At 52.0% G+C, this 57,671-nt stretch carries 52 protein-coding genes, 3 rRNA genes and 1 riboswitch (1 of these 56 running past the window's edge); of the genes, 4 read left to right on the top strand and 51 right to left on the bottom strand.

What is annotated here, in order from left to right; all coding sequences use genetic code 11:
- From PDUR_RS00275 to pth, 16 genes are all read right to left on the bottom strand, one after another.
- On the bottom strand, positions 1 to 490 hold the 5' portion of the coding sequence (locus PDUR_RS00275; RefSeq protein ID WP_042204580.1) for a serine/threonine protein kinase. The gene continues 452 nt to the left of window position 1, outside the view; only the first 490 of its 942 coding nucleotides appear in the window; its start codon is at positions 488 to 490; its stop codon lies off the left edge, out of view.
- Positions 474 to 1,214: a vWA domain-containing protein gene (locus tag PDUR_RS00270; protein WP_042204579.1), complete on the bottom strand. Its 741-nt coding sequence runs from the start codon at positions 1,212 to 1,214 to the stop codon at positions 474 to 476. Before PDUR_RS00270 ends, PDUR_RS00275 begins: the two co-directional genes overlap by 17 nt.
- A 105-nt stretch (positions 1,215 to 1,319) precedes the next feature.
- Positions 1,320 to 3,827, bottom strand: a complete 2,508-nt coding sequence (gene spoIIE / locus PDUR_RS00265) for a stage II sporulation protein E (protein WP_042208925.1) — start codon at positions 3,825 to 3,827, stop codon at positions 1,320 to 1,322.
- Positions 3,828 to 4,411: 584 nt separating this feature from the next.
- Positions 4,412 to 4,897, bottom strand: a complete 486-nt coding sequence (locus tag PDUR_RS00260) for a S1 domain-containing RNA-binding protein (protein ID WP_042204578.1) — start codon at positions 4,895 to 4,897, stop codon at positions 4,412 to 4,414.
- 131 nt (positions 4,898 to 5,028) lie between these two features.
- Entirely contained in the window at positions 5,029 to 5,358 is a 330-nt protein-coding gene (locus PDUR_RS00255; RefSeq protein ID WP_042204577.1) for an FtsB family cell division protein, read from the bottom strand.
- Between the two features lie 24 nt (positions 5,359 to 5,382).
- Positions 5,383 to 5,946, bottom strand: coding sequence for a spore cortex biosynthesis protein YabQ (yabQ, locus tag PDUR_RS00250; RefSeq protein WP_042204576.1), 564 nt, complete (start codon positions 5,944 to 5,946; stop codon positions 5,383 to 5,385).
- Complete coding sequence (gene yabP, locus PDUR_RS00245; protein ID WP_042204575.1) at positions 5,943 to 6,227, bottom strand: sporulation protein YabP; 285 nt, start codon at positions 6,225 to 6,227, stop codon at positions 5,943 to 5,945. The genes yabQ and yabP overlap by 4 nt, the downstream gene beginning before the upstream one ends.
- A gap of 137 nt (positions 6,228 to 6,364) precedes the next feature.
- Entirely contained in the window at positions 6,365 to 6,643 is a 279-nt protein-coding gene (locus tag PDUR_RS00240) for an RNA-binding S4 domain-containing protein (RefSeq protein WP_042204574.1), read from the bottom strand.
- Positions 6,643 to 6,915, bottom strand: coding sequence for an HU family DNA-binding protein (locus PDUR_RS00235; RefSeq protein WP_036599034.1), 273 nt, complete (start codon positions 6,913 to 6,915; stop codon positions 6,643 to 6,645). The genes PDUR_RS00240 and PDUR_RS00235 overlap by 1 nt, the downstream gene beginning before the upstream one ends.
- 160 nt (positions 6,916 to 7,075) lie before the next feature.
- Positions 7,076 to 8,578: a bifunctional methyltransferase/pyrophosphohydrolase YabN gene (gene yabN, locus PDUR_RS00230; protein WP_042204573.1), complete on the bottom strand. Its 1,503-nt coding sequence runs from the start codon at positions 8,576 to 8,578 to the stop codon at positions 7,076 to 7,078.
- Positions 8,579 to 8,783: 205 nt separating this feature from the next.
- Positions 8,784 to 10,463, bottom strand: coding sequence for a putative polysaccharide biosynthesis protein (locus PDUR_RS00225; protein WP_042204571.1), 1,680 nt, complete (start codon positions 10,461 to 10,463; stop codon positions 8,784 to 8,786).
- Positions 10,464 to 10,598: 135 nt separating this feature from the next.
- Positions 10,599 to 11,141, bottom strand: coding sequence for a stage V sporulation protein T (spoVT, locus tag PDUR_RS00220; RefSeq protein WP_042204570.1), 543 nt, complete (start codon positions 11,139 to 11,141; stop codon positions 10,599 to 10,601).
- A 292-nt stretch (positions 11,142 to 11,433) separates the two neighbouring features.
- The gene (locus PDUR_RS00215) at positions 11,434 to 12,465 is read right to left on the bottom strand and encodes a peptidylprolyl isomerase (protein WP_042204569.1); all 1,032 of its coding nucleotides are present in this window, start codon (positions 12,463 to 12,465) and stop codon (positions 11,434 to 11,436) included.
- Positions 12,452 to 15,976, bottom strand: coding sequence for a transcription-repair coupling factor (gene mfd, locus PDUR_RS00210; RefSeq protein WP_042204568.1), 3,525 nt, complete (start codon positions 15,974 to 15,976; stop codon positions 12,452 to 12,454). The genes PDUR_RS00215 and mfd overlap by 14 nt, the downstream gene beginning before the upstream one ends.
- Positions 15,977 to 16,223: 247 nt before the next feature.
- Entirely contained in the window at positions 16,224 to 16,454 is a 231-nt protein-coding gene (locus tag PDUR_RS00205) for an anti-sigma-F factor Fin family protein (protein WP_036590773.1), read from the bottom strand.
- Between the two features lie 119 nt (positions 16,455 to 16,573).
- Positions 16,574 to 17,134 (bottom strand): aminoacyl-tRNA hydrolase, encoded by a 561-nt coding sequence (gene pth, locus PDUR_RS00200; protein ID WP_042204566.1) that lies wholly within the window; start codon positions 17,132 to 17,134, stop codon positions 16,574 to 16,576.
- Between the two features lie 107 nt (positions 17,135 to 17,241).
- Here pth and PDUR_RS00195 point away from each other — a divergent pair, with 107 nt between their 5' ends.
- Positions 17,242 to 17,442 (top strand): hypothetical protein, encoded by a 201-nt coding sequence (locus tag PDUR_RS00195; RefSeq protein WP_025691375.1) that lies wholly within the window; start codon positions 17,242 to 17,244, stop codon positions 17,440 to 17,442.
- A 126-nt stretch (positions 17,443 to 17,568) separates the two neighbouring features.
- On the opposite strand, the gene PDUR_RS00190 is transcribed toward PDUR_RS00195, so the two are convergent.
- From PDUR_RS00190 to PDUR_RS00130, 13 genes are all read right to left on the bottom strand, one after another.
- Complete coding sequence (locus tag PDUR_RS00190) at positions 17,569 to 18,522, bottom strand: ribose-phosphate diphosphokinase (protein ID WP_042204564.1); 954 nt, start codon at positions 18,520 to 18,522, stop codon at positions 17,569 to 17,571.
- 94 nt (positions 18,523 to 18,616) lie between these two features.
- Positions 18,617 to 20,017, bottom strand: a complete 1,401-nt coding sequence (glmU, locus tag PDUR_RS00185; RefSeq protein ID WP_042204563.1) for a bifunctional UDP-N-acetylglucosamine diphosphorylase/glucosamine-1-phosphate N-acetyltransferase GlmU — start codon at positions 20,015 to 20,017, stop codon at positions 18,617 to 18,619.
- A 169-nt stretch (positions 20,018 to 20,186) separates the two neighbouring features.
- Positions 20,187 to 20,471: a septation regulator SpoVG gene (gene spoVG, locus PDUR_RS00180; RefSeq protein WP_025332586.1), complete on the bottom strand. Its 285-nt coding sequence runs from the start codon at positions 20,469 to 20,471 to the stop codon at positions 20,187 to 20,189.
- Between the two features lie 185 nt (positions 20,472 to 20,656).
- The gene (purR, locus tag PDUR_RS00175) at positions 20,657 to 21,484 is read right to left on the bottom strand and encodes a pur operon repressor (RefSeq protein ID WP_042204562.1); all 828 of its coding nucleotides are present in this window, start codon (positions 21,482 to 21,484) and stop codon (positions 20,657 to 20,659) included.
- A 96-nt stretch (positions 21,485 to 21,580) separates the two neighbouring features.
- Positions 21,581 to 22,435: a 4-(cytidine 5'-diphospho)-2-C-methyl-D-erythritol kinase gene (gene ispE / locus PDUR_RS00170; RefSeq protein ID WP_042208924.1), complete on the bottom strand. Its 855-nt coding sequence runs from the start codon at positions 22,433 to 22,435 to the stop codon at positions 21,581 to 21,583.
- A gap of 277 nt (positions 22,436 to 22,712) precedes the next feature.
- Entirely contained in the window at positions 22,713 to 22,889 is a 177-nt protein-coding gene (locus PDUR_RS00165; RefSeq protein WP_025693323.1) for a small, acid-soluble spore protein, alpha/beta type, read from the bottom strand.
- Positions 22,890 to 23,050: 161 nt separating this feature from the next.
- On the bottom strand, positions 23,051 to 23,326 hold the full coding sequence (gene veg, locus PDUR_RS00160; RefSeq protein ID WP_042208923.1) for a biofilm formation stimulator Veg: 276 nt from the start codon (positions 23,324 to 23,326) through the stop codon (positions 23,051 to 23,053).
- Between the two features lie 152 nt (positions 23,327 to 23,478).
- Positions 23,479 to 24,378 carry a sporulation peptidase YabG gene (gene yabG, locus PDUR_RS00155; RefSeq protein ID WP_042204561.1) on the bottom strand — a complete coding sequence of 300 codons (900 nt, stop codon included), beginning with the start codon at positions 24,376 to 24,378 and terminating at the stop codon, positions 23,479 to 23,481.
- Positions 24,379 to 24,447: 69 nt separating this feature from the next.
- Positions 24,448 to 25,332, bottom strand: a complete 885-nt coding sequence (rsmA, locus tag PDUR_RS00150; protein WP_042204560.1) for a 16S rRNA (adenine(1518)-N(6)/adenine(1519)-N(6))-dimethyltransferase RsmA — start codon at positions 25,330 to 25,332, stop codon at positions 24,448 to 24,450.
- Positions 25,329 to 25,880, bottom strand: coding sequence for a ribonuclease M5 (gene rnmV / locus PDUR_RS00145; RefSeq protein WP_042204559.1), 552 nt, complete (start codon positions 25,878 to 25,880; stop codon positions 25,329 to 25,331). The genes rsmA and rnmV overlap by 4 nt, the downstream gene beginning before the upstream one ends.
- A 160-nt stretch (positions 25,881 to 26,040) precedes the next feature.
- The gene (locus tag PDUR_RS00140; protein WP_042204558.1) at positions 26,041 to 27,165 is read right to left on the bottom strand and encodes a resuscitation-promoting factor; all 1,125 of its coding nucleotides are present in this window, start codon (positions 27,163 to 27,165) and stop codon (positions 26,041 to 26,043) included.
- Positions 27,166 to 27,442: 277 nt separating this feature from the next.
- Positions 27,443 to 27,678: riboswitch (cyclic di-AMP (ydaO/yuaA leader) on the bottom strand.
- A gap of 197 nt (positions 27,679 to 27,875) precedes the next feature.
- Entirely contained in the window at positions 27,876 to 28,646 is a 771-nt protein-coding gene (locus PDUR_RS00135; RefSeq protein WP_042204557.1) for a TatD family hydrolase, read from the bottom strand.
- A gap of 39 nt (positions 28,647 to 28,685) precedes the next feature.
- Positions 28,686 to 29,972, bottom strand: a complete 1,287-nt coding sequence (locus PDUR_RS00130) for an HD domain-containing protein (protein WP_042204556.1) — start codon at positions 29,970 to 29,972, stop codon at positions 28,686 to 28,688.
- A gap of 311 nt (positions 29,973 to 30,283) precedes the next feature.
- Here PDUR_RS00130 and PDUR_RS00125 point away from each other — a divergent pair, with 311 nt between their 5' ends.
- On the top strand, positions 30,284 to 30,538 hold the full coding sequence (locus PDUR_RS00125; protein WP_025693331.1) for an AbrB/MazE/SpoVT family DNA-binding domain-containing protein: 255 nt from the start codon (positions 30,284 to 30,286) through the stop codon (positions 30,536 to 30,538).
- A gap of 729 nt (positions 30,539 to 31,267) precedes the next feature.
- On the opposite strand, the gene rsmI is transcribed toward PDUR_RS00125, so the two are convergent.
- The 10 genes from rsmI to PDUR_RS00075 form a co-directional block, all read right to left on the bottom strand.
- Positions 31,268 to 32,167, bottom strand: coding sequence for a 16S rRNA (cytidine(1402)-2'-O)-methyltransferase (gene rsmI, locus PDUR_RS00120; protein ID WP_042204555.1), 900 nt, complete (start codon positions 32,165 to 32,167; stop codon positions 31,268 to 31,270).
- The gene (locus PDUR_RS00115; RefSeq protein WP_042204554.1) at positions 32,164 to 32,931 is read right to left on the bottom strand and encodes a tRNA1(Val) (adenine(37)-N6)-methyltransferase; all 768 of its coding nucleotides are present in this window, start codon (positions 32,929 to 32,931) and stop codon (positions 32,164 to 32,166) included. Before PDUR_RS00115 ends, rsmI begins: the two co-directional genes overlap by 4 nt.
- 135 nt (positions 32,932 to 33,066) lie before the next feature.
- Entirely contained in the window at positions 33,067 to 33,435 is a 369-nt protein-coding gene (gene yabA, locus PDUR_RS00110) for a DNA replication initiation control protein YabA (protein ID WP_042204553.1), read from the bottom strand.
- Between the two features lie 29 nt (positions 33,436 to 33,464).
- Positions 33,465 to 34,268, bottom strand: a complete 804-nt coding sequence (locus PDUR_RS00105) for a PSP1 domain-containing protein (RefSeq protein ID WP_042204552.1) — start codon at positions 34,266 to 34,268, stop codon at positions 33,465 to 33,467.
- 253 nt (positions 34,269 to 34,521) lie between these two features.
- Positions 34,522 to 35,496 carry a DNA polymerase III subunit delta' gene (gene holB, locus PDUR_RS00100; RefSeq protein WP_042204551.1) on the bottom strand — a complete coding sequence of 325 codons (975 nt, stop codon included), beginning with the start codon at positions 35,494 to 35,496 and terminating at the stop codon, positions 34,522 to 34,524.
- An 18-nt stretch (positions 35,497 to 35,514) separates the two neighbouring features.
- Positions 35,515 to 35,958: a YaaR family protein gene (locus PDUR_RS00095; RefSeq protein ID WP_042204550.1), complete on the bottom strand. Its 444-nt coding sequence runs from the start codon at positions 35,956 to 35,958 to the stop codon at positions 35,515 to 35,517.
- Positions 35,959 to 36,061: 103 nt separating this feature from the next.
- The gene (locus PDUR_RS00090) at positions 36,062 to 36,391 is read right to left on the bottom strand and encodes a cyclic di-AMP receptor DarA (RefSeq protein ID WP_025691745.1); all 330 of its coding nucleotides are present in this window, start codon (positions 36,389 to 36,391) and stop codon (positions 36,062 to 36,064) included.
- A gap of 73 nt (positions 36,392 to 36,464) precedes the next feature.
- Entirely contained in the window at positions 36,465 to 37,106 is a 642-nt protein-coding gene (gene tmk, locus PDUR_RS00085) for a dTMP kinase (RefSeq protein WP_042204549.1), read from the bottom strand.
- Between the two features lie 108 nt (positions 37,107 to 37,214).
- Complete coding sequence (locus tag PDUR_RS00080; protein ID WP_042204548.1) at positions 37,215 to 38,774, bottom strand: aminotransferase class I/II-fold pyridoxal phosphate-dependent enzyme; 1,560 nt, start codon at positions 38,772 to 38,774, stop codon at positions 37,215 to 37,217.
- Between the two features lie 210 nt (positions 38,775 to 38,984).
- Complete coding sequence (locus tag PDUR_RS00075) at positions 38,985 to 39,176, bottom strand: sigma factor G inhibitor Gin (protein ID WP_025700997.1); 192 nt, start codon at positions 39,174 to 39,176, stop codon at positions 38,985 to 38,987.
- A gap of 211 nt (positions 39,177 to 39,387) precedes the next feature.
- On the opposite strand from PDUR_RS00075, the gene PDUR_RS00070 reads away from it, so the two are divergent.
- Positions 39,388 to 39,909, top strand: a complete 522-nt coding sequence (locus PDUR_RS00070; RefSeq protein WP_042204547.1) for a hypothetical protein — start codon at positions 39,388 to 39,390, stop codon at positions 39,907 to 39,909.
- 107 nt (positions 39,910 to 40,016) lie between these two features.
- On the opposite strand, the gene PDUR_RS00065 is transcribed toward PDUR_RS00070, so the two are convergent.
- The 6 genes from PDUR_RS00065 to gyrA all read right to left on the bottom strand — a co-directional run bounded on the left by PDUR_RS00065 (position 40,017) and on the right by gyrA (position 49,827).
- On the bottom strand, positions 40,017 to 40,430 hold the full coding sequence (locus tag PDUR_RS00065; protein WP_042204546.1) for a hypothetical protein: 414 nt from the start codon (positions 40,428 to 40,430) through the stop codon (positions 40,017 to 40,019).
- A gap of 328 nt (positions 40,431 to 40,758) precedes the next feature.
- Positions 40,759 to 40,875: ribosomal RNA gene (gene rrf, locus PDUR_RS00060) — 5S ribosomal RNA — on the bottom strand.
- A 51-nt stretch (positions 40,876 to 40,926) separates the two neighbouring features.
- Positions 40,927 to 43,853 (bottom strand): 23S ribosomal RNA (locus tag PDUR_RS00055).
- Between the two features lie 313 nt (positions 43,854 to 44,166).
- Positions 44,167 to 45,721 (bottom strand): 16S ribosomal RNA (locus tag PDUR_RS00050).
- Together the 16S, 23S and 5S rRNA genes form the textbook arrangement of a ribosomal RNA operon.
- Before the next feature lie 306 nt (positions 45,722 to 46,027).
- Positions 46,028 to 47,125 carry an HD-GYP domain-containing protein gene (locus PDUR_RS00045; protein ID WP_042204545.1) on the bottom strand — a complete coding sequence of 366 codons (1,098 nt, stop codon included), beginning with the start codon at positions 47,123 to 47,125 and terminating at the stop codon, positions 46,028 to 46,030.
- Positions 47,126 to 47,298: 173 nt separating this feature from the next.
- Complete coding sequence (gyrA, locus tag PDUR_RS00040; RefSeq protein WP_042204544.1) at positions 47,299 to 49,827, bottom strand: DNA gyrase subunit A; 2,529 nt, start codon at positions 49,825 to 49,827, stop codon at positions 47,299 to 47,301.
- A 285-nt stretch (positions 49,828 to 50,112) separates the two neighbouring features.
- On the opposite strand from gyrA, the gene PDUR_RS00035 reads away from it, so the two are divergent.
- Entirely contained in the window at positions 50,113 to 50,976 is an 864-nt protein-coding gene (locus PDUR_RS00035; protein ID WP_042204543.1) for a YheC/YheD family protein, read from the top strand.
- A 121-nt stretch (positions 50,977 to 51,097) separates the two neighbouring features.
- On the opposite strand, the gene gyrB is transcribed toward PDUR_RS00035, so the two are convergent.
- The 6 genes from gyrB to dnaA form a co-directional block, all read right to left on the bottom strand.
- Positions 51,098 to 53,008 carry a DNA topoisomerase (ATP-hydrolyzing) subunit B gene (gene gyrB / locus PDUR_RS00030; RefSeq protein WP_042204542.1) on the bottom strand — a complete coding sequence of 637 codons (1,911 nt, stop codon included), beginning with the start codon at positions 53,006 to 53,008 and terminating at the stop codon, positions 51,098 to 51,100.
- Positions 53,009 to 53,056: 48 nt separating this feature from the next.
- The gene (gene remB, locus PDUR_RS00025; RefSeq protein ID WP_042204541.1) at positions 53,057 to 53,305 is read right to left on the bottom strand and encodes an extracellular matrix regulator RemB; all 249 of its coding nucleotides are present in this window, start codon (positions 53,303 to 53,305) and stop codon (positions 53,057 to 53,059) included.
- A 17-nt stretch (positions 53,306 to 53,322) separates the two neighbouring features.
- The gene (recF, locus tag PDUR_RS00020; protein WP_042204540.1) at positions 53,323 to 54,441 is read right to left on the bottom strand and encodes a DNA replication/repair protein RecF; all 1,119 of its coding nucleotides are present in this window, start codon (positions 54,439 to 54,441) and stop codon (positions 53,323 to 53,325) included.
- 209 nt (positions 54,442 to 54,650) lie between these two features.
- The gene (yaaA, locus tag PDUR_RS00015) at positions 54,651 to 54,878 is read right to left on the bottom strand and encodes a S4 domain-containing protein YaaA (RefSeq protein ID WP_042204539.1); all 228 of its coding nucleotides are present in this window, start codon (positions 54,876 to 54,878) and stop codon (positions 54,651 to 54,653) included.
- Positions 54,879 to 54,923: 45 nt separating this feature from the next.
- Entirely contained in the window at positions 54,924 to 56,066 is a 1,143-nt protein-coding gene (gene dnaN / locus PDUR_RS00010) for a DNA polymerase III subunit beta (protein ID WP_042204538.1), read from the bottom strand.
- A gap of 170 nt (positions 56,067 to 56,236) precedes the next feature.
- On the bottom strand, positions 56,237 to 57,583 hold the full coding sequence (gene dnaA, locus PDUR_RS00005) for a chromosomal replication initiator protein DnaA (RefSeq protein WP_042204537.1): 1,347 nt from the start codon (positions 57,581 to 57,583) through the stop codon (positions 56,237 to 56,239).
- Between the last annotated feature and the right edge of the window lie 88 nt (positions 57,584 to 57,671).

Genomic DNA, 57,671 nt, shown 5'->3' with positions numbered 1-57,671 from the left:
TGCCATACTCCGATACTATGACATTTTCCGGCTTCAGATCACCGAAGATAAACCCGCATTCATGGAGTCCGCATAGTCTGTCCAGCAGCTGCAGTCCGATCAGACCAAGCCAGGAGGAACCTTTACGGGACAGAAAATATTGGAGCGGCGTACCTTGAACATAGCGCATGACGTAAAAAGGAAACCCGCCTTCCGAAGCATCGTCCGCCTCCAGAAAGTAGGCAGACATCGGCGACGCCCCCCTGGTTCGATGATCCCGCCGCACGCGGCAGGATTGAAGCGAGGTCAGCACGTTGATCTCTGACTGAAGATCGAGCGCATCGTATCCGATTTTGAGCGCATACTTCTCCCTTCTCCCCTGCCGGTTGACCAGATATACCGTACCGTTCGCGCCTTTTCCAAGCAGCCGGTTCACGACATAACGGTTGCCCCGCCACTTGCCGACAATGACTTCCCCCGGAGAACGGGGCGGATTAGACGACGTACCCACCAGGCATCCCTTCTCCTTCATCTGAGTGAGCCGCCAGGCGGCCTTGATGTTCATTTAGTGTATCATACCCGAAATGTTCAAGCACCTTGAAAATCGCCGGGCCGGTCGGCGTCGCCCCCTTCATGCGGATTTTGCTGAACAGCGTACGAATGTTTGACACATTTGTGCTCCAGTCCATATCGAGCACGGCCGGCTCACTGGAAGAGCCCGGAAAATGGAACACGGAAATCTCGCTGATGCCCTCCCGCGCTTCAAGGCTGAGCGCCAGATCACGGATCGCATCCTCCACCGCCGCGAGCTTCGGCTTCATGCTTGCGCTGGCGTCGATCAGAAGCGCCAGGCGCAGCGGCGCCGTCTCGCTGAGTTCATCCACCACCGTTACGACCTGCGAGCGTTTGGCTGGAGGCAGATCCTCCAGGGAGCCTTCGCCCAGAATTTTTTTTACCTCCTTATTAACCGCCTGCTGAATCGTCTGAACCACCGTCTTGCGGGTCATCATCTGCATGGTCTGCGCCAGCTGCGGCGTGCCGACGATCCGGCTGAGTCCGCCGCCCGCTTTGGCGATATCATCGATCTCCCTGCTCCCCAGCTCGCCGATCGTCCCATAGTCGACGACCCCGATCACATTCACCGTTATCCCGTCCTGACGAGCATGCGCAGCCGCCATTACCGGGCTTTCTCCTACATTGGAGCATCCGTCCGTTATGAGTAAAATTTGCTTCATTTCTTTTTCCTCCCGCCTCGTAAATGAATTCTCTCTTCCCTAGTATGATCCGGATTGAGAGATTCCAAACGTGGCAGAAGCCGATGAAAAAAAGGAAAGTAGCGGTCAGCTCACCGTGCGCGGCCGTTCCATTCGCGAGAGTCCCGGTACATGCAGCGTGGACCATTCCGGCTGGAAGTGATCGACACGGCTGACCACAATGGTCATGTCGTCATGAATCTCATTGCCTTGGTAGCGAATGACCTTCTCCAAGAGATTGTCGGCAATCTCCTGCGGATCGCTGGTTTCCAGCTCCTGGATCATCCGTTTCATCCATATTTCCTTGTTGACGGCATAGCCGGGCGCATCGTAAATACCGTCGGTCATCATGATCAGAATATCGCCCGCTTGCAGCTGCATCGTTACGAATTCGACCTCGATATCCTGAATGATGCCGATTGGCAGATTGCTTGCCGTAATCGGTATAACCTCGCTTCCTCGTTTGATAAAGCTGGGCGCCGAGGCAATCTTCATAAAGGTGGTCTGCGCCGAATATTGGTCAATCAGCGCCATGTCCACGGTAGCATAGAATTCCTCAGGCGAGCGCAGCAGCAGAATCGAGTTCACGGACTTCACCGCCAGCTTCTCGTCCATGCCGGATTGCAGCAGCTTCTCCAGCATGCCAAGCGCGGCGCTGCTCTCCATCCGGGCCCGCTCCCCGTTGCCCATTCCGTCACTTATCGAGACGGCGAATGTTCCGTTGCCCAGCTCTGCCGTACTGAAGCTGTCTCCCGACATCATATTCCCGCCTTTGGCCGCGCCGGATATGCCCGTGCTGATTTCGAAAGCCTTCGCCGAGCCGAAGACAACTGTCGACAGTCCATCGCGGCTGTGCATCGCCGTCTCGCTCTTCACCGAAATATTTTCCTCCAATATGTCGGACAGCAGCGGGGCAATCATTTTGCGGGATTCGTCAAAGCCACGGTTGTAGGCGTGGACGACTTCGATTTCCACACGGCCCGGATCGAGGCTGACAATATCGATGCTGTGGATGGAGAGGCCGAGCTTTTCCAGTGCTTCGCGAATTTGCGCTTCCTGCCGGTAGAGCGCCTGCCCTTCGCGTTTGATTTCCCGTGCCAGATCCTCCATGACCTGCGATACGCCGGAAAGCTGCTCAGCCACAAATTTGCGGCTGTCGTATATTTGCCGTTTCCAGCGCATATCATGCTCGTAAAGATAATATTGGCTTCGCATTACTTCGAGTACTTCATCCGTATTGCCGCAGATCCGGGCCCATTCCGCAGGCAGCCTCGACGCCTGAATGTCCGGATTCTCCTCGACGGCGGTCATCATATCGGTCATATATTTGTACGTCTGGTAGAACTTCGAATCCCAGCAGTGGGAGCGGCGGATGCAGTTCGCGCAGGTCTCCTCTGTGACCGCATTCATGAAATGCTCCATTTCCCGGTTCGATTTGCCCGCTTCGCCGGCGGACGGAATCTGTCCGAAGCTGGTGGAGAGCTGCCGGAATACCTGGGAGAACTGGGTCACCCGGTCCGCAGTAATGTCGCGCACCCTCCGCGCATACTCATGCTGGGAACGGCTGTGATCCGTCGTGCCGGGCACATATTTGGCGATCGCCTTAATGATGCCTCGAGGGGTTGCGAGGAACAGCACCACCGCCGCGCAAGTCTCCCAAGTAGAGGTCATCATATCGCCCGGACCGCTGAAATAGACGGACAGAATGCTGGAGCCGAGCAGCATACCTAGAGAAACCGCGCCTTTACGCCCGCCCTGCAGCATACCCGCCAGCATGCCGGAGAACGCCAGCAGACTCATCTGATAGATCGCCCCGATATCGGCCAAACTGAGAATCAGGCCCGTCACGACTCCGACCGCAGCTCCCAGGGGAGCCCCGCCTGCCATGGCGAACAGCAGAATCAGGTAGCGCGACAGAATATGTTCCAGCGATAACCCGCCCGCTTTCCAGCCAACCAGACCGGTCATAATGGAAGCCAGCATAATGATAAGACATAAGATCTCCTCATTTCGCAGTACGCGGCTTTTTTGTTTATAGGTGAGCACAGGCAGAGCCTGCAGGAAGACGAGCGTCAGCACAAAGGAGAGCAGTGCGTTCAGCGTTGTCATCATTAGCGGATACCAGGAAAGCGTTGGACCGATAATCGTCTGAAAGAGCCCGACCATAAAAGAGGATACGAACACCATGACCGGCGCATAGGCCAGATCGACTCGCTGGAAGGCCTCCATCCCTTTATAGAGAAGAATAAAGACGATGAGTTCGGCCATAATCATCAGTACACCGGGGAACGGAGTATACAGGCTGCCCGCAAGAATCGCCGCTCCGACCGGAAGGGTGCAATCTTTGCGCATAAAAACAATAATGGCGAAAAAAGCGGCGGCAAACGGGGACAGCTCGTCCAATATCATCGCTCTTCCCAGCAGAAAGCCCATGATACTCAGCAGCAGCATCCATTTTCTCGTGTCCAGCATACGAAGAATACGCTGACGCTTTCCCCAGGCCTTGAACCTCTCTCCCCATGGTGCCTTCTCTTCCTCAGCGCCATCTTCCACTCTTGTCCACTCTGGAAAATTCACCACATTGCTTTTACCCATAATGATTAGCACCACCCGTATAAATTTAAAACATAAGACCATATAAGCTGCGCTCTTATCATTGGCCTTATATTTCCACGAGAAACAGCTGCCTACAAGCGATACGTCTATCGCTGACCTCAAAAGCATAAGCTTTGAAAGGAGGTGAAGCCGTTTCTTCTTGTGGTACTCATTATAAGCGCGGCCAAAGTAGAAAGTTTGTCAGAACAAGAGGGCAGGTCATAAGAAATTTCCGACAAAAAAAGGCTCCCGCCCAAGCAGCCGCAAAATCGTTTATTCCCTTGTGCAGCGGTCTGTAAACCGGTTAACCACCCAAATTTTTCCACAATCAGTCCGTTTCGATTCGTCAGCGAATGCTCCAAGCTTTAGCGGAAATCTTAAAGATGTTGTCGCAAATTTCTATCGGCCCGACAAAATATTAGATATACCGGGGCAAGCCAAGGATGCGCTTTCAATAATCTGCAAAAAACATCCCTTTGGGAGGAATACTGCGGCGGCTTGACCCAGGGTGCGGCCGGGCAGACATAGAAAAAAACCGCATGAGGTTCGGCCCCTGCGGTTATTTGAACGGTTGTAGTATGATATTATACGCGTTTGGCTCCACGGCCGCCGCGCTTGCCTTCCGTATTCTTCTTGAGAGAAGAGATACGTTCTTCGCTGTCTTTAAGGAAGCGTGACATTTTATCCTCAAATGAAGGTTTACCGGCTGCAGGCTTGAATGGTCGCCCTCCCCGTTCACGATTGTAGCCCCCGCCGCCACCACCGCCGAAACGGTCTCCACCGCTTGGACGATCCGGTCTTGGCGCTCTTGGCGGACGAACTTCCGATGCGGGCTTGTCGACAGCCTGCTTGATGGAAAGTCCGATCTTGCCGTCCTTGTCGACATTGATCACCTTAACAGTTACCACATCATTAATCTTCAGATGATCGTTGACATCCTTGACGTAATTATCGGCGATTTCCGAGATGTGAACGAGACCTGTGACACCTCCTGACAGATCTACAAACGCTCCGAAATGCGTAATGCCTGTCACCTTGCCCTCTAACTTGGTGCCCACTTCAATTGCCATAGAATAAAATGATCCTCCCTTAAAAATATACAGACAAAGATGTCAAAATCCAGTCTGCGGTGATTTGATTATACAGTAAAGAGCAAAGCAAGGCAACAGAGTGAAAAGCCTCTTTTTTGCCGGCCTACTGCTCAGGGTTGCTCTGTTCGGATAGGAACTTCGCCTTTAGGGTATATGTTAAACCATTTGCGGGCGAGCTGTCCGATATACTCGTTGTCGTTCAGACGGGACACCTCGTATTTCAGCTGGTTCACTGAGTCATTCACTTGCTTGCTGCTCTGCTGCTTCCGGGCCAGTTCCTGACTCTTGTCCGAAATCAAGGCGCTTTGAGCGAAGAAAATATATCCCGCCCAGCTGAAGAATATCGCCATTAGGGCGACCCAGATCAGCTTTCTTCTCTTTGCGCCCGCGGCAGCGAACCTTCCGCCAGCCTGTTTCTCTTCCGGGGAAAATCTGTTCATGCAAGCGTTCCTCCCGTTTCACGGTCAGCGTTTTCTTCTTGCGGCAATAAAATTGGCGAGTTTGGTAAATGGAGCGCTGCGCAGCAGCCGATGATAGGCCGGGGACAACCATCTGACGGGAAAAATCCAGAGCGGCTTGGTCAGCCGAAGCAGAAGCTTCAGCATAAAGCCCAAGATACGGCCAAGCAGACGCAGAATTCCCCACGCCAGCTTCCATAACCACAGCAGCGGCATTCCAATCAGTATTCCCAGCAGCTTCATCAGCAGCTTCCATATCCATTCCACCGTATGAATTAACATTACCACAAATTTCTGCACCGTGACACTGAAGATTAAAAAATATGCCCACACGCCCACAAATAATCCAAGAAAAGCGTAAAAGCGCAGCTGTCCCTGGTTACCCGCGTACAGCAAACGAAACACGATGAGAGCGGACGCCAGCCAATAGAGAAGATCGAGAACCGCGTTCAGCCATCCAGGAAACCGCAGCTTCAGCGACAGCACCCGGTAGCCGTCAAAAGCCAGTCCCATTGCTGCCCCGGCCACGATCATGTACAGCAGCGTGATCCACTGGACGGCCGGATTCATTTGAACAGCTTGCCGAGCAGCCCTTTATTATTCCCCTTCGCCCCCGGATCAAGATAAATCAGGGAATGGACGTTGCCCTCCACCGACAACAGCCCGTTTTCCAGACTGAGGTTCTTGATATGTAAATGGGTTCCGCGAATGACCAAAGTTCCAAGCTCTGTCTGCAGCTTAAACTCCTCGCTGTCAAAGCTCTCCACATTTTGCACGCCCGTTAAATCCACCGCCTTACGGCTGCGCATATGCAAATCATGCTGCTTTACGTTTTTTCCAGGTTCGATCATGGCATGTACCCCTCCTTCTAGTCCTAATCTATGGCGGGGACGGAAGCTTTAGAACATCACCGGGAGCTGGTTTAACAAAAAAGGCGCTCTCCCGCAGGATGCGAGAGAACGCTCTGATAACAAAGTTAAGTCGTCGCTTACCAATCAAGACCATTGCTCTTGGCAATCGGCTCTTCGCGAAGCAGCGTATACATACCGGCCGCTTCGTCCTTGCGGGTCGTTTCGACCAGCTTCTCCACGCGGACCGTTACCAGCTTCTGGCCGAATTGAACCGTAATTTCGTCGCCGATTTTTACATTGCTGCTCGGCTTCGATTCCTTCCCGTTAATCAGCACCCGGCCTTGTTCGGACACATCCTTGGCCACCGTACGGCGCTTGATCAGGCGGGACACTTTCAAAAATTTGTCCAGACGCATTAGTTGACAGCTTCTTTAAGCTTGTTGCCCGCTTTGAAAGCCGGAACAGTCGATTCTGGAATTTCGATGGTTGTGCCCGTTTGCGGATTGCGGCCGGTGCGTCCGGAGCGCTTGCGCGTTTCGAAGGTGCCGAAGCCGATCAGCTGTACTTTGTCGCCGCTGGCCAGCGCCTCGGTAATTTCGCCAAGAAGTCCGCTCAGCACAAGCTCCACGTCCTTTTTGGCCAATCCGTGCTTCTCGGATATGTTGTTGATCAGGTCTGTTTTGTTCATTGTCAGTAGTTCCTCCCGGGAATAAGAAAAGTAATGAAACGCGTTCCGGCAGACAATATTTTCCGCGAAACCGCCGTTTCATCTTACTGGTATTCTGGATACGTTGTCAAATCCCTGCTGTGCCGCCGTTTTAATATGACGCGACTAAGGGCTGAACAGGCTACTGCTTCGCCCGTTCTTCAACCTTGGCTTCCTGCCATAAAGCTTCCATTTCCTCCAGACTGCTGTCCTTTGGGGAGACTCCTTTGTCCTGCAGACGGCGTTCGATGTACTGGAACCGTTCGACAAATTTGCGGTTGGTGCGGGTCAGCGCTTCCTCCGGATCGGCTTCGATAAACCGGGCGGCGTTGGTCGCAGCGAACAGCAGATCACCGAGTTCGAGCATCTGCTCCTCCGCTGGAGCACCGGCATTAATCGCTTCCTTCAGCTCGTCCAGCTCCTCGGCGATCTTGGCGAGCACATCCTGGGTATTGTCCCAGTCGAAGCCGACTTTGGACGCTTTTTTCTGCAGCTTGTACGCCTTCATGAGCGCCGGCAAATCGCGGGGAACGCCGCTGAGCGCCGATTCCGCTTCCGGCTTAATGCCTTTGCGCCGCTTCTCTTCAGCCTTCATGCCTTCCCAGTTCTGCAGCGCGGACTCCGCATCCTTGGCGTCCTTGTCGCCGAAGACATGCGGATGGCGGAAGATCAGCTTGCCGCTAAGCCCTTCAATGACATCGAACACAGTGAACGTGCCAAGCTCTTCCTCCATCTGGGAATGCAGCATAATTTGCAGCAGCAGGTCGCCCAGCTCCTCCTTCATATGCTCGGGGTCGTCCTCGTCAATCGTTTCAAGCACCTCGTAGGTTTCTTCGATCAGATTTTTGCGGAGCGAATCATGGGTCTGCTCGCGGTCCCACGGACAGCCCCCCGGACTGCGCAGGATGCCGACAATTTCATGCAGGCGGTCAAAGGTGCGGTTCCGTAAGCTTTCGGAGCGGTCTGCCGGAATGTAGATGAGCGAGAGGTTACCGTAACCCTCCTGCCGGTCCAGTTCATACAGCGGCACTTTGACGATTCGCTCCTCACCCTCCACGCCGAGCGCATGGCCGATCGTCACCTCGTATTCAGGCGGATACAGCTCCATTAAGCACAGCTTTGCCTCGGAGGCGGTAAAGGTGTCGTACACCTGTCCAATCAGCGTATGCAGTTCGGGACGAAGCTGCGAGCGCGTGATCCCCGAAGCGTCCAGCAATTGGAAGCCTTCGATCGGATCGAAGCCAAGGCGGACGAATGCCTCGTCAAGAAAGCTCTCTCCTCCAAGAATGTCTAAGCGGATTCCCTCCTCTGCGCAGAGCAGGCGAAGCTTGGAAACAGCGGATTCCGCAACCATCGGGTGTCCGGGTACGGCGTAGACGATTTCCGTATCCTCATTACCTAAACGCGCTTCTTCGAGCAGTTTCTTGGTTATCGCTTCATAGACTTCGGGAAAAGAGGAGAAGGACTCGTACAGCGTGTCGAAGGACTGCGAATCCACACCGAGCTCCTCCAAAGCCTGCATCACGGGATGCTCTTTGGTGCGTACGTAGACTTTGGAAGCCGTCCGCAGCTTGTTCACTATGCCAAGCGTCAGCCGGTCCGGATTGCCGGAGCCAAGGCCGACTACTGTTAATATTGCGCTCATTCCTTTCCTCTCCTTGTACCGCTCTCTATATGGGAATACTTAAAGCCGGGAATAGAGGCAGTTTGCCTGTCAGATTACCCGGTACATACCCGAAACGGCAGACGGCAGATGTCATTTCTGATCCGCCGCTTCTCGAGAAGGCGGCTATATAATTTTCAAACCTTGAATAATTAAGGTTTAGTGTATCAATCCCGGGGCCCGGGCCTTACGGGAACAGGCCCAGCTTCCGGATCGCCCGGGCCAGCTTCGGGCCGAATCCGGGAAGCTGGCGCAGCTCGTCCTCGTCCAGCAGCCGCAGCCGCACGGCGAGCGCGGCAAAGACGAGGCAGCCTGCGGCCACACCGAGCAGGCTCTGCGCCAGCGCCAGGGTGCGGCCGGTTACCCCAGCCGCACCCAGCAGAGCGCCGCCGCCCCATCCGGCGGCGGCTGCCGCGGCCGCAAGGCCCGCGAGCAGGAGCGCGGGCCGCGCCAGCCAGTCTGCGGGGCGAAGCCGCAGACCGGCGGTCTTGCAGAGCAGCCGGACGTTCAGCGCGGCTGCGAGGAATTGCGCGGCGACGGCGGCGATGGCCGCGCCGGCAATGCCCTGCTGCGGGATGAGCAGCAGGTTGAGGGCCGCCTTCAGCGCAGCGGCGGCCAGGAAGTGCAGCGCCGGGGCGCGCACGCAGCCCAGGCCCTGGAGCAGCGCGGCGGAGATGATGGCGACCGTGCCGCCGGCTGCGGTGAAGGCCAGCCAGCGGATCGTGCCGCTGCCGGAAGCGTCGCCGTACAAGGCGATGTTGACCGGCACGGCGAGTACGGCAAGGCCGACTGCAGCGGCGAGGCCGAGCAGCCAGAACCAGCGCAGCGACAGGCGGCATCGGCTCTCGATCTCGCTTAAGTTCCCGCGGAACTTGGACTCGGCCAAGGCGGGAATGAACAGAACGGAGAGCGAGCCCGCTAGCATCGTTACAAGCTGGACCAACGGAAGGCCGCGGTTGTAGACGCCGAACTGCACCATGGCCTGTGCCTCGCTGCCGGCGGAAGCCAGCAGGCGGGGCATGGTGAAGACATCCACCAGGCTGATCAGCGGCGCCGCAAGTGTCCCCAGCATGACCGGCACACCGTAAGCGAGCAGCTTCCGTATGCTGCGGCCCTCTGCCCTTTGTATCGTAGAAGAGGCTCCATGAAAGGGAAAGCCAGGCCCCGCCTGCGCGGCTTCCGACGCCGCCGAGATTTCCGCCGCCGCGTCCACAAGGGCTTTGCGGTGGCGGCGCCAGTACAGCAGCATGACGGCAAGTCCGGCTAAGGCCCCGCCGGCCGATCCCAGCATTGCTCCTGCCGCAATGATCTCCGCATTTGCCCCATGGCTGCTTAGAAAGAGCAGCAGTGCAATCATTACGGCGACCCGGGCCGATTGCTCGAACAGCTGCGACACTGCGGTTGGCATCATGTCGTGCAGCCCCTGAAAATACCCCCGGAATGCGGCCAGTAACGGCACAATGGCAAGTCCCCAGACGGCCGTCCGCAGCGCTGTGACGACATGGCCGCTGCCGATGAAGCCGGCAATCAGCGGCGCGCCCGCATATGTCGCGGCGGCCAGGAGCAGCCCTGCCGCGCTGCTGACAAGCGATGCCCGAAGCAGCACCGCCCGGCCCTTGCCCGGGCTTCCCTCGGCTTCCGTCTCTGCCACACTTTTGGATATGGCGGACGGAAGTCCAAGCATCGCAACAGTTACGAGCAGAGTATAGATCGGGTAGACCGTGTTGTAAATGCCAAATACGGCATCTCCGCCCAAGTTTTGCAGCGGGATTTTTTGCAGTGCCCCAATCAGCTTGGACAGCAGAGCGGCGGCGCTTAGGATAAAAGCGCCCTGCAGCAGTTTTGAACCCGTCGCTTGTGATTTCATGAGATACCTGCTTCATAAGGTTTGGATAGAATGAATTTCTATATTATACCGCAACATAGCCCCGCACAACAAAATCCCGCTCTCGGCTTCGCCCTGCGGCGAAATGGAAAGCGGGATTTTTAAGGGAGAGCGTGATTACTGCTCCATCTGTTTGCCCAAAAAACCGGCGGCCGTTTCAGCCATTTTAATTTCCAACTGCGACATTTTCACTGATTCGTCCTTATTCATCAGGACAACGGCTCCAATCGGATCGCCGCCTGAAATAATGGGCGAGATCACATAGGAAGAAAGCGCATCCTGATGATCTTTCGTTATTTCGTACAAGCCGCTGTCCGCTTCGAGTATCGTCTTGCGGCTGTCCATGCATTTCTCCAGCAGAGCGCCGACCTGCTTGTCCAGATAATCCTTCTTGGAGCCTCCGGCCAGTGCAATGAAGGTGTCGCGGTCAGAAATAAGCGTAATATGGCCCGTACTCTCATACAGTGATTCCGCATACTCCTTCGCAAAGTCCCCCAGCTCGCCGATCGGCGAGTACTTTTTCAGTATAACCTCGCCATCCCGGTCCACAAAAATCTCCAGCGGATCTCCCTCACGGATGCGGAGAGTCCGTCTTATTTCTTTGGGAATGACAACCCGTCCAAGGTCATCAATGCGTCGTACAATACCAGTAGCTTTCATTCACATGTTGCCCCGCTTTCTTAAGAAGTATTTTGCCAACTACTGCTCGGTAAGGGATCGGATAATCCCTGCGATCTATCGTGATTGTCTGACCATAGTATTCATCTGTTCCCAGTTCCTTATACATGATGCCGACCGCTATCCGCCTGATTTGCAGCATTTCCCATTTCTTGCCGTATGCACCGCTCCAGCGAACCGGCAGCAGCAGAAAAAAAACGATACCGTCCGGCTGGAGGCGGTATCGTTAAATCCGTTATCCTGCTTTATTTCTAGGATAACGGGATTATTGGTTTTACTTAGCGCTAGGCGGTGCCGCCGGAGCAGATGCGTTTGGAGAAGCCCCTGCGCTCGCAGCCGGAGAGGCACTGCTCTTCGGCAGATCGATTTTTTCAATAATGCCACCCAGGTCCTTCTCCATGAACTCCTGCAGCTTGTTCGAAGCAAGCGTGCTCTTGAGCGTTTCCTTCTCTTCGTCCGTCAATTTGTCGAATGTCTTCTCCGTCCGTGACTCCACCTTCATGATATGGTAGCCGTAAGTCGTCTCGACCGGATCGCTGATCGTGTTCAGCGGCAGCGTCTGAGCGGCTTTTTTGAACTCTTCCACATAGGTTCCGAGCGTCTTGTCAGCATACAGTCCGCCGCTATCCTTGGAACCGGGATCATCCGAGTACTCCTTGGCTACTGCCGCGAAGTCGGCTCCGCCTTTCAGCTTCGCCTGCACTTCTTTGGCACGCTTCAGCGCGTCCTCTTTACTGCGCTCTTTCTTGTTAGCGTCGGTAAAGCCAACCAGCACATGGCGCAGCGTAGCGACCGTGAAGTCTCCCTTTGTCGCTTCAAACTGCTTCTTGACTTCATTGTCCGTCACTTTAAGCAGCATGTCCTGATACACCGTCAGCACGCGTACCATATAGCTGTGGATTTGATCCTCCGTAATGCCCTGTTCCTTTAGCGAGCTTGCATAGGTATCGCCAAGTCCCTGCTTATAGGTATCAAGCTGCTTATCCGCCTGCTTTTTCGCTTCTTCTTCTGCCTTATCGGAAGCTTGTCCGGCCAAATATTCGAAAGCAACTTCCTGCTTGAGGACCGTCTCTTTAAAACCATCCAGCTCCAGGTACTGCGCCTGTTCCGGCGAGAGGAATTTCATCACCTTCACATCGGTGTCGAATTCCTTCTGCGTTACCGCCCCGCCTTTGTAAGTGGCAATAGCCTTGCTGTTATCTTCATCGCCGTTCTTATTATTGCTGCTGCACCCTGCAAGCATGGAGAATGAAAGGGCCGCCGTCAACGAGACAAACAGCACCTTCCATGATTTACTTGACCGCATTGTGTAATTCTCCCTTCGATTTAAAAGACGGCTTGACTTCTTCCAGGAATCGCTCAAGCAAGCCAAGCAGTTCCTTATCGTCAAGGTCTTTGGTCTTTATGCGAATAGCCGCTTTGGCGTCCTTATCAAATTGTACACGTCTTTCAAAGCCTTTTCCAATCTTGGCGAGCTTGCCTGTATCGATCAATGCTATCCGGTCCTCGTAAAAATTCAGCAGCACTTCGTCGCCGCGCCGGTTCAAGGAGTCAATCCCGAACATTTTACCGTATATTTTAAGCCGCGCCACGGATAAAAGATTGACGACCGCCTCGGGAAGCTCGCCGAACCGGTCGAGAAGCTCGTCTTCCAGCTCTGCCGCATCCTCGAAAGTAGAGACCGACGCCACCTTCTTATAGATTTCAATCTTTTGCACACTGTCGTAAATATACTCGGAAGGCAGGTACGCGTCAATTGCCAAATCAATGACAGTATTTCCTTCTTTTAGAGAATGGTCTTCCTCGCCCAGGACGCTGACCTTTCGCTTGCGGATTTCCTCCGCGAGCATTTGCGAGTACAGATCAAAGCCCACCGATGCGATGAATCCGTGCTGCTCCGCACCCAGCAGATTGCCAGCGCCCCGGATCGAAAGATCGCGCATAGCGATTTTGAAGCCGGACCCAAGCTCCGTGAACTCCTTGATCGACTGCAGACGCTTCTCGGCCACCTCGGTCAGCACTTTATCGCGCTGGTAAGTAAAATAGGCATATGCGATCCGGTTGGACCGTCCGACCCGGCCGCGCAGCTGGTACAGCTGGGATAGGCCCATTTTGTCCGCGTCATGCACGATGAGCGTATTGACGTTCGGAATATCCACGCCGGTCTCGATAATGCTGGTGCTTACCAGCACGTCATACTCGCCGTCCAGGAAATCGAGAATCGTCTTCTCCAGCTCCGATTCCGACATCTGGCCATGTCCGATACCGACCCGAGCCTCGGGAACGAGCATCTGAATCTGGGACGCCATTTCCTGGATGCCCTGCACCCGGTTGTACAGGTAATAGACCTGTCCGCCGCGCCCAAGCTCGCGTTCCACCGCTTCACGTACGAGCGTCTGGCTGTATTCAACAACATAGGTTTGCACAGGAAAGCGGTTCTCCGGCGGCGTCTCAATAACCGACAGATCACGAACGCCCAGCATGGACATATGCAGGGTGCGGGGGATCGGCGTCGCCGTCAGGGTGAGCACGTCCACATTGGTCTTCAGCTTCTTCAATTTCTCCTTATGCGTAACGCCGAAACGCTGCTCCTCATCGACAATAAGAAGACCAAGATCCTTGAACACAAGATCCTGGGACAGCAGCCGGTGTGTACCGATTACAATGTCCACTGTTCCCTGCCGGACACCCTTGATCGTCTCGTTCTGCTCCTTGCGGCTGCGGAAACGGCTGAGCACCTGAATGTTGATCGGATACGAGGAGAAGCGTTCCCGGAACGTCTCGTAATGCTGCTGGGCGAGTATCGTTGTCGGCACCAGCACCGCTACCTGCTTGCCCTCGATCGCCGCCTTAAAGGCAGCGCGGATCGCTACTTCGGTCTTGCCGTAGCCGACATCGCCGCAGAGCAGCCGGTCCATGGGGCGGTTCTGCTCCATGTCCTTCTTGATTTCGCCGATGGCCCGAACCTGGTCGCGCGTCTCTTCGTAAGGGAACATTTCCTCAAATTCCTGCTGCTCCGGCGTGTCTTTATCAAATCCATAGCCCGGAGCGCTCTGCCGTTCAGCATACAGCTTGATCAGGTCATCCGCAATATCCTGCACCGAAGAACGGACCTTATTCGTTACCCGTGTCCATTCATTCCCGCCAAGCTTGTATATTTTCGGCTCCTTGTCTTCCGAACCGACATACTTCTGAATAAGATCAATTTGCTCAATCGGCACCGAGAGCTTGTCGCCGCCGGCATACATAATGTGCATGTAATCACGGTGGATGCCGCTGACTTCCAACGTGCCGATGCCCATATATTTGCCGATGCCGTGATTCTGATGAACGACGTAATCGCCGATTTTCAGCTCGGTATAGCTTTTGATGCGCTCCGCGTTGTCCATATTTTTGGACGTTTTACGCGCTTTGCGCTGCTTCTGTGAGAACAGCTCGCCTTCCGATATGACCGCAAGATGAACAGAAGGCAGTTCAAAGCCCGACCCCAAGCTCCCTTGGACAATGGCCGGTTCTTCAATCCCATAGTCGAGCAGCACCCGGCGAATCCGCTCCATGCGGTCCTCGCTGCCGGCGAGCATGACGACTTGGACGCCGGACTTATGCCAGCGCTCCATTTCCGATTTCAGCACATTCATCTGCCCATGGAAATCCTGCATGCTCCGGCTGATAAAGCCGACAATATTCTGCGGCTGAACATGCGGTACCTGGCGCAGAAAGATGGACATGAACACGCTTTGAAAAGGACGTTGGTACATGACCGTGTCGCTGTCGACGGACAAATGCAGGTCAGGCAGCGTCTTCCCGTTCTGCAGCAGATGAAGGTTCCATTCCGATTCGTCACGTTCCAGCTGCTTGGCCGTTTCCAGCAGACGGGCCGGTTCGTCGAGAATCAACAGGGTATCCCGCTCCATATAATCGTATAGATGCGAGCGTTCCGGATAAAGCAGCGAAATATATTTATAAATCTCGGAAAAATAAGTTCCTTCGCGCAAATGTTCAATCTCCCGGCCGATTTCCTCGTGCAGACGTATTTTAGCCTGCCGGTCGGTCGTCTTCTCCATTTGGCGCTCCAGCATGATCGACGCCTTGTCCGCCGCAGCCTCCAGCTGCGCCTTACCCGCGATGATTTCTTTGGCAGGCGTAATGGTCACGCTCCGAACCTTGTCGATGGAGCGCTGATCGGACGGATCGAATGTCCGGATGGAGTCGATCTCGTCGTCGAACAGCTCCACCCGGTATGCCAGTTCGGTATTCATGGGATAGAAATCGAGAATGCCGCCGCGAACGCTGAGTTCACCGCGGTTCTCCACCCGTTCGACGCGCTCGTAACCCATTTCGATCATCGTGTTCAAGAAATGTTCAAGCTGGATGCTCCCGTCCTGGGAGACGATTATCTGAGCTGCCGCCATAGCCTGCGGCGCGGGCAGCAGCCGGCGAACGCCAGAATAAGGCGCGACCACAATGCCGCGGAAGCCCCGCGAGCATTTGTTCAGCACCTCGATACGCTGAGCAACCGTCTCCGGACTGGATACGGCCGTTTCGGCTGCGACCAATTCATTGGCAGGATACAGCAGTACCCGATCTGGAGAAAGCGCTTCCTGTAGATCATCGGCAATTTTTTGTGCCGAAAACATGTTGTGCGTCACGATTAATATAGGGCGGGATGTCTCCTCGTGAAGCGCGGCCAGCATAATCTGCCTGGCTGAACCGGATAATCCGGAGATCAGCTGCTCTTTCATTCCGGCGGCGATGCCTCGGGTTACCGACTGAAAATCGGAATCTTTGGAAAAAGCCTCAATAAGACCTTGTAACAAAAGGCGCACCTCACTTACTGAATCGCTTCTGGCGAAATTTTCCTTAACGCTTTAGAAGCACAAAATAGTAATCTATTTCAAGACAAAACGGCTGCGCCGCCCTGCTTCAAGGACGGTACCGTTTCTCGTAGAAATATAAGACTAACGGTAATCGCAGCTCATAAATTATAAAGTCTCATATTTTAAAATAAGCCTCAGCTTTTGAGGCCAAGGCTTGCGGATGACGATAGACGCAGCGCCGCTTCACCTATTGAAGCGGACTGGCCAGAAGGCTAAGTTCCGGATTGTTGTCCAAGGCCTCCTTGCAGTAATTGCAGGTAACCTTAACCGTAATTTCGCCGTCTGAATCATACGCTATTATATCTCTGCGTTCCGCAGGGGTCAAGGAATGAAGGCCGAGCTGCATCTCGGTAGCAGCGCTTCTGCGGATGCTTCCGAGAAAAGTCCGGCAGTGTCTACATACGTAGTGTATTGCCATATATATGCCTCCTGAAGGTAAAGTATACCTTCAGTATGTCCCGTTCAGACTTCGGTTAGCCCCGTAGAATCATAGTTGTTGCCCGGGGTATCTCCGGAAGCATGGTCCTCTGCGTCTTTTTACCCGTTGAATTTAGCCATCGTCTGTTCAAAGGTGTGGTCCAGACTATACTCAAGTGCGTCGCAGGCGCCGCCGATCATCAATCCAAGCTTGTCGCTATCCTTCTTGGGAAACTTGCCGAGCACATAATCGACAATCGCGTATCCGGGCTCGGGCCGTGAAATACCCATCCTTACTCTATTGAAGGTCTGAGTGCCCGTATGCTGAATGATCGATTTGATTCCGTTGTGCCCCCCGGCGCTGCCTTGATACCGCAGCCGGATTTTGCCAACCTCGGTGTCGAGGTCGTCGTAAACTACAATCATATCTTCCAAGGGGACTTTGTAGTAGTCCATATAGGTGCGCACCGCTTCCCCGGACAAATTCATATACGTCATCGGTTTGATCAGCACGGTCTTGATTCCGCCGATGACGCCTTCTCCAATAACCGATTTGCACTTGCTCTGATTAAAGACGATCCCGTATCTGCGCGCCAGTTCATCCAGAGCCATAAATCCGACATTATGCCTTGTCTTGGCGTACTCCGGTCCAGGGTTGCCCAAACCGACGATCCATTTCATTTGTAAACCTTCCCTTTCTTGATACAATAGAAGCATAAGCGTTCCCGAAATGTCTATTCTAATTCTATAGAAACGTCCATCCCATTCCAAAGACAGGTGATGTTAATATGCTGCAGCAGGGCGAGCCTCTGACGCTTCACCGCCATTTTCAGTATCATCTACAATATGCCATACCTGTCGAGGTGTACCGCGGCGATGTACATGTTGACATCGGCGTGCTTACCGCCGTAGACGCAAGCTTTGCGGAGCTGCAGGGGACGCTCTACAATCGCAGCCTGTTCACCTTTATCTCGCGGCCGGGATTCTGAATGACCGAACCCGCAGCCAGCAAGCCGACAAGGGTTACATCTCCTGAAAAGGAGCTGTAACCCTTCTTTCGAAATATAAGACATAAGCTGCGCGCTTGTCCATCGCCTTATATTTCCTGCATATCTCTATTCAATCTCGAACAGCTTACTGATGGACAGCTCTTCATGCACCCGGATAATCGCTTCGCCAAGCAGAGGAGCCACGGAAAGCACCTTCAGCTTGGAAGTCGGGTTCTCGTTGCGAATAGGAATCGTATCGGTAACGACAACCTCTTTAATCGGCGAATTTTCCAGCCGCTGATGCGCCGGGCCGGAAAGGACCGGATGCGTACAGCAAGCGTACACCTCTTTGGCTCCGCCTTCCATTAGAGCATTGGCGCCAAGCACGATCGTGCCCGCCGTATCAATAATATCGTCGATAACGATCGCCGTCTTCCCTTCGATGTTCCCGATAATATTCATAACCTCACTGACATTCGGTTCCGGGCGGCGCTTGTCAATAATAGCGAGCGGAGCGTTCAGGAAATCGGCAAGCTTTCTCGCCCGAACCACACCGCCGTGGTCCGGAGATACAACGACCGGATTCGGGATCTGCATGGAGCGGAAATATTGCGCCAGAATCGGTACGCCGAGCATATGATCAACCGGAATGTTGAAGAAGCCCTGAATCTGCATGGCATGCAGATCCATGGTAATTACGCGGTGCGCACCCGCAGTCTCGATCAGGTCCGCCACAAGCTTCGCCGTAATCGGATCACGCGAACGGGCCTTGCGATCCTGACGGGCATAGCCGTAATACGGGATAACCACGTTAATACTCTTGGCTGAGGCGCGCTTCAGCGCGTCGATCATGACCAGCATTTCCATCAGGTTATCATTCACAGGACCGCACGTGGATTGAACAATGTAGACGTGGCAGCCCCGTACACTCTCCGACAATCTGACCTGAATTTCTCCATCGCTGAAGCTTGTCGTATGCGACTCGCCCATCGGAATCCCGATATAGTCGGCAATTTGATGCGCGACCTTGGGATTGGAGTTACAGGTAAAAATCTTCAACTTGGAATCAAGATAAGCCATAAAAGTTAAACCCTCCGTGATCGGTTCAATTGAATTTATCTGTCAAATGCGCCGTGGCACGGAAAAAGTCCGGCGCCAGGCGCATCATACGCACTTACGATGGATGAGATTGACCCTTTTTCGCTTTTGCCCGGGACCGGATTTTATCAGCATAGCCCGGCTTGTTCTCCTGACGCTGTCTGGCAATGGCCAAATCCCCCTCAGAGACGGACTTGGTAATGGTGGAACCAGCCACAACATAGGCGCCTTTGCCCACCGTGACGGGAGCAATCAGGTTGACATTACTGCCGATAAAAGCTTCGTCTCCGATTTCGGTTACCGATTTATTAAATCCGTCGTAGTTGACCGTGATCGCCCCGCAGCCGATATTCACGTTCTTGCCGACAGAAGCGTCTCCGACATAGCTTAAATGCGAAACTTTAGAGCCGTCGCCGATGGTAGCTTTCTTGATTTCCACAAAATCGCCGATCTTCACGTCTTCACCAAGCACGCTTCCCGGACGCAAATAGGCAAAAGGCCCAACGGAAGTCCGTGCGCCGACCTCAGCGCCGTTAAGTACGGAATGCTTGACCTGGGCTCCGTCCATAATCCGGCTGTCTTCAATTTCACTGGAGGGGCCGATGATGCAATTTTCCCCAATTGCGGTACTGCCCTTAAGCAGCGTTCCCGGATAAATTACCGTGTCCGCTCCGATGGTGACTTCGGCTCCTATATAAGTTGATGATGGATCTATAATCGTTACGCCTCCGAGCATATGACGGCGGGCAATGCGATGGCGCATATAGTACTCGGCCTCGGACAACGCTACGCGGTCATTCACACCGATTGATTCTATGGCATCGTCCGTTTGGAAGGCGAGCACAAGCTCTCCCTGCTCACGCAGAATACCGATGACGTCGGTCAGATAGTACTCCTGCTGGGCATTATGGTTCGTGACCTTGTCCAAGGCAGCGAACATCTTGGCATTGTCAAAGCAATAAATTCCGGTATTGATTTCACGTATGGCATCTTCGGCGGGCGTGCAATCCTTCTGCTCCACAATCTTTAGCAGCTCTCCGTCCTCAGTGCGTATAATCCGTCCAAGTCCCGCAGGGTTTTCCATAACGGCCGTCAAAATAGTAGCCGCCGCCTTGCGTTCCTCGTGCAGCGTCATCAGCTTGGTCAGTGTTTCCGGGGTAATGAGCGGCGTATCACCGTATGCGACAACCAGCGTACCTTCTTCCCCGCCCAGCAAATCCTTGGCCTGCTTCACGGCGTGGCCCGTTCCGAGCTGAGCTTCCTGCAGCACATATTCCGCAGAATCGCCCAAATAAGCTTGGACCGCCTCAGCGCCATGTCCGACAACGACAATGCTCCGCTCGCAGCCGGTTGCTTTTACAGTATCAAGCACGTGCCCAACCATAGGCTTTCCGCAAACGGGATGCAGCACTTTGTATAACTTTGATTTCATGCGCTTGCCCTGGCCTGCGGCTAGAACAACAGCCATTCTTTTCAAGAATGCCAACCTCCTACTCTAAACTCATTACTGAATATATCTCATTCCGGGCAAAAAGAAAAGAGAACCATCCAAAGGATCGTTCTCTTTTCTTCGAACCCCAATTCGAATTGCATATCCGACACCTATGCCCAAAATAATGAGAGAGGTCAAACCAAGGAGCCGATTCTTATGCTCCTTCTTCAATCACTTCTTCTTCCGTTGCTGCGCGATCATATTCTGCAAGAACCGCGGTTTGGATCTTCTCACGCGTTCCGGAAGAAATCGGATGCGCGATATCACGGAATTCCCCATCCGGCGTGCGTTTGCTGGGCATTGCAACGAACATTCCATTGTTGCCATCAATGACGCGAATGTCATGAACAACAAACTCGTTGTCGATGGTAATGGATGCGATTGCTTTCATTCTCCCCTCAGAGTTTACGCGGCGGAGTCTGACATCCGTAATTTGCATGTGTGTGTTCACCACCTTTTTCCATCAAAGACTTGGGTGTATAATTCCACACAGTTACGCAAACTCCTTCTTTTCCTCGCGATAAAATCCCCTACATAGTAGATAAATTTGACAAAACAGTGTTTTCTACGCTTTTCTGCCGAATTCCCATGGTTTTCTCACGAAATCGACATATTTCCCGGTTCTTAAACGGTAAAAAAATTACCCGGATACGCCGATATGCGCCGCTCTTTCGGATCGACCTCGCCCAGTCTGACCAAGGAGACATAATCATGCAGCAGACGTTCTTCGGACCCTACCGCATCGGATTCCACCAGAACCCCTACGCCGGCCACTTCCGCGTTGAATTCACCAAGCAGATCAACCATTCCGCCAACCGTTCCGCCCGCTTTCATGAAATCGTCGACGATAAGTACACGCGACTTCTCCTTAAGCGCCCGCCTGGACAGTGACATCGTATGAATACTCTTATGCGAGCCCGACACATAATTGATGCTGACCGCCGAGCCTTCCGTTACTTTATGGTCCCGGCGCACCAGCACCACCGGCAGCCCCAGCTGCGCGGCCGTCGCGTAAGCGAGCGGAATCCCTTTCGTTTCCACCGTCATCACGGTATCGATCGGCACGCCGTAAAATGCGGTGGCAATAATCTTGCCCGCCTGCTCCATAAGGGACGGTTGTCCGAGCAGGTCCGACATATATAAATATCCTCCAGGCAGAATCCGGTCGCTATGCTCCAGCTCGCTGATAAGCCCGCGGACAAAAGACAGCGCCATCTCCATAGGCATACGGGGGATGAACTTCACTCCTCCCGCCGCTCCCGCATGAGTCTGCAGCTCGCCCATGCCTTCGCCCTCGAATACCTCTTTGATAATCGCCAGGTCCTCGCTGATTGAGGACTTGGCCGCTCCATACCGCTCGGCAAAGGTGGACAGCGGCAGAAGATCATGCGGCTTTTCAAGTAAAAATTGGGTCATATCCACTAAACGCTGACTTCTTTTAAGTTTCTTCACGGGAGGCTCCTCGTCAAAACCGAATATTTATAGAGAAATATATCACTTTTGTACGGGTTTACACAAGGGAAGCGGTTATAATTAATTCTAACCCTGTCAAGTCAGCGAACGTACGGCATAGACTTCCTTGCAAAATCCGCGCAGCCCGTTATAAATTCTAGCCACCTTGGACTGCTTGGACACAAGCCCGAATACAGTCGGGCCGCTGCCGGACATCAGCACGCCGTCTGCACCGAGCCGGATCATCGCTTGTTTGAGCTGCTGCACCTCAGGATGCAGCTTCAAGGTTACCTCTTCCAGCACGTTGCCGAGCCGGCCGCACACCGCCTGGAAATCCCCGGCTTCGACCGCCTCCCGCATAAGCCGCGCGGAAGGATGAACGGCAATGCGGTCCGCCCGGAGCTTGCCATAGACCTCTGCCGTCGATACATTGATCGGCGGCTTCGCCAGCATCACCCAGCACTGGGGCATGCTTGCGATGGGCGTAAGCTTCTCCCCTCTGCCCGTTGCCAGGGCAGTTCCTCCGGTGACGCAGAAGGGTACGTCCGAGCCGAGCTCAGCGCCAAGCTCCTGCAGCTCTTCGCTTGACAAGCCGAGCTGCCAGAGCCGGTTCAGGCCGCGCAGCGCAGCCGCAGCGTCGCTGCTCCCGCCGGCGAGCCCGGCAGCAACCGGTATTTTTTTATCCAGATGAATATGTACGCCCTGCCCCACTTTGTAACGCTCTTTCAACAGCTTTGCCGCCTGAAACGCCAGGTTCTTCTCATCCAGCGGAATATAACCTGCCTGGCTTGATATAATAATGGTATCCCGCCGCAGTTCGGACATCTCCAGCCGATCCGCAAGGTCCACCATAGTCATAATCATTTCCACCTCGTGAAATCCATCCGGCCGCTTGTGAAGTACATCGAGCATTAGATTGATTTTGGCCGGCGCTTTCTCATACATTTTCAAGGCGTTCACCCTACTCTCATTTTTCCCCTAAAATAACTTAACATATTATATGAAAATCTTGTAACGAAGTCCATTCCGAGTTAATTCCTAAGGAGAAAGCGCTATAATCAAGAAGAAACGGCTGCGCCGTCCCCGTAGGAGGAGGGCATCTGTTTCTCGTAGAAATATAAGGACATCCATAAGCGTAAACTTATAGATTCTTATATTTTAAGGCAAAACGGGGACGCCCTGCTTGGGAGCCCCCGCCTTCCTTACCGCTTTTCGGCTATTTCTAGCCCTAAGATTTGCGTGCAGCCTGCTCGGCAAGCTGAATCGCTCTTTTCACCATGTTCCCGGCATCCTTCGCCCGGATTCCTCCCCAGCCCTCGCGCTCCACGGTGTCGTAGAAGCCGAGCTCTTTTGCCAGCTCCGTCTTCAGCTCCTCGGACATCATGCTACGTCTTCTGCGGCTCATGCGGCATCCTCCTTGTGGGTAGTAATGATGAGTTAATGCCCTCTTAGTATGGATTGCCTCTCCCTTGAACATACGCTTTCCGCTGCTTCACCTAAGAAGACGCTCTCCGAAAAATAAAACAGCCTTTCCTAAGCGAGGAAAGGCTGTTTATGAATAAAGAGTTATGCTTTGGCATGCATGAGCGGCATCCGCACATCGTCCTCACATACCGTAATCTCCACGGACTCGGTAAGAATATCGGCATAGCTGTAGGAGACGCGCCCCAATGACTGCTGCTCCTGATCCAGTTTGACAATAAATACAGAAGGGTACGTTTCTTCCAGGACACCGGTGCGCTCGACCGTCTTGCGTCGGCCACCGTTTGCTCGTAACGTAATCTTAGAACCGACATGAGCTTCGAGACTGCGTTTAATTTCCAACAGCGCGTTATTAGCCATTGCCTGAAGACCACCTCTTTCCTTGTCCATTATAACCTCTTTATTACAATATGTCAAATCAAACAAATTATTATAGTAGATGCCAGTTATGTTTGTCAACGATATTTTTAGGAGGCAAATGGACAAGCAAGAGGTCTCAGGCTCCGGGCCTTTTAAATGGCGGAAGGTGTTACTTTCAGCGTAGATAAATCCTGAAGCCGCGGCATGCCAATCCGCAAGCTCCCTCGGGTTTCGATCCCGCCCAGTCCCTGGCTGCCGCTGATCGTATGATTCAGCACGTCGCTTAAGTTGATCGTTTCCCTTATGGAAGTCAGAGCGGCCTTTGCCGCGATATACACGGGGTCCAGCGCATGAATCAGAATGCGTCCCGGAGAACTGGCAAAATTCGCGCCGGCCCCAAGCAGCGCTTCGAAATGCGATTGACAGGCGCCGGCGATAACCGTCAGCGCGTCATAATGGCGTTCGTAATCTCTGGCCACCCGAATGGCGGCAACGAAATTTTGCGAATTTTTATAACTGCTTAAGCTGTGCAGATCGTAAGACGGCAGCGACTTAAGCACACCGTCATGACCAGTAAGCACCACAATATTGGGCCGGACTCTCGGCAGCAGCCGATACAGCACGGACGCCATCTCCGCTTCCCGCACATGATGGCCTTCAGACGGAATGCGCAGCTGCTCATACAGGCTGAGGCTTTTATTCAAATAAGCCGGATCGCCGTCAAGATGCAGTACTTTTCCGGGAAGCTCAAAGTAAGAAGCTTCTTTTGCCGCCTGCTCCCAAGTCCCAGCCGGACTCAAGGCTCCAAACCTGATCTGCTCCTGCCGGTCCTTCCTAAGCTCTGTTAGCGATTCGGCGGCTTTGATCCGTGCGCGTTGTCCCCGCTCCGTCATAGCCTCGGCAGGCACCTGAACCAGATCGCTTAGCGGAGAGTCCGCGAGCAGCCGAAATTCGGTTCCTTTGATGATGGCCTGATTTAGCACTATATGCTCCACCCGAAAAGTCACATCACCGCCATAAGATCTTCGAACGACCAAGTCTCCTAAATTCATCAGAACATCACCTCTAACCCATCGTATGGGCAAAGGTCACGGATGGTTCATCTTTTGGCCGTTTAAGTTCTATGAAATACCTGCTGCAAGCAGTACGTCGCTTAAACGCGCATATTCCGCCAGACTCAGCGTCTCGCCGCGGCGGGAAGGCTGAATGCCTGCCTCACTCAGCAGCGCCTCCAGCCGTTCCCTCCCCTCACCGGGAAAAAAGCGGGATTTCAAATTATTGGATATGGTTTTCCGCCGCTGTGTAAAGGAGGCACGCACCACTTCAAAAAAATGCTGCTCATCCCTCACCTCTACGGGCGGTCGCTCTCTGACCTTCAGCCGGATGACTGCCGATTCCACATTCGGCTGGGGAATAAATACGGTGTGCGGCACGGTGCAGATCAGCTCCGGCTCGCTGTAATACTGCACGGCGATGCTCAGGCTGCCGTAATCCTTGCCTCCCGGCGACGCCGCCATCCGCTCGGCAACCTCTTTTTGAATCATCACGACAATGTTCGCTAGCGGCAGCTTTTCCTCCAGCAGCTTCATCAGAATCGGAGTCGTCACATAGTAAGGCAAATTAGCGACTACGCTGACCTTGCCTACTTCCGCGAAATCCTCGCCGAACAGTTCATGCAGGTCCACATTTAACACATCGGCATGGCGTATCTTTACATGCGGATACGGAGAGAGTACCTCCTGCAGAATCGGAATCAGCCGCTGATCGATCTCTACGGCCGTGACAGCCCCCGCTGTCTGCGCCAGGCGTTCAGTAAGCGCGCCGATGCCGGGACCGATCTCAAGAGCGCCGGTACTCTTATCGAGACCGGCTGCGTCTACAATTTTATTTAAGATATTTTGGTCGATCAAAAAGTTCTGGCCCAAGCTTTTCTTGAACGAAAATCCGTGAGCCGCAATAATCTCCTTGGTACGTCTCGGGGACGAAATTTCTTCCCTTCCGCTCATGAGGATAGACCTCCCTGCTCAATTTGGGCAACCGCTTTTGCAAACTCTTCAGGCGTAATGCCGAACATCGACAACCGCTTGTACAGCTGCTTGCCGTTACAGTAACCGATGCCAAGTATATTGCCAAGCGCCATTCTCCGCTGTGCAGCTTTAGGATGCATAATCATACCAGCGGCCATGAGGTCTTCCATCCCAATTAGAATCGGCGCTCCCTCGAAGGATGTATGCACATTCTCCAGCGCATAGCGGATCGCTTCCGGCGAGGCGTTCTCGACACCGATATCACCCTTTAACGTTGCGTCCTCCTCCGGAATGAAGGCATGCTTGCATCCCGGCACCTTCGATGAGACAATCTTGCGTATCCGTTCTCCCGCATGATCCGGATCGGTCAGGATAATGACGCCCCGCCGCTCCATCGCAAGGGCGATCTTGGCGATTACCCGTTTATCCACCGCCGAACCGCCGGTTTCAATCGTATCGGCATCGACCGCTCTTTTGACGGCGGCGGTATCGCTTTTGCCTTCCACGACAATCAATTCTTTAATCATTGTTAAGCGTTCCTCCCACAGCGGCCGCACGGCCGCCTTTACCCCAAAAATAAAGCAAAAAGAAGAGGATTCGCTCCCCTTCTTTTTGCTGAAATTATATAAGTGATGAGCTTTCATCAATATAGCGTATTGCCGCTGAATTTGCAAAATAAATACGTTATTAATCCAGCTCCGGTTTAACCGGACCGATGACGTAAACGGCGCGCGACTTGCGGCCGAAACTGCGGGCATGGCTCAATGAATCATAATAGACGTCAATCTTATTGCCTTTGATAGCCCCTCCGGTATCCTCAGCGCGGCGGAATCCCAGTCCCTCGATATATACCCACCAGCCGATTGGAATCACACGAGGATCCACTGCGATGGTCCGGCCTTCTGTTACGCGTGTACCGGAAGCTGTTCTAGTGCCGATTCCCGGTTCTTCTGAAGAGTATGCGGTCATCGAAACGTTCTTGATCATTTTTTTGTATTCGAAGTTTACGCCTGCTTTGCTGGAGGAAGAAATTTTCGCGGCGACGGGTTTGGGAACGGCTTTCGTGCCTACGGCGATAACCTTATCCTTGGTCACCGTCTGCACTTCTTTGCCGACCATGCGCATTGAGACCAACTTACCGTCCTGATAGGTTTTCTCAATATGCTGGATTATAGCACCCGGCTTGCCGGCTTGCGCTACTCGTACTTTCCCTGTGATGAGGGAGGGGTCCGCCGTCTTAATCACTCGGAAAGGCAAGCTTTTCGTCCGCTTCACAACCTGCTTGTTGATGCGGATAACCTTGACTTCCGTTCTGGCGTTAATTGCGGTGTCTAGCGAAGGAAATACCTTATCGTGGGTACCCAGGGAGATGCCCAGGCTGCTAATGGCCTGACCGATTGTATCTTCGGTCGTATACAGCGTCTTTGTCTTTCCGCCTTCAGTCAGAATTAATTCCTGTGCCCGGTCAATGACGATCCTGTCGCCGTCTTCGATTCGATCGCTAAGGCCCGCCGAAATTTTGTCATACGGTTTGAGCGGGATCGGTTGTTTGGCCAGGGCTTCTCCCAGAAGCGCTTCACGCGTCTCCAGAGCGTGAACTTTCCCGTCTATCTCCAAAATGATTTGTTTGCTGCTTTGAGAGCGGATATACAACGTAATAAGCAGCGCGATTGCTATCCCGATCACGCCCGCCAGTGACCACGCGCGCAAAGACCATGCGCGTATATTCACTTGCTCCCACCATAACCTAAATGCATTAGACCTGCTGGATGATTGCGAATCATGGGATACTTCTGGTTGGAATACGCCCATCTTCTACATCCTCCTTACATAGTCCGCCTGAATTATAAATCGCAATAATGTACCCGGCGAAGCTAATAGAGATTGTAACAGAACGCGATACAATTCAAGTGGTTCGCATCCTGCTCATAAATCGCCTGCCCGGCATGGCATGCATCCGCCTGTTATATAACAGTTCACAGGCAGAACTCGTTTATTCCAAACAAAAAGAAGCCTAAAAAAGAGTCTTGATTAGAGGACTCTTTCGTGGCTTCCGGAAATGTCCGAATAAACGGCCAACGCACGAGGTTTCCTCTCTTACTTGCGCTTACGGGGTTAGCTGTCGGGTTTGGACGAAAGAGAGACGCCCTATCTTAGGTCAACCGCTCATGGCGGCTGCCTTCAAATTCACCCCAAAGACCACGTGAAGAAATCAAATACAGCCTGCGACGCCAACTTGTTGTGTCTAATGTGCGGCCTAAAAGCATTCGGCAAGGCGATATTGGTTCCCCCGTTCTCCATACGGAGACTCAGCGAGACGATTTATGATCAGTGTCTGTCTCTGTAACAACAGCTCACTGCACTGAAAAGATGATATCCTGTTTCGATGCATGTTGTAAAGCAGCAATCAACCAGATTTGCGCAAAAAAATGGTTAAATTATTGTAATAAACAACCGTTTTTTCGTTAAAAAACTTTAATCCTTCGCTCATCCTCACTTTTTTGGCTAGTTTTCTCCCGTTTTCACCGAATGCCAAATAGTTCCAGTGCGTTCGCATACGTAATTTCCGCCAATTTTTCCACTTCCATGCCCTTAATTTCAGCTGCAGCTTCTGCCACCAATCTGACATGAGCACTTTCATTTCGCTTGCCTCGGTAAGGGTGTGGCGTTAGGTAAGGAGAGTCCGTTTCGATCAGCAGACGGTCCAGCGGAACCTGCGCCAGCACCTCTTTCGGTACCCGGGCGTTCTTGAACGTAATCGGTCCGCCAAAGGAAAGATGAAAGCCAAGATCCAGGCACATTTTGGCTGTCTCCCAGCTGCCCGAGAAGGAGTGCATGACCCCGCCGATTTCCGATGCCTTTTCTTCACGGAGAATGCAGACCACATCCTCATGAGCATCCCGGTTATGAATGACAATCGGCATATTCAGCTCTCTTGCAAGGCCGATCTGACGCCGGAACACTGTATGCTGGACCTCCTTGGGCGAAGTATCCCAGTAATAGTCGAGCCCTATTTCTCCAATGGCGACAACTTTGTCATGGCTGCACAGCGAAGCAATCCAATCGAGATCTCCGTCCTTCATGTCAATGGCATCTGTCGGATGCCAGCCTACCGCCGCATAAATAAAATCATAGGATTCGGCGAGCTTCATTGTGGACGGAATCGTTTCCCGGTTAAAACCGACATTGACCATTTTGGAGACTCCCGCCTCTAGGGCGCGGGCAATCGTCTCTTCACGGTCGCCGTCGAAATGTGATGCATCCAAATGGGTATGAGTGTCGAAAAGCTGCATATCCGCTTCCCCCTTTTTGCGGTTTTTGGCTTACATTTCTTAGCGTAAATCAAATAATTCCTTAATGGATTCAGGAAGCATTGGCAGCGCTTTTTCCAGCTTATCCTGCGGATAATAGAGATGGTAACGGCCGCGGTGAATCCCGCTTATAGAGCGGACGATGTCCGACACCTCGGAGATTTCACGCAGCCGTTCCTGACGATCGAGCAGGAGAATCTGCTTGCCGTGAAAGCCCTCTTCCGGCCGAAATACATCGTAGGGCAAATCTGTCGGAAAATCAACTTCCAGGTCGTATTCCGGGTTCAGTCCAGCCGAGGCGAAACTGCGGCGAATGTCATCAATTGTCTCCATATCGAGACTTTCCATTTCTACATATTTATACAGTTTACGATGAATGAAGCGGCTGCACAAGTCGCTGAGCAGTTCATCCTGTTCCGAGGTCCACTGCATAAACGTTGCCTGTACGAGTGCTTCATCCAGCTGCAAATACTGCTGCACACTCACCTCGCCGCGAAATAAATCAGTCAGCGGTTCAACCATAAACCGGAAGGAGTAGCCCTCCTTAAACAGCTGCTTGGCCCGCCGGAATACTTGGCGCAAAATAATTTCCGAGCTGCGCGTTACCGGATGGAAATAGACCTGCCAGTACATTTGGTACCGGGACATTAAATAATCCTCAATCGCATGCATCCCCGATTCCTTCACAACTACCCGCCCGTGATAAGGACGAAGCACCCGCAAAATACGGTCGATGTCGATCGTGCCGTAGTTAACCCCGGTGTAATAAGCGTCGCGCAGCAGATAATCCATCCGGTCGGCATCCAGCGGACTCGACACCAAATTGACAACAATATCATGCTCATACTTTTTGCGGATGACCGAAGCCACTTTTTGCGGAAAATCTTCCTCTACTTCCTTCAAAATCTCAGTAATTCCAGTATTCTCCAATATAATGCGACAGGTCCAGTCTTCATGATTCATTTGAAAAGCTTCTTCTATAGAATGGGAGAACGGACCGTGTCCCAGATCATGCAAAAGCGCCGCGCACAGCGCAACCAGTCTTTCCTCAGGGAACCAATCTTTATAACCGCTGCGTTCAAATTGGGAGATAATGCGCCGCGTAATTTCATATACCCCTAGCGAATGGGAGAACCGGCTGTGCTCGGCTCCATGGAAAGTCAGGTAGGTCGTCCCAAGCTGCCGGATGCGGCGCAGACGCTGAAATTCCTGTGTATTAATCAAGCGCCAAATGACCGAATCCTGTACGTGAATATAATTGTGAACCGGGTCTTTAAATACTTTTTCTTCAGTGAGCGGCTGCTGCATGTAATCAACTCCTTTGTCCTTAACAACGAATTTTCTGATATTTTTATATGAGGAAAAGATATGTCGTCATATTTTGTCGAAAAAAGTAGATTTTTTGGTTTCCATTTCGACATTTTTATTATATATTATGAATAGTTATCCAACCGTTTGAAGATCAACCCTTCCTGAGAGCCAATTGCAGCTTAAAAATAATTCACCCGCTAAAAAGAGGTTGACTGTTTTGGGAATGGTTGGTATTATATGTATCATAAAACAGAGAAGATTGTCGAAACGTGACATTTTTTGATTATTTGAGAGGAGCAACGATTGTTATGATGAAATCAACGGGCATTGTAAGAAAAGTAGACGAACTGGGACGGGTTGTCATTCCGATCGAGCTGCGCCGCACGCTGGGTATTGGAGAGAAAGATGCTCTCGAGATTTATGTCGACGGTGAACGGATCATGTTGAAAAAATACGAGCCTGCCTGCATTTTCTGCGGCAACGCTGAGAACGTTACTTACTTCAAAGGAAAAATTGTTTGCAATGAATGTATTTCAACCATCCCTGCCCCTGTGACAAATTAAAATAAATAAGTTATAATAGGACTAATCAAATTGTTAATTCTAACCTTTTTTATATCTCCTTGGCCTCCCGTGAATGCGGGGGGCAACTTTTTTTATGTGGGGGACCCCTCCTAAATCCTCCCCAAAGGGGAGGACCCCAAGGGCCGCGCCCTCTGGACACCCGCAATTGTTGGATAGATGCGGAACGTTGGCGGGATCTAGCGGCTTGGGAGGGTGGAGCGGCCCTTTCTCGGCAGGGTTCCTGGCGGAACCGGCCTCGGGGCCTTTCATGCGTGCTGACGGCGCTCCGAATTTAAGAAAGGCGGAGACAGTCGCTCTCCCTTCGGGAATCGCTTTACTTCGGCGCTTGGTGCGACTGGCTCGTGGTGCTACTTTGGTGTTCTCCCGCGCTCTCCCTTTGGGATTCGCTTCCTCCGTGCTTGGTGCGACTTGGCGCGGACTGCTGCTTCGGTGTTCTCCCACGCTCTCCCTTTGGGATTTGCTTCCTCCGTGCTTGGTGCGACTTGGCGCAGACTGCTGCTTCAGCGTTCTCCCCCGACTCTCCCTTCGGGATTCGCTTTCCTCCGTGCTTGGTACGACTTGGCGCGGACTGCTGCTTCAGCGTTCTCCCCCGGCTCTCCCTTCGGGATTCGCTTCTCTTCGGCGCTTAATGCGACTGGCGCAGACTGCTGCTCCGGTGTGCGTCCTCGCTCTCCCTTTGGGATACGCTTTCCACCGTGCTTGGTGCGACTATTCCTCCAGCAGCGCGTTATAAATATCGCGCTTGGCGATGCCACGATCGGATGCGGCTTTTTTCATGGCATCCTTACGGGTGGAGCCGGCGGCCTCGTAGTGGGCCACATGCTCCTCGATGCTGAGCGCTCGCCACCAAGCGGAATCGGCTTCCTGCGCCTCTTCTTTACTCTCTCCCTCGACAACGATCACATATTCTCCCAGCGGCGGATGTTCCGCCAGCCACTCGGTGCATTCCTGGATGGTCCCGCGGAGGAATTCTTCGTAACGTTTCGTTAGCTCGCGGGCTAAAACAATTCGCCGGTTGCCGAAAGCCTCCTGCAAATGAGCCAACGTTTTCACTACCCGATGCGGTGACTCATAGAAGAGCAGCGTACCCTGGGCGGCGCGCAGCGGGGTAAGCACAGCGCGGATGTCCTTACGCTCACGGGGGAGGAAACCGATGAAGGTAAACGTTGTGGTCGGTAAGCCGGATGCGATCAGTGCAGACAATGCGGCGTTAGCTCCGGGTACGGGCACAACCGGGATTCCTTCGCTCACCGCGAGCGCTACCAGATCGGCGCCCGGGTCGGAAATGGCGGGCAGACCGGCGTCGCTAACCAGCGCTAGATTTTTACCTTCTATTATATAGCGAATTAATTCCGGTCCGCTCGCAGCCTTATTATGCTCATGGTAGCTGTACAGCTGGCCCGGAGAAATGTCGAAATGGCTAAGCAGCTTGCGCGTCTGCCGGGTATCCTCAGCGGCGATAATATCGCATTCCTTCAACGTCCGGACAGCCCGGAACGTCATATCCTCCAGGTTGCCGATCGGTGTCGCCACCAAAAATAAGGTGCCTGTCTTCTGCTGATTGTCCGCTTCCTTATTTTGAAAGCTGCTTTGGCATTGAATCGTCATGGCTTTACCTCTTTTGAACCGTAATAGATGTCCAGAATCTCCGGACAATATTCATTATCTTCATTGTATACGATCAGCGGCGGCTGTATCCGCACTTCCGGCTTGCCGTCCCGCGCGGCCTCTATCAAGACCATGTTCGCCTCCAGATGCGCACGCGGATGCACAAAGCGGATCGATTTCGGCTCCAGCTTGTACTGCCGCATCAAGCTGATGATATCGGCCAGCCGCTGCGGCCTGTGAACCATGCTGACCTTCCCGCCGGTGCGGACAAGCCGGACGCATGCCTGAATAACCTCCTCCAGCGTACAGCCGATTTCATGGCGGGCCATTGCCTGATGAGTGTTCAGCTTGAGATCGCTGCCGTTCAGCGGCATATAGGGCGGATTTACTGTAATCGCATCGTATACCCCATATCCTGCCGTAAGATGCAGCATCCGCAAATCTCCTTCATGAATGGTGATCTTCTCCTGAAGCGCATTCATCACCACGCTTCGGCGGGCCATATCGGCCAGACGGGGCTGGATTTCGATTCCATCGATAACTGCAGCCGTACGAGTTGTCAGCAGCAGCGGGATCACTCCATTGCCTGTACATAAATCCAATATTCGACCGCGGGGAGGTATGGAGGCGAATCGGGCCAGCAAAACGGCATCCATAGAAAAGCTGAATACCTCATCACTCTGAATAATATGCAGATTATGCGTAAGCAGATCGTCCACGCGCTCCGAAGGAAGCAGCGGAACCTCATTCAAACGGTTGCTCATAATTAGTCCCCTATTCCAAAATTCTAAGAAGAAACGGCGGCGTCTTCCTTCATGGAAGGCATCCGTTTCTCGTAAGAATATAACTCCTTGTATTCAAAAAAACCGTAGGTGGCGTCCTCCTACGGCTGAATATTCTCATTTATTAAGGAAAGACAGACAGAACAGACAGTCACCTTCCGTACGCAGATGTCCAAAATTGACATTGCAGATATGAAAGCCCTCATGATACAGCCGTGCCAGATTATCATAGCCCTCGCCGACAATCTCATCTTGGCCGCTTTCGTTCTGGACGGGAAGCTTGCCGGGATTCCGTTTCTCCGAAGAAGAACCGGGCGGAGCTTTTTTCTTCAAAATCTTGCGCAGCTGCTCATTTTCCAGTGTCAGTCGCTGGTTCGCTTCCATTAATTCTTTAACTGCCTGCTTCCAATCTCCAAGATTAAGGCGCATCGTTTCCATTTGCGCTTCTATCTCCTGAATGTGTGCGAATATATTTTTCTTTTCCAAGTTTCCACCCCGAAAGTAACCTTAATGGTCTACTTGACGACAACATCATCCATTGGAAGTTCTTTTACTTTGCCCATTTCAAACAACTGAACATGCACCGAGCGGTTACCCGCATTTATGCCGACCACCTTGCCTTCACCCAGCGAAGTGATTACCAGCTTGCCTACCGCAGGCATTTCTTCTTTAACGCTTTCGTAATTATCATGCTCAAATTTCAGACAGCACATCAATCTTCCGCAAAGCCCGGATATTTTGGTCGGATTAAGCGATAGATTCTGATCCTTAGCCATCTTGATCGACACCGGATCGAAATCCCCAAGCCATGAAGAGCAGCAGAGCACCCTTCCGCATGGTCCGAGGCCGCCAAGCATCTTGGCTTCGTCGCGGACACCGATTTGGCGAAGCTCGATACGGGTGCGGAAGATGCTGGCTAAATCCTTGACCAACTCCCGAAAATCAACCCGGCCTTCCGCAGTGAAGTAGAAAATGATCTTGTTGCGGTCAAACGTAAATTCCACGTCCACCAGCTTCATTTTGAGGCCATGATCGCGGATTTTATTTAAACAGGTTGAAAAAGCATCTTTTGCCGCCCGCTTATTCTCCTCTACCACGCGCGCGTCTACATCTCCGGCGATACGCATGACTTTCTTAAGCGGCAGTACAACATCAGCTTCCTGAACCTCTTTTTTGCCTACAACGACCTTGCCATATTCAACCCCCCGCGCCGTCTCGACGATCACGCACTGCTCACATTCAATCGAAAAGTCTAAAGGATCGAAATAATATATTTTACCCGCCTTTTTGAAGCGGACACCGACTACGCTGTATAACAAAATTAACCTCCTTGTCTGCCGGTGAAAGAACCCCCCAGCAAGTCCGCTCCATGATGTTCCATGCTTGTTCTTCCTTAACCGTTAGCGCAAGAAGAAACGGCTGCTCCTACTTTAGCAAAGCGTATGCTTTCGCAGCAGTGATACACTGTATCGCTTATAGGCATTTGTTTCCCGTTAGAAAAATAAGGCCAAATCAGGCCAAAGTTTGCTTCTTGAAGGTTGCTTCGCAGAAAACATAAACAGACGGCATTCTTCAGCTTTCCAGACGTATCAAAAACTGCTCCAGACATAGCTGGGCATTAACATTGGACCGCAGCTTCTTCTTGCTCTCAGCGGCATAATCCATATAGGTTACCCATTGAGAAGCAGTACGCGTCCCAGCATGATTGGAAATAAAATCCAATTGATCTATAAAAACGATGCTTTCATGTTTTCGGTACAGGAAGTAGAGCATGTCTTTAAACCATAGATGGAACATACTGAAACAGGTATCCAAATGCTCACCGAGCCCGGTCTTGAACAGCTTCTGACCCGCGGTCGCCACCGCCGAACCATTCTTGCCCAGAGACTCCTTCGCTAATTGTAACACTAGATTTCTTATTTCTGCAAACCAATTCTGTGCTAAAAGCTCTCTACATCCTTCTAGTCCCGATGTCAGAGATGCCGCGCAGCGTGCAAGGGGAGCGGAGACTCCCTCATTTGATAATTCCTGCAGCATCATCTCCGGCGGCAGCGGAGAAAACGGGATGCGCTGTGTCCGCGACTGAATAGTTGGCAGCAGCGATTGGTTGTTATCGGCAATAAGAACGGCTACGGCAGGTACTGGAGGCTCTTCTAAAAATTTAAGCAAACTGTTGGCCGCTTGGACGGTCATTTTTCCCGCTTCGTCTATAATGTATACCTTGGGATTGCCGCCCTCCGCCCGATAGGAAAAGACCCGCTGCAGGTCGCGGATCTGATCGATTTTGATGCTGTTGCCTTCCGGCGACAGTATCTTGAGATCCGGATGGTTGCCATGCTCCACCTTGCGGCATTCCAGACACTCGCCGCAGGCGTCATCCTTGAGGGTCGTGCAAAAAATCGCTTGGGCCAACGTAAGCGCCGTCTTCATCTGACCGCTGCCTGCGGGGCCGCTGAACAAGTAAGCATGACCGAGCGTATCATTTCGCAGCGAATTTTGCAGTATACGCTTGGCGGTTGTCTGTCCCAATATATCACCAAAAGGCATAATATCCTCCTATAGCCATCAAAAAGAAAGGTTGATCAGCATCCCGCGGATTTCTCCAACCTTACTCAGCAGATCGATCCGCCCCTGCTCGCTCTCCAGCAGTTCGTCCGCAAGGGTCAGTAAAGCGGCATCGATTTCCTCAAGCAGCTTGTATCTTTTACCGCGTCCTCTACGGTCCCAGCCCTTGGTTTCTTTGAGCGTTACGCCCCGGCGCGCCGTTTCTTCCAGGAATTTTTTGACCATGACCCGGTAAAGCGTCAGCTCGCGTATCGTCATGGATTTGGAGAGGCGTTCACCCTGAGCTTGGATCTCCTGAATTCGGCGGGTGATTTCATCCCGGCTCGCCTGTTCGCCATGCTGCTGAAACACATCGGAGAACGTTTTTTGCTGAACCGGCTTGTTCATATTGTCGCTTAAAGGCAGTTCATTCTTCAATGGCCTGAAGTTCGGATTAATCTTCAATGGTTCGCCCACCGCCTTTCTTTACAGTTCTTAATCTATGGACATAAAATATTACAGGAAACGGCCCCGTCTTACGAAACGGTCTGGTCATTTCTTCTGTTCTTTAATAATGTTCGAACCGGTCGACAGGAAGCACAAACACGGTCGCTCCGCCCACTTGCACCTCGACAGGAAGCGGAAGATAGGAATCCGTAGTTCCGCTCATCGGGGTTACCGGTGTAACCAATTGTTCGCGAACCTTGCAGCTGTTGCGAATAACGCCGAGTACGGCTTCAACCTGACTGTCTTCCACCCCGATCATAAAGGTGGTATTTCCCGCCCGCAAAAATCCGCCCGTACTTGCCAGCTTGGTTGCGCGGAAATTGGCCTTGACCAGTTCGCTGGACAGACGGTTGCTGTCCTTGTCTTGGATAATTGCAACAATCAGTTTCATCTTTCCATCTCCTCTTTGCGTTATTGTTAATCAGCAAAACGGCTGCTGTAATACATTATATTAGACAAAGAGCCTAGAAGTCCTTTAACAGCTTATCTTCAAGTGTACTTACAAGCTCACGCTCTACAACATGCAGCGGCCGATTGGCATCCAAAGTCACAATTCGTGCAGGGTCAGCTTTTGCGATCAACTGATATCCTTCTCTTACTTTCTCATGAAAAGCCAGACTCTCCATATCGAGCCGGTTGATTTCCCGCTCTCCGTTCGCCGAAATTCTTGCCAGGCCCACCTCTGGCTCAATATCCAGATAGAAGGTGAGATCCGGCATTCGGCCGCCGGTGGCAAACTGGTTAATCGCCCGTACTTCTTCCATACCTAATCCTCTGGCGTAGCCCTGGTATACAAGGCTGCTGTCCACAAAGCGGTCGCACAGCACGATAAGTCCTTCCTTCAGCGCCGGCTCCACTCTTTCGGCCAAATGCTGGCTTCTGGATGCTGCATAGAGCAGCGCTTCGGTGCGCGCGTCCATCGCCGTATGAGCAGGGTCCAGAATGATGGAGCGGATTTTCTCTGCGATCTCAATGCCGCCCGGCTCGCGGGTAATCAGATAAGGGAGGGAGCGGTTCTGCAAATAAGCAGCCAGCCTGCCCATAATCGTCGTTTTACCCGATCCTTCTCCGCCTTCAAGTGTAATTAAAAATCCTTTCCGGCCCAATTACGATTCTCCGCCTTTCTTTCATTCAAAATTCAATAGTGCTTCGGGGTCCACGTAAAGTACCTGAATAGACTTTTGTCAGCCAAACCTTCACTTTGTGGAGTTGTTTTAGATCTCTTCTTGATTTGAATATACTTGTATCATCCGCAAAGTCGGATCGGACGCGGCCTGAAACCTGGCGCCGGCAGCCGCCAAGCTCTGCAGCCTTAGGCTTATTTCCCCGGTAATAACTTCGCCTGGATACAGCAGCGGTATGCCCGGAGGATAAGGGACAACCATCTCCGCCGCGATTCTGCCTTCGCTCATCTCAAGCTTAACACGTTCTGTCTCTTCCTCCCGGACGGGTCTCAGAGAAAACTGCACCGGTTCCGATATGAAGCTGTTGGCAAAATTGTTCCACGTGGAAACATGGACGGAAGCGGAGGAAATCGCCCCCGAAGGGAATTCCCTGTCAATCTCCCGCAGCGCCGCAAGCAGCCGATCGGCATCTTCCACCCTTGAGCCAAGGCTAAACAGCAGCACCACATGCCGTTCATCGCTCATTTCCGGCACGCAGTCTCTCTTCTCGAGCTCTGCCTGCAGCTCGAATCCGCTCAGGACCCCGGTGTCGTCATATATGACGACTTTGAAGGGGTCCTGTGAGCGGTAGGCGCCGCTTGTGCTTCGCGGCGCCAGCCCTGAGGCGGAGGCTTCCGCATCGCCTCCGCCGGCCTCGGGCTGCGGCAGTTCCGGCCGCAGCCGCTTAAAGCGCGGCAGCTCCGCTAAGCCGCGCCGCAGCGTTTCCACGGCGGCCAACCCCGCCGTGAAGGCGTCAGCGCGCCGCGTGTGGAGCAGCCGGCGCGCCAGATCGAGCGAAGCCATCACGGGGTATGATGGGCTGGAGCTCTGCACCATGGCGAGCCGCTGCCGCAGCAGGGCGCGGTCGAGCCGCGGCCCTTGGACATGCAGCATGGCGCCCATGGTCATCGCCGCAAGCATCTTGTGCGTGGACTGCACGACGCCGTCCGCGCCGCAGCTTAAGGCACCCGGCGGCAGCTCCGGGTGCTGCCCATAGTGCGCCCCATGCGCCTCGTCGACCAGCAGCGGCACGCCGCTGTCGTGACAGGCCCACGCGAGGGGCGTGAGGTCGCTTCCCATGCCGTAGTAGTTCGGCATGGTTACGAGCAGGCCGGCGGCCTCCGGCCAGGCCGCCAGTGCCTTGCGCACCGTTTCTACGGACGGTGCGACCGCCAGGCCGCTGACGTCATCCATCTGCGGTTCAAGGAACACCGCACGCGCTCCCGCCAGCATCAGCCCATGAATAACCGATTTATGCACGTTACGCTGCACCAAGAGCAAGGTGCCCGGTTCGGCGCATACCGTCAGGATCAGCGCAAGGTTCCCAGCCGTACTGCCGCCTACGAGCAGGAAGCTTTCCTCGGCCCCGAAACAATCCGCCGCAAGCTTCTGCGCTTCCAGAATGACGCCGCCTGGATGATGCAGATCATCGCTCCCCGAAATCTCGGTAATATCCGCCGTCATGACCTCATCCAACAAGCCGGCGCTTCCTTCCATCTTATATGCCTGCCCATTCTTATGGCCCGGCACATGAAAAGAGCTCTTTCCTTCCGCTTTGTAACGTTCCAGCATTTCATATAATGGCGCGCCTGCACGCTCTGTCTCTTTCATTGATCGCAATTCCTTCCACACCGGCTTAACTCTATTTTAACCCATAACCGCTCCTCCGCCTATGCCTTGAATTTACCGCCTGTACGCGCAGCAAAACGGCTCCCCCTTACTTCTATGCAAGGAAAAGCCGCTGCGTTAAAAACCTGTATAAGCGAAGACAAACTTGTAATACCATCACGGCAAAACAATTGTACGGCAATCTGGCGTCTATCAAGCGTTCTTTTGCAGACCGATTTTTTTCATTCGTCCGATAAAAAAGCGGTATTTGGCATCCTCCGCCTCAGTCCTTACCATTTCCGCCTCGCAATCCTCGCAAATAAACTGCGAAACGATGCGAATTCCCTCTTCCTTTTCCTGCCCGCATATAATGCAGACTTCAGTTTTCGCATGATCTTGTTCCATACTAATCCCACCTTGGCCCTTTTAAGAACAGTATGCTTCACTTCCTATCATTTTAAACCCTTTCATAGTTTTTTCATATCCTTGAATCCCTTTTCCATCGCGGCTTATACAGCCTCGGGCGATCTAGACTTATATGATTTAATGAATTCATCAAGAATGCCGATAGTATGGATATAGGATATGAGATAAGCCCAAAGCCTGGAGGGAAGTTATGGAACCGACTAATAAAGGAGCTACCTTTTACCAATATAAACTTCTCAAAAAAATAAGCATACCCGTCAATGCTTTACGGATTTATGCAGCGATTCCTATTCTGTTTATTCTATTGGAAACCGTTTTCGTTTCCTATGCCAGTTTATTATTTTTTCTAATTGCCGTTCCGGTTATCTTTTGGGTTCAATATGTCGTCTCCCGCTCTGTCCTCTTGATTGCGGGTTACCCGGTCGCCAAACGTTGGCGCAACTCCTTCAGGCTGCCGTGGCTCGGCTTTATGCCGGATCAATACATCAGCTGCAGTCTTTTCCGCAGGGTACAGCTTCATAGTCTCTGGATCGGTCTTTCCTTCACAGCATTATTTGTCGTATTATCGCCGTACGCTTTTACTCTCTCCTTAGCCTTTCTGCATTTATGGCTGCTGTTTCCGAAATTTTACGCTCTGCTGCGGACAGGTTGGAAAAGACAGGATGACATGCTGAAATTTAATCCGGCTGACGTCTCCTGTTATTCGCAGTAGCAGCTTTGCATATCCCTTCTGTTCATCATTGAATCCTGTTCCGTATTGTACGCCACCTGTGTCCCTGAACAATAAAATCGCCATCTATCAAGATGGCGATTTTATTGTCATTGGCTATTAAGGCTTTTGGCGACCGCCTTTTTATCCTTGGGGACCATAATAATAAAATAGCCATCATGAATAGTTAAATGAACAATAAGCTGATCCTTCTGGAATACATGCGAGCTAGCCGTGTTTTCTGCAGGCAGTTCATTCCAGCCCCAAGATTGTATGGCTTCAGAATAGGGCTCTGGAATATTGTCGTTCTCCTTTAACCCGGGCAGGGAATAACGCACGTAGTCCATAGCCGTGTTCGTTGTCGTCCGATCTGGTGAGTTTGCTTCCTTAGGTACGGGAAAGCTCTTCTCGTTAAGGGCACCCTCGAACGATTCCCAAGAAGGTTCCTTCGAGGCGCATCCGGCCAGCAATACAGCTACCATACATAAAATAAGGAGCGTCCACAACGTTCGGGCTCGCTTCATACCTTAAATCCTCCTTACCCTCCTTCCTGCAACTAAAGACACAGGAATAAATTCAACATATGAATTTTATGAGTAGTTCATTCGTATTAAGGTTATGCTTAAATTTGCACTTTTCTATTATACTTATATCTATTGCCATGTCGGTAACAAAAATGTCATTCAATTGATGCCGGTCTTCACAATCTCTTCACTAATGTATCAATCAGATTAAGCTCCGGATTTCGCATATATACCTGATCAATCGGTCCTTACGTTCTCTTCGTGTTCATTGTGACCCATAATTTAAAAAGAAAAAAAAACACTGCTGAGTTTCAGCAGTGGTTCATGTGCTTGGCAGCGTCCTACTCTCCCAGGACCCTTCGGTCCAAGTACCATCGGCGCTGGAGGGCTTAACGGTCGTGTTCGGGATGGGTACGCGTGGAACCCCTCCGCCATCGCCACCAAACGGCAGGCTTGATCGCCTGAAAACTGGATCGAAACGAAACATTGCGTTGTTTTGGATAAGCCCTCGACCGATTAGTATTGGTCAGCTCCACACGTTGCCGTGCTTCCACCTCCAACCTATCTACCTCGTCGTCTTCAAGGGGTCTTACATACTGGGAAATCTCATCTTGAGGGGGGCTTCACGCTTAGATGCTTTCAGCGCTTATCCCGTCCGTACGTAGCTACCCAGCCATGCTCCTGGCGGAACAACTGGTGCACCAGCGGTACGTCCATCCCGGTCCTCTCGTACTAAGGACAGCTCCTCTCAAATTTCCTACGCCCACGACAGATAGGGACCGAACTGTCTCACGACGTTCTGAACCCAGCTCGCGTACCGCTTTAATGGGCGAACAGCCCAACCCTTGGGACCTACTTCAGCCCCAGGATGCGATGAGCCGACATCGAGGTGCCAAACCTCCCCGTCGATGTGGACTCTTGGGGGAGATAAGCCTGTTATCCCCAGGGTAGCTTTTATCCGTTGAGCGATGGCCCTTCCATGCGGTACCACCGGATCACTAAGCCCGACTTTCGTCCCTGCTCGACTTGTAGGTCTCGCAGTCAAGCTCCCTTCTGCCTTTGCACTCTTCGAATGATTTCCAACCATTCTGAGGGAACCTTGGGACGCCTCCGTTACACTTTAGGAGGCGACCGCCCCAGTCAAACTGCCCGCCTGACACGGTCCCCGTACCCGTTTAGGGTACCAGGTTAGAACCTAGATACGATCAGGGTGGTATCCCAACGGCGCCTCCACCGAAGCTGGCGCTCCGGCTTCCAAGGCTCCCACCTATCCTGTACAGATCGTACCCAAGTTCAATATCAAGCTGCAGTAAAGCTCCATGGGGTCTTTCCGTCTTGTCGCGGGTAACCTGCATCTTCACAGGTATTAAAATTTCACCGGATCTCTCGTTGAGACAGCGCCCAAGTCGTTACGCCATTCGTGCGGGTCAGAATTTACCTGACAAGGAATTTCGCTACCTTAGGACCGTTATAGTTACGGCCGCCGTTTACTGGGGCTTCGGTTCACAGCTTCGGATTACTCCTAACCGCTCCCCTTAACCTTCCAGCACCGGGCAGGCGTCAGCCCGTATACTTCGCCTTGCGGCTTCGCACAGACCTGTGTTTTTGCTAAACAGTCGCTTGGGCCTTTTCACTGCGGCCCCCTCGGGCTATTCACCCTACCGAGGCACCCCTTCTCCCGAAGTTACGGGGTCATTTTGCCGAGTTCCTTAACGAGAGTTCTTCCGCGCGCCTTAGAATTCTCTTCTCGCCTACCTGTGTCGGTTTGCGGTACGGGCACCTTCTCCTGGCTAGAGGCTTTTCTTGGCAGTGTGAGATCATGACCTTCGCTACTACAATTTTCGCTCCCCATCACAGCCCAGCCTTACGGTGTACGGATTTGCCTATACACCAGCCTCACTGCTTGGACGGACATCCATCAGTCCGCGTCACTACCCTCCTGCGTCCCCCCATTGCTCATAACGGATTATGGTGGTACAGGAATATCAACCTGTTGTCCTTCGACTACGCCTGTCGGCCTCGCCTTAGGTCCCGACTTACCCTGAGCGGACGAGCCTTCCTCAGGAAACCTTGGGCTTTCGGCGGATCAGATTCTCACTGATCTTTTCGTTACTCATACCGGCATTCTCACTTGTGTACGCTCCAGCTGTCCTTACAGTCAACCTTCAATGTATACACAACGCTCCCCTACCCCTGATGCAAGCATCAAGCCATAGCTTCGGTGGTGTGTTTAGCCCCGTTACATTTTCGGCGCAGAGTCACTCGACCAGTGAGCTATTACGCACTCTTTCAATGGTGGCTGCTTCTAAGCCAACATCCTGGTTGTCTGTGCAACTCCACATCCTTTCCCACTTAACACACACTTGGGGACCTTAGCTGATGGTCTGGGCTGTTTCCCTTTTGACAATGGATCTTAGCACTCACTGTCTGACTCCCGGCGACAAGTAGATGGCATTCGGAGTTTGACTGAGCTTGGTAACCCTTGCGGGCCCCGCACCCAATCAGTGCTCTACCTCCATTACTCTTATTCACCGAGGCTAGCCCTAAAGCTATTTCGGGGAGAACCAGCTATCTCCGAGTTCGATTGGAATTTCTCCGCTACCCCCACCTCATCCCCGAACTTTTCAACGTTCGTGGGTTCGGGCCTCCAGTGCGTGTTACCGCACCTTCACCCTGGACAGGGGTAGATCACACGGTTTCGGGTCTACGCCCACGTACTAAGTCGCCCTATTCAGACTCGCTTTCGCTGCGGCTCCGGCTCCTCGCCTTAACCTTGCACGTTAAACGTAACTCGCCGGTTCATTCTACAAAAGGCACGCCATCACCCCTAAAATGGGCTCTGACTTCTTGTAAGCACACGGTTTCAGGACCTGTTTCACTCCCCTTCCGGGGTGCTTTTCACCTTTCCCTCACGGTACTGTTTCACTATCGGTCGCCAGGGAGTATTTAGCCTTGGCAGATGGTCCTGCCGGATTCATACGGGGTTTCACGTGCCCCGCACTACTCGGGATCCGTCTCGGAGGGAACGACTTTTCAGCTACAGGGCTTTTACCTTTTCCAGCGGGCCTTTCCAGACCTCTTCGCTTAAACCGTTCCTTTGTAACTCCATATGAGACGTCCCACAACCCCGAAGAGCAAGCTCTTCGGTTTAGGCTGTTCCGCGTTCGCTCGCCGCTACTGACGGAATCACTCTTGTTTTCTCTTCCTCAGGGTACTTAGATGTTTCAGTTCCCCTGGTCTGCCTCTACCTCTCCTATGAATTCAGAGAGAAGTGACTGTGCATTACCACAGCCGGGTTTCCCCATTCGGACACCCCCGGATCAAAGCTTGCTTACAGCTCCCCGAGGCGTTTTCGTTGTTCGCCACGTCCTTCATCGGCTCCTGGCGCCTAGGCATCCTCCGTGTGCTCTTACTAGCTTAACCAACGCTCCAATTTCCGCCTGATCGCTCCGTCTTGTTTGAAAGGCCGCTTCCGGATGTCTCCGTTCGCTTTCGCCTTTCAAGCCAAAAGTCGCTCTCATTCGAAAATCTTCGCTCTCAGCTAATAACTATTTCAACTTGTTTGGACACAAGTTCAGCTAAAAGATGTTCTAAAACGCAATTTTCGTTTCGGTATCCAGTTTTCAAGGATCAAGATTTGAGAGATTGAACTCTCAAAACTGAGCAACGAGTGAGTGTTGCCGGAAGTCAAGCTTCCGATTTGAATGTTTCCGCTACGGGAAACGATTCTCCATAGAAAGGAGGTGATCCAGCCGCACCTTCCGATACGGCTACCTTGTTACGACTTCACCCCAATCATCTACCCCACCTTCGGCGGCTGGCTCCTTGCGGTTACCCCACCGACTTCGGGTGTTGTAAACTCTCGTGGTGTGACGGGCGGTGTGTACAAGACCCGGGAACGTATTCACCGCGGCATGCTGATCCGCGATTACTAGCAATTCCGACTTCATGCAGGCGAGTTGCAGCCTGCAATCCGAACTGAGACCGGCTTTCTAAGATTGGCTCCGCCTCGCGGCTTCGCTTCCCGTTGTACCGGCCATTGTAGTACGTGTGTAGCCCAGGTCATAAGGGGCATGATGATTTGACGTCATCCCCACCTTCCTCCGGTTTGTCACCGGCAGTCACTCTAGAGTGCCCAGCTTCACCTGCTGGCAACTAAAGTCAAGGGTTGCGCTCGTTGCGGGACTTAACCCAACATCTCACGACACGAGCTGACGACAACCATGCACCACCTGTCTCCTCTGTCCCGAAGGCCGCGCCTATCTCTAGACGATTCAGAGGGATGTCAAGACCTGGTAAGGTTCTTCGCGTTGCTTCGAATTAAACCACATACTCCACTGCTTGTGCGGGTCCCCGTCAATTCCTTTGAGTTTCAGTCTTGCGACCGTACTCCCCAGGCGGAGTGCTTACTGTGTTAACTTCGGCACCAAGGGTATCGAAACCCCTAACACCTAGCACTCATCGTTTACGGCGTGGACTACCAGGGTATCTAATCCTGTTTGCTCCCCACGCTTTCGCGCCTCAGCGTCAGTTACAGCCCAGAAAGTCGCCTTCGCCACTGGTGTTCCTCCACATCTCTACGCATTTCACCGCTACACGTGGAATTCCACTTTCCTCTTCTGCACTCAAGCTGTCCAGTTTCCAGTGCGACCACAGGTTGAGCCCATGGTTTAAACACCAGACTTAAACAGCCGCCTGCGCGCGCTTTACGCCCAATAATTCCGGACAACGCTTGCCCCCTACGTATTACCGCGGCTGCTGGCACGTAGTTAGCCGGGGCTTTCTTCTCAGGTACCGTCACTCCTTAAGCAGTTACTCTTAAGAACGTTCTTCCCTGGCAACAGAGCTTTACGATCCGAAAACCTTCATCACTCACGCGGCGTTGCTCCGTCAGGCTTTCGCCCATTGCGGAAGATTCCCTACTGCTGCCTCCCGTAGGAGTCTGGGCCGTGTCTCAGTCCCAGTGTGGCCGTTCACCCTCTCAGGTCGGCTACGCATCGTCGCCTTGGTGAGCCGTTACCCCACCAACTAGCTAATGCGCCGCAGGCCCATCCCTTGGTGACAGATTGCTCCGCCTTTCAGCCTCCTAGCAGGAGCTAAGAGGAATTATCCGGTATTAGCTACCGTTTCCGGTAGTTATCCCAGTCCAAGGGGCAGGTTGCCTACGTGTTACTCACCCGTCCGCCGCTAAGCCTCATCGGAAGCAAGCTTCCGATGAAACTCCGCTCGACTTGCATGTATTAGGCACGCCGCCAGCGTTCGTCCTGAGCCAGGATCAAACTCTCCAATAAAGTATTGAAAGAGCGATTAGCTCAATTTGAAACATCTGACGAGAATTTGCATTCTCAATTTTGGAACTCGCTTGAAGCGAATTCCCACTCACTCGTTGTTCAGTTTTCAAAGATCAAACTTCTTTGCCGTCGCTCAACTTCTCATCATCAGCAACTTTTATAATATATCATATCCGACCGTTTAATGCAAGCTCTTTTTTTAAAATTTCTTTTGAACCAGAACTCGTATTTCTTGGCCGGAATTAGAATATATCATGTTTTATTTTTTAATGCAACACTTTTTTTATTAACTGTTGAATTTAAGCCTTATGTCAAGATCTCCTGGATATAGAGATGACGCGAGTGTGCCAAATTGATGATTTTACCCTCTACGCTCACCAATGGGCGTGTAGGGTTGCTTCGATCAGAGAAGATGATTTCTCCAGGCCGGCCATCGTTTAGACGTATCTTCGTTCCGTTGTGCAGCTCCGTCGTCTTATGTATGAAGGTCTGTACAATGGATGGTTCCAGTTGGCCGAACCCTTCTTTTTGAATTTCCTCCAAAACGAGATATGGCGACTGCGCCTTCTTGTATATCCGCTCCAGCGTCATTGCATGGAAAATATCCGCCACAGCGACAGTTTTCGCGTATAAATGAATTTGACTCCCCCGCAGCCGAAGCGGATAACCCGAACCGTCAATTTTTTCATGATGCTGCAAAGCTGCAAGCCGGACCCCTTCGTTAATGGCCGTTACTTTTCGCAAAATTTGATATCCATACGTTGTATGCTTTCGCACTTCATTTCTTTCGGTAAGCGTAAGCGGCTCAGGCTTCTGCATAATTGAGCTGTCAACCTTTGCATTTCCGATATCATGCAGCAAACCGGCAAAAGCCACTTGAAGCCACTCTTTCTGCGGATAGCCACACCACTGGGCAATCTTATAAGATGTAAGCGCAGAGAGCACGGCGTTATGATAAATGTAATCCTGCTCGTTAAGCGTACGCGGGGAAAAATCGAGAACATGATAATCCTTGATATGGGCGATCATGGCCTCCAGCCCGCTGCGCAGTTCATAGATCGGCAGAACCGCTGCGTCGGCTGAACTATAACACTTTTTGATGAGCACCAGCATATGATCGTATTCCTCATGCAGCCTAGAACCGCTCTTGGCCAGCGCAGAAGCTGTAATGACCGATCCGGCTTTAACCGCACCCTTAGAAGGAGTTTTGGACGGTTCCATGGCTTGGGCGTCCTCCTCGGAGCCTTCAATATCCACCTGCTGAATCAGAAAAGCCTCCAGAATCTCCATATCGCGCGGCAGCAGTATTTTTCCTTTAGCAAATAAAATGCCTCCCAAAGGCGTAATGACATCCTTACTCACTTTTGAACCCGGCCTTATTTCCGCCACCGATATATTCGGCATACGCTCACTCCTTTACTCTCCCCCTATTCATGACAAATAGGTACTATTTACCTAATTATATTATGGATAAGGAGAAGCGACTAGTATGAAAGCAATAAGACTTATATTTTTTTGAATAAAAAAGAGAGCGCCCACCAGAAATTAGTCTAGTGGCACGCTCTCTTTACATTACACTATTCCAAAGCTTCTCCGTCATCCTCCGTATTAGACTCGGCAGAATCAGCAGTCTCATTGACTTCCGCAGTCTCATCAGACAGCGTATTTTCATCCCCGTCTTCGCTCTTGTCGGTACGGCAGACGGTAGATACGGCATCCTCATCGCGGATATTGATCAGCTTCACGCCCTGCGCATAGCGTCCCATGGTCGAAATGCCGTCCATACTCATACGGATCAAGGTTCCGCCCGTCGTAATGATCATCAGGTCCTCTTCCTGCTTAACGACCTTGAGGCTGACCACAGGGCCATTCTTCTCCGTAAGATTGATGGTCTTGATCCCCTTGCCTCCGCGGGTCTGCAGACGGTAATCGCCGGCAGGCGTACGTTTGCCGTAACCCTTGGTCGTGACGATCAGCACATCCAGATCTTGGTCAATGCAATCCATGCCGATAACATGATCCTCTTCGTCCAAAGTAATGCCTTTGACTCCTGTTGCACTCCGGCCCATTGAACGGACATCCTCCTCGGAGAAGGTAATAGACATTCCGTCCGCCGTGCCCAAAATAAGCTTCTGCTTGCCGTCGGTAAGCTTCACATCGATCAGCTCATCTTCTTCCCGCAGATTGATTGCGATGAGTCCGCCTTTACGGATATTGTTGTAATCCTCAAGCGGCGTCTTCTTCACAATTCCTTCGCGGGTGGCAAAGAACAGATATTTATCGCTGTCCGTTTCCTCGATCTGGATGACGGCGCTGATCTTCTCACCCTGCTCGATCTGGAGCAGATTAATAATCGGCGTCCCGCGCGCCGTCCGTCCAAGCTCCGGAATCTCGTAGGCCTTGATGCGGTATACCTTCCCTTTATCGGTAAAGAACATCAGATAATTATGGGAGTTGCTGACGAAGAGATGCTCGACAAAATCCTCATCCTTCGTGTCCATGCCCACTACGCCGCGTCCGCCGCGTTTTTGACTGCGGTAAGTGCTTACCGGAAGCCGCTTAATGTAGCCGGTATGCGAAACTGTAATGACAACCTCTTCGCGCGGGATAAGATCCTCATCGAGAATGCTCTCTTCTCCGATGGTAATCTCCGTCCGCCGCTCGTCGGCGTACCGGTCCCGCAGCTCCTGCAATTCATTGCTGATAATTTCGAGCACAAGCGATTCATCAGCCAGGATCGCCTTGTACTCTGCTATTTTGGCTAGCAGCTCGTTGTACTCGTTCTCGATCTTGTCGCGTTCTAGACCGGTCAGACGCTGCATCCGCATGTCCAGAATCGCCTGGGCCTGCTCCACGCTGAGACTAAACGTCTCAATCAAGCCTTCACGCGCAATATCAACCGTACGAGAAGCGCGGATCAGCGCGATGACTTCATCCAGGTTGTCCAGCGCGATGCGCAATCCTTCCAAAATATGCGCCCGGGCTTCCGCCTTCTTCAGTTCAAATTCCGTCCGGCGGCGGATAACCTCGATCTGATGCTGCAAATAGTGGTACAGCACGTCGCGCAGATTCAGCACCTTCGGCTCATTGCCGACAATGGCCAGCATATTGATGCCGAATGAAGACTGCATTGAGGTGTGCTTGTACAGATTATTAAGCACTACATTCGCGTTAACATCCCGTCTGACTTCGATAACGATGCGCATTCCATTGCGGTCCGACTCATCCCGCAGATCGGTGATGCCTTCAATCCGTTTCTCACGAACCAGCTCGGCAATTTTCTCCACCAACCGTGCTTTGTTAACCTGATAAGGCAGCTCGTTAACAACGATCCGTGCCTTGCCGTTATTCTCTTCCTCAATCAAAGCCTTTGCGCGCATCGTGACCGAACCGCGGCCCGTACGATACGCCTGGCGGATGCCTTCGCGGCCCAAAATATAACCGGCCGTAGGAAAATCCGGGCCCTTGATATATTCCATGAGCTCCATCGGCGTAATTTCGGGATTACGGATCATCGCTTGTACGCCGTCGATGACTTCACCCAAATTATGCGGTGGAATATTGGTAGCCATCCCTACCGCGATACCGGATACCCCGTTAATCAGCAGATTGGGGAAACGTGAAGGCAGAACGGCGGGCTCATGCTCTTCACCATCATAGTTAGGTATAAAATCGACCGTTTCTTTATTCAGATCGCGCAGCATTTCCATGGCAATCTTGGAAAGTCTGGCTTCGGTATACCGCATCGCCGCGGCCATATCGCCGTCAATCGAGCCGAAATTGCCATGCCCGTCGACCAGCATGTAGCGCATGGAGAAATCTTGGGCCATCCGGACCATCGTTTCATAAACGGCCGAGTCGCCGTGCGGATGGTACTTACCGATTACCTCACCGACGATTCTCGCCGATTTCTTATACGGCTTATCCGGTGACATTCCAAGCTCCGACATCGCAAACAAAATGCGCCGGTGCACCGGCTTAAGTCCGTCCCTTACGTCCGGCAAAGCCCGGCTTACAATGATGCTCATTGCGTAATCCATGAAAGAATCGCGCATTTCCACACCGATGTCCCGGTCCCTGATTTGCGGGTTATTTTGTTCAGCCATGAGTTGCTGGACCTCCTTCAGTTAAAAAACCGCTACCCTATATTATATTCCTTTCACAAAAACTGCACAATTAAACGTACTAGCTCAACTATTCATATAAGAGATTTTCTTTCCTGGTGCCCGGGTATTAGCCCTGTCCGCATATGATCACGGCTCATAGACTGTATGGAGTAACACTGCCTAACCGCTCCAAAACTCCGCCAAAGATATCATCCCATATCCTTTGATTATACCATTGTTTAGAACACTTGTCCTTATATTTCAGCAGTGTAAAGGAGGAATAACATGAGAATTCAACGGGTTCCCAGCAAATGGGCCAAGACCGAAGTCATTCTGCTTAACCGCTCCTTGACGCCTTATATTCCCGATACCCGCAAATATGATCCTGCAGCGCTCAGCGAGATGCTCGGCCTGTATGAAACCGTCTATATCAAACCGGACCGAGGAACCTACGGATGCGGGGTTATGCGAGCTGAGCGGCGGAGCTTGCACTTGACCCCCAGCGGCACGGAACAGTCCGGAAATAACGAAGAGAAAGGCGCCCATTCCAGCATTCTGTATATTCTCCGTTATGGCACAAAAGCACAGGCGTATCGTTCCATTGAGGAACTGCATCAAGCGATAGCCGAAAGAACTCAGGGACGTTTCTATTTGATTCAAAAAGGGATCAGCCTGCTGTGTTACAAGAAACATCCGTTCGATCTGCGTGTGCTTGTCCAAAAAAGCCCCGAAGGACGCTGGGAAACGACCGGACTGTTAGGCAGAGTGGCGGCTCCGCAAAAAATTGTGACCAACTATCATAACGGAGGCCGGGTTTTATCTGTCGAAGCGCTGCTGGGGGAACATATGAAGCATAACGAGCGCTTGGCAATGATCACCCATCTTAAAAATCTTGGTGCAGATACTGGACGTCAGTTGGAGACGGCTTTTCCCGGAATGAAAGAAATCGGTCTGGATGTCGCCATGGACGATCATCACGATCTATGGATTCTTGAGGTTAATACACTGCCTTCTCTTGTGGTGTTTAAAATGTTTGAAGACAAATCCATTTACCGAAAAATCCGCCGTTATGCCGCCGCCTACGGCCGTGCCGGCTTTGGCAGCCCAGGCATATCCTCACGCCGCAAGCCGATTGCACGCAGCCATTAATCCTTAGATCTCTCCATAATCGCCCACCATACTTAAAAAGCAGCCCCCGAAATCGCTCGCCCGTTAGGCGGCAACCGGAGGCTGCTAACAAGTGGATACTGGCATGGCCAGTACAGAATGACTAAATATCCAGATTTTTGACTGACTTGGCATGCTCTTGGATAAAATCGCGCCGCGGCTCCACATTATCTCCCATCAGGGTGTCGAAAATGCTGTCGGCAAGAATGGCGTCTTCTATCGTTACCTGCAGCATGCTGCGGCTCTCGGGATCCATCGTCGTCTCCCAAAGCTGAGTGGCATTCATCTCGCCAAGACCTTTATAGCGCTGAACATTAAACTTGGCGTTCTCGCCGAAGGTGGCGATAATTTCATCCCGTTCCTTCTCTGATCCGGCGTAGCGGACAACCTTGTTGCGCTCCACCTTGAACAGCGGCGGCTGGGCGATGTAGATAAAGCCCGCTTCAACGATTTTGCGCATGTACCGGTAAAAGAAGGTCAGCAGCAGTGTGCGGATATGGGCGCCGTCGACATCCGCATCCGTCATGATGACAACCTTATGATAACGGGCCTTGGATAAATCGAAGTCGTCTCCGATACCCGTCCCCAGAGCGGTAATAATCGCGCGGATTTCTGCGTTGGACAGAATACGGTCCAGGCGCGCCTTCTCCACATTCAGAATTTTACCGCGCAGCGGCAAAATCGCCTGAAAATGCCGGTCGCGTCCCTGCTTGGCCGAACCGCCGGCGGAGTCGCCTTCGACGATGAACAGTTCGCTGATGGAAGCGTCTTTGGACGAGCAGTCCGCCAGCTTCCCTGGCAGTGAGCTGACTTCAAGAGCGCTCTTGCGACGCGTCAGCTCGCGGGCTTTGCGCGCCGCCTCCCGTGCGCGGGAAGCCTGCAGCGACTTCTCCAGCACGCGCCGGGAGATCGCAGGATTCTCCTCAAGAAACTCCTGCAGCTTCTCGCCGAACAGCGATTCCACAATCCCGCGGACCTCGCTGTTGCCGAGCTTGGTCTTCGTCTGGCCTTCGAACTGCGGCTCGGGGATCTTCACGGAAATGATTGCCGTCAGTCCCTCACGAACGTCATCACCGGTCAGGTTGGAGCTGCTATCCTTGATAATGCCGCTTTTGCGAGCATAATCGTTGATAATCCGCGTCAAGGCGCTCTTGAATCCGGATTCATGCGTACCGCCCTCATGGGTATGAATATTATTGGCAAATGAATAAATATTCTCGGTATATGAATCATTGTACTGAAGAGCAACCTCGACCTGAATCATGTCGCGGGAACCGCCAACATAGATGGGTTCCTCGTGCAGCACTTCTTTTTTCTCGTTCAGAAACTTCACGTATTCAATAATACCGCCATCATATTTAAACGAGCTCGACGTACCGGTCCGCTCATCCGTAAGCGAGATTTCGATCCCCTTGTTCAAGAAGGCCAGCTCGCGAATCCGGGTAAGCAGCGTATTATAGTCATACACAGTCGTTTCGGTAAAAATCTCCGGGTCCGGAAGAAAGGTCGTCTTGGTGCCCGTTTCATCGGTATCGCCAACCGTCCTAATATCATACTGAGGCACGCCCCGGCGGTATTCCTGCTGGTACGCATGTCCTTCGCGCTTGACGGTAACAATAACCTTTTCCGAGAGAGCATTTACTACCGAAATACCTACTCCGTGCAGACCGCCCGAGACTTTATATCCGCCGCCGCCGAACTTACCGCCTGCATGCAGGACAGTCATGACGACTTCAAGCGTCGATTTCTTCAGCTTCGGGTTCTCTCCGACAGGAATTCCCCGTCCGTTATCGATGACGGTAATGCTGTTGTCTTCATGCACAATAACCTGGATTTTGTCGCAATAACCGGCCAGCGCTTCGTCAATACTGTTATCGACAACTTCCCATACGAGATGGTGCAAGCCCTTTACGCTGGTCGAACCAATGTACATGCCCGGACGCTTACGGACTGCTTCCAGCCCTTCAAGCACCTGAATCTGGCTCTCATCATATGTCGGTTGATTCATTGACATGCCTTCACCTACTTCTTTCAGATTATCACTTGTACCCGCGCGGGGGCCTTAACTTTCAAGCAGCATTCTGGATCGTTTTTTGAGTGTGGAAGAAGAAATGGGGGAATAATACACAACGTTCTGAGTAACGACTATAGATTTGGCTTCTTCTTCGCCGATACGCTCCAGCCTTTTGTCATTTAAAGCGGCGGCTACGAACTTTTTGGACAGTTTGGAGGATTTCTCAATCGAAATATCGAATATGGCAATCAGTTCCGAAGACCGGATAACCTTTTCCCCGCCCAAATGTATATACATGGTCTTCCTCCGCTCGTTTAAGACTCTATGATCCCGCTGTGGACCCGGTACTGGGTTGCACCTTTTAATTTATCGGCATTCAGGCTTTCAATTCCGGTAGCCGTTATGAAAGTCTGCACTTTGCTTTGAAAAGTTTCGATCAGCTGCGTTTGACGGTACGGATCAAGCTCGGACAGGACATCGTCAAGCAGCAGGACGGGATATTCCCCAATTTCCTCATGGATCAATTCGATTTCGGCCAGCTTAAGCGAAAGGGCGGTCGTGCGCTGCTGCCCCTGCGAGCCGTAGACAGAAGCTTCTCTGCCGTTGATAAAAAAGGACAGATCGTCCCGATGGGGACCTGTCAGCGTCATTCCTCGCCGGATTTCCTGTTCACGTGTTTGTGATAACTTTAACATAAATTTGTCCAATAAGACAGCTTCATCTTCCTCCTCCCGCTCTCCGAAAGAAGGAACATAGCGTAATTTCAGTTCTTCACCGCCGTTTGTAATCCCTTTATGAATCTCTTCAGCCCATATTTGCAGCTTCTTTATGAATTGTTTCCTTTTTTTGACGATTTTAACACCATGCTCCGCAAGCTGGGCATCCCATATTTCCAGCATATCCCCGCCTGACCCATTTTTTGCCCACAGCTGTTTTAGCAGATTGCTTCTCTGGAGGAGCACCTTCTGATACTGCTGCAGATGAAACAGGTAGCTTGGCTGAACCTGACCGATTTCCATATCCAAAAAACGGCGCCGCACACCGGGCGTGCCTTTGACGATCTCTAAGTCCTCCGGCGCAAACATTACGACATTCAGCGAGCCGACAAACTCGCTCAGGCGCCTCTGCTCCAGACCGTTAATTTTCGCTTTCTTCCCCTGCGGGGACAGTGACAGCTCGAGCTTCAAACTTCCGTACTTCCGCTGAACCTCCGCCTCGATATGAGCTGCGCCGTCCGGAGCATCAAAAGAGATCAGCTCGCGGTCTTTGGAGGTCCGGTGGCTCTTGGTCATCGCAAGGCAATAGAGCGCCTCAACAAGATTCGTCTTGCCCTGCGCATTTTGTCCAAGGATCAGATTCACATCTCCCAGGCCGCCAAGCAGCAGCGATCCGTAGTTGCGGTAATGCCGCAGGCTGATTCTGTTAACAAACACGAAAGCGTTCCTCCCAAGAAGAAACGACTTCGCCGTCCTCTAAGAGCGGCATCGTTTCTCATAGAAATATAAGCTCCAAAATATGCATCATGCATACGAATCCTTATATTTCAAGATAGCGCCACAAAGTGCAGCCTTAGCCTCTAGCATGCTCAGGTGCTTTGCGGAACCCCGAAAACTCATAAATTCCGTACTTAGCGTACAGCAAACTACGCTTGTTCTTCTCCGCCGGCCACTTCGAATAGGCCTTCCCCTTTTACTTCGACTTTATCACCCGGATACAGCTTTCTGCCCCGGCGATCCTCTCGTTCTCCGTTAACGAGCACATGGCCTTCCTGCAGCAGAGCCTTCGCCATCCCGCCTGTGGATACACAGTCCGAAAGCTTCAAAAATTGATCCAGTTTGATATATCCACTGTGGATAACTATTTTTTTCATGATTTCTTTCCTCTCCGCCATTTATCCACAAAGGGAATTTTGGCGTTAGTTGGTCGTACGATAAGGCAAAATGACGTACAGAGCCTTACTTGCATCCAGCGGCTTCAGAATAATCGGGCTCATCATGCCGGTAAAAGCGATCGTCAGCTGCTCGCTGTCAACAACTTTCAGCACATCCAGCATATATTTGGAGTTAAACGATATTTTCAGCGCTTCACCTTTAAAATCTATCACTTCAAGCTCTTCCCGTACTTTGCCGAGCTCTGAGGAACTTGAGGAAATTTCGATGCCTCCCTGTTCCAGTGTCTGAAGCCGGACGATGTTCGTCTTTTCCTCGCGGGACAGCAAATAAGCACGGTCGATCGATTCGCTTAATTTTTTTGTGTCCAAAGTTAGTTCTGTTTTGTAAGCGCTCGGAATAATTCTAGAAGTATCAGGGTAAATGCCGTCCAGGATGCGTGTGTAAAAAAGAACCCGGTCCAGCTTAAAGAGCACCTGGTTGTCGGCCACAACGATATCAACCAGCATGTTCTGATCTGGAATGATTTTGCTCAGTTCATTCAGCGTTTTGCCGGCGATAACGACATTGGTAAAATGGATATCTTCCGTTCCTTCCAGTCTGGCGGCTCTTGTTGCCAGCCGGTGGCGGTCCGTCGCCGTAAATTTTAACTCTCCATCGGACAGATTCCATAGTATACCTGTTAATATCGGTGTTGTCTCCTGGTTGGAGATGGAAAAAGCCGTTTGTTTGATCATTTCTTTCAGCAAATCGCCGGGCAAAGTGATCGTTTCATTTCCCTCAATATTCGGCAGGACGGGAAATTCCTCCGGATCAAGACCGACCATTTGGATCTCTGCCGCTCCGGAAGAAATGAAAGTCTGAAAGCCTTCCTTAACCTCCATGTGAATCTCTGTGGACGGAAGCTTCTTAATAATCTCAACGAAAAATTTGGCTGGAAGCACTACGCTTCCCGGCTGCTCCACTTTAACGATCTGTGTGCTGTCATTTTCCGCGGGAATGAACGATTGGATAGAAATATCAGTATCGCTTGCGGTTAACGTAACGCCCTGATAGCTGACTTCCAATTTGATGCCTGTCAGAATGGGGATCGTTGTTCTGCTGGATATCGCTTTAGATACGTGTTGGATGGATTCGTTGAGTTCATTTTTAAGAATGCTGATTTTCATAGTTTCACTCCTAGCTGAAAAATGGGGAAGCGTTAGATGAAGATTATTTAAAGATTTTAAATAGTATTAGTAGTAGGGGCGCGGGATATGTGGATAAGCGGCCCGAATCGCATAAAATTAAGCCTACGCACATGTGAATAGATTGTGTATAGGCTTGTTTATTCCTTCTGCTATGAAGGATTTTTAATTTTCTCTGAAATATTGTTAACCACTTTGTACAGCTCTTGGTCGATTTTGAGCGATTGACTTATTTTTTCGTGGGCATGAATAACGGTCGTATGATCCCGGCCTCCGAAGGCTTCGCCAATCTTGGGCAGCGAGTAATCAGTGAGCTCACGGGAGAGATACATGGCAATCTGTCTTGGAAAAGCGACGGCTTTCGTCCGCTTGCGCGCTTTGAAATCCTCCAGCCGCAAGTTGTAATATTCGCCTACTTTTTGTTGAATATCCTGTATCGTAATCATCTTCGGCCGGCTGGACGGGATGATATCCTTCAGCGCTTCGGCCGCCAAATGTGTCGTCACGTCCTGATTGGTCAGGGATGAGTAGGCAACCACCCGGATGAGAGCGCCTTCCAGCTCACGGATGTTCGTATCGATCTGATTGGCGATATACATCATCGCTTCATTTGGAATATCAAGGTTCTCGGCTTTGGCCTTCTTGCGCAGAATCGCAATTCTCGTTTCCAGATCCGGCGGCTGAATGTCTGTTATCAGTCCCCACTCAAACCGGGAGCGCAGCCTCTCTTCCAGAGTCGGAATTTCTTTTGGCGGCCGGTCGCTGGAAATAATGATCTGCTTGCGTTCCTCATGAAGCGCATTGAATGTATGGAAAAATTCCTCCTGCGTCGATTCTTTGCCGGCCAGGAATTGAATATCGTCGATCAGCAGGATGTCGACATTGCGGTACTTATTGCGAAAGCTTTCGCCGCGGTTGTCGCGAATGGAATTGATGAACTCGTTGGTAAATTTTTCTGATGAAATATAAATTACCTTGTTGCTCGGATTATGTTCCAGAATATAATGACCGATCGCATGCATCAGATGAGTTTTGCCGAGTCCCACCCCTCCGTATAAGAACAAGGGATTGTAAGCTTTGGCCGGCGCTTCCGCCACGGCAAGCGACGCCGCGTGAGCAAACCGGTTACCGGAACCGATGACGAACGTATCGAACGTATATTTGGGATTCAGCATATGCGTCTGGGCTTCTTCACGGGATACAGCGGGCGGCCCGGAAGAAATCTGCACGACAGGCTCCGCAGGTTTGTTCTCTTCTATAACAAACTTGACATCCACCTGCTTTCCAGTCATTTCAAGGACCGTAGCTCCGACCAGCTTCGTATACCTGCTCTCAAGCCATTCGACAGCAAACGTCGTTGGCGCCGAAATAACCAGCGATTGGGAACTGAACGAGATCGCTTTGGTCGCCTTAAACCAGGTGTCGAAGCTTGGTTTGCTTAGTTTGGTCTGAATAATCGATAAAATCTGCTGCCATAGTTCGGAAGTATGGCTGTCCACACACTGTCACTCCTTTAAATCTTCCAAATGTGGCTAAAGCCATGAAGTGGAAATATCGAAGAAAATAAGGTGATGGGGAAATATTATC

The organism is Paenibacillus durus, from assembly GCF_000756615.1.
Lineage (GTDB): Bacteria > Bacillota > Bacilli > Paenibacillales > Paenibacillaceae > Paenibacillus_AQ > Paenibacillus_AQ durus.
The sequence above is the reverse complement of the archived record's forward strand: the minus strand, read 5'-3'. Positions and strand labels throughout refer to the sequence as shown.

What these genes read in the sequence shown, in the direction of transcription:
- PDUR_RS00260 (WP_042204578.1), bottom strand. Translation starts at nt 4,897, where the DNA reads ATGGCAATTGAAGTGGGCACCAAGTTAGAGGGCAAGGTGACAGGCATT.
- holB (WP_042204551.1), bottom strand. Translation starts at nt 35,496, where the DNA reads ATGCCTTTTGGTGATATATTGGGACAGACAACCGCCAAGCGTATACTG.
- PDUR_RS00215 (WP_042204569.1), bottom strand. Translation starts at nt 12,465, where the DNA reads ATGCGGTCAAGTAAATCATGGAAGGTGCTGTTTGTCTCGTTGACGGCG.
- PDUR_RS00140 (WP_042204558.1), bottom strand. Translation starts at nt 27,165, where the DNA reads ATGGGCGTATTCCAACCAGAAGTATCCCATGATTCGCAATCATCCAGC.
- PDUR_RS00035 (WP_042204543.1), top strand. Translation starts at nt 50,113, where the DNA reads ATGAGAATTCAACGGGTTCCCAGCAAATGGGCCAAGACCGAAGTCATT.
- yabN (WP_042204573.1), bottom strand. Translation starts at nt 8,578, where the DNA reads ATGAGCGCAATATTAACAGTAGTCGGCCTTGGCTCCGGCAATCCGGAC.
- remB (WP_042204541.1), bottom strand. Translation starts at nt 53,305, where the DNA reads ATGTATATACATTTGGGCGGGGAAAAGGTTATCCGGTCTTCGGAACTG.
- rsmI (WP_042204555.1), bottom strand. Translation starts at nt 32,167, where the DNA reads ATGACGATTCAATGCCAAAGCAGCTTTCAAAATAAGGAAGCGGACAAT.
- PDUR_RS00125 (WP_025693331.1), top strand. Translation starts at nt 30,284, where the DNA reads ATGATGAAATCAACGGGCATTGTAAGAAAAGTAGACGAACTGGGACGG.
- PDUR_RS00115 (WP_042204554.1), bottom strand. Translation starts at nt 32,931, where the DNA reads ATGAGCAACCGTTTGAATGAGGTTCCGCTGCTTCCTTCGGAGCGCGTG.
- PDUR_RS00065 (WP_042204546.1), bottom strand. Translation starts at nt 40,430, where the DNA reads ATGAAGCGAGCCCGAACGTTGTGGACGCTCCTTATTTTATGTATGGTA.
- PDUR_RS00255 (WP_042204577.1), bottom strand. Translation starts at nt 5,358, where the DNA reads ATGAACAGATTTTCCCCGGAAGAGAAACAGGCTGGCGGAAGGTTCGCT.
- yabG (WP_042204561.1), bottom strand. Translation starts at nt 24,378, where the DNA reads ATGAATTTAGGAGACTTGGTCGTTCGAAGATCTTATGGCGGTGATGTG.
- PDUR_RS00270 (WP_042204579.1), bottom strand. Translation starts at nt 1,214, where the DNA reads ATGAAGCAAATTTTACTCATAACGGACGGATGCTCCAATGTAGGAGAA.
- PDUR_RS00130 (WP_042204556.1), bottom strand. Translation starts at nt 29,972, where the DNA reads ATGCAGCAGCCGCTCACTGAAGAAAAAGTATTTAAAGACCCGGTTCAC.
- veg (WP_042208923.1), bottom strand. Translation starts at nt 23,326, where the DNA reads ATGGCTAATAACGCGCTGTTGGAAATTAAACGCAGTCTCGAAGCTCAT.
- spoIIE (WP_042208925.1), bottom strand. Translation starts at nt 3,827, where the DNA reads ATGGGTAAAAGCAATGTGGTGAATTTTCCAGAGTGGACAAGAGTGGAA.
- rnmV (WP_042204559.1), bottom strand. Translation starts at nt 25,880, where the DNA reads ATGATTAAAGAATTGATTGTCGTGGAAGGCAAAAGCGATACCGCCGCC.
- PDUR_RS00080 (WP_042204548.1), bottom strand. Translation starts at nt 38,774, where the DNA reads ATGAAAGAGACAGAGCGTGCAGGCGCGCCATTATATGAAATGCTGGAA.
- dnaN (WP_042204538.1), bottom strand. Translation starts at nt 56,066, where the DNA reads ATGAAAATCAGCATTCTTAAAAATGAACTCAACGAATCCATCCAACAC.
- spoVT (WP_042204570.1), bottom strand. Translation starts at nt 11,141, where the DNA reads ATGAAAGCTACTGGTATTGTACGACGCATTGATGACCTTGGACGGGTT.
- PDUR_RS00190 (WP_042204564.1), bottom strand. Translation starts at nt 18,522, where the DNA reads ATGGCTTATCTTGATTCCAAGTTGAAGATTTTTACCTGTAACTCCAAT.
- PDUR_RS00135 (WP_042204557.1), bottom strand. Translation starts at nt 28,646, where the DNA reads ATGCAGCTTTTCGACACTCATACCCATTTGGATGCATCACATTTCGAC.
- rsmA (WP_042204560.1), bottom strand. Translation starts at nt 25,332, where the DNA reads ATGAGCGGAAGGGAAGAAATTTCGTCCCCGAGACGTACCAAGGAGATT.
- spoVG (WP_025332586.1), bottom strand. Translation starts at nt 20,471, where the DNA reads ATGCAAATTACGGATGTCAGACTCCGCCGCGTAAACTCTGAGGGGAGA.
- PDUR_RS00225 (WP_042204571.1), bottom strand. Translation starts at nt 10,463, where the DNA reads ATGAAATCACAAGCGACGGGTTCAAAACTGCTGCAGGGCGCTTTTATC.
- PDUR_RS00195 (WP_025691375.1), top strand. Translation starts at nt 17,242, where the DNA reads ATGCTGCAGCAGGGCGAGCCTCTGACGCTTCACCGCCATTTTCAGTAT.
- yabP (WP_042204575.1), bottom strand. Translation starts at nt 6,227, where the DNA reads ATGATCGAACCTGGAAAAAACGTAAAGCAGCATGATTTGCATATGCGC.
- PDUR_RS00045 (WP_042204545.1), bottom strand. Translation starts at nt 47,125, where the DNA reads ATGCCGAATATATCGGTGGCGGAAATAAGGCCGGGTTCAAAAGTGAGT.
- PDUR_RS00075 (WP_025700997.1), bottom strand. Translation starts at nt 39,176, where the DNA reads ATGGAACAAGATCATGCGAAAACTGAAGTCTGCATTATATGCGGGCAG.
- PDUR_RS00090 (WP_025691745.1), bottom strand. Translation starts at nt 36,391, where the DNA reads ATGAAACTGATTGTTGCAATTATCCAAGACAAGGACAGCAACCGTCTG.
- PDUR_RS00070 (WP_042204547.1), top strand. Translation starts at nt 39,388, where the DNA reads ATGGAACCGACTAATAAAGGAGCTACCTTTTACCAATATAAACTTCTC.
- PDUR_RS00240 (WP_042204574.1), bottom strand. Translation starts at nt 6,643, where the DNA reads ATGCGTCTGGACAAATTTTTGAAAGTGTCCCGCCTGATCAAGCGCCGT.
- PDUR_RS00165 (WP_025693323.1), bottom strand. Translation starts at nt 22,889, where the DNA reads ATGAGCCGCAGAAGACGTAGCATGATGTCCGAGGAGCTGAAGACGGAG.
- pth (WP_042204566.1), bottom strand. Translation starts at nt 17,134, where the DNA reads ATGAAATGGATCGTCGGTTTGGGCAACCCTGGACCGGAGTACGCCAAG.
- PDUR_RS00235 (WP_036599034.1), bottom strand. Translation starts at nt 6,915, where the DNA reads ATGAACAAAACAGACCTGATCAACAACATATCCGAGAAGCACGGATTG.
- yaaA (WP_042204539.1), bottom strand. Translation starts at nt 54,878, where the DNA reads ATGAAAAAAATAGTTATCCACAGTGGATATATCAAACTGGATCAATTT.
- yabQ (WP_042204576.1), bottom strand. Translation starts at nt 5,946, where the DNA reads ATGAATCCGGCCGTCCAGTGGATCACGCTGCTGTACATGATCGTGGCC.
- PDUR_RS00205 (WP_036590773.1), bottom strand. Translation starts at nt 16,454, where the DNA reads ATGGCAATACACTACGTATGTAGACACTGCCGGACTTTTCTCGGAAGC.
- gyrA (WP_042204544.1), bottom strand. Translation starts at nt 49,827, where the DNA reads ATGGCTGAACAAAATAACCCGCAAATCAGGGACCGGGACATCGGTGTG.
- gyrB (WP_042204542.1), bottom strand. Translation starts at nt 53,008, where the DNA reads ATGTCAATGAATCAACCGACATATGATGAGAGCCAGATTCAGGTGCTT.